General features: G+C 72.2%; 48 protein-coding genes and 2 pseudogenes (1 of these 50 running past the window's edge). 36 read left to right on the top strand and 14 right to left on the bottom strand.

Annotation, left to right across the window (positions count from 1 at the left end):
• Both E1269_RS15905 and panD read left to right on the top strand, forming a co-directional pair.
• Positions 1–194: the 3' portion of a PH domain-containing protein gene (locus E1269_RS15905; protein ID WP_131896191.1), read on the top strand. 1,270 nt of this gene lie to the left of the window's left edge; only the last 194 of its 1,464 coding nucleotides appear in the window; its start codon lies beyond the left edge, outside the window; the stop codon is at positions 192–194.
• A 2-nt stretch (positions 195–196) separates the two neighbouring features.
• Entirely contained in the window at positions 197–619 is a 423-nt protein-coding gene (panD, locus tag E1269_RS15900; RefSeq protein ID WP_131896189.1) for an aspartate 1-decarboxylase, read from the top strand.
• A gap of 24 nt (positions 620–643) precedes the next feature.
• Here the strand turns inward: panD and E1269_RS15895 are convergent, their stop codons facing one another.
• Positions 644–3,364: an NPCBM/NEW2 domain-containing protein gene (locus tag E1269_RS15895; RefSeq protein WP_131896187.1), complete on the bottom strand. Its 2,721-nt coding sequence runs from the start codon at positions 3,362–3,364 to the stop codon at positions 644–646.
• 210 nt (positions 3,365–3,574) lie between these two features.
• On the opposite strand from E1269_RS15895, the gene E1269_RS15890 reads away from it, so the two are divergent.
• The 5 genes from E1269_RS15890 to E1269_RS15870 are packed head-to-tail and all read left to right on the top strand — an operon-like array spanning position 3,575 to position 7,893.
• A complete protein-coding gene (locus tag E1269_RS15890) occupies positions 3,575–5,233 on the top strand; it encodes a DUF885 domain-containing protein (RefSeq protein ID WP_131896320.1) in 1,659 nt (552 codons plus the stop codon).
• 12 nt (positions 5,234–5,245) lie between these two features.
• Entirely contained in the window at positions 5,246–5,611 is a 366-nt protein-coding gene (locus tag E1269_RS15885) for a hypothetical protein (protein ID WP_131896185.1), read from the top strand.
• Positions 5,608–6,012, top strand: a complete 405-nt coding sequence (locus E1269_RS15880) for a hypothetical protein (protein WP_131896183.1) — start codon at positions 5,608–5,610, stop codon at positions 6,010–6,012. The genes E1269_RS15885 and E1269_RS15880 overlap by 4 nt, the downstream gene beginning before the upstream one ends.
• 10 nt (positions 6,013–6,022) lie before the next feature.
• On the top strand, positions 6,023–7,222 hold the full coding sequence (locus E1269_RS15875) for a sensor histidine kinase (RefSeq protein WP_131896181.1): 1,200 nt from the start codon (positions 6,023–6,025) through the stop codon (positions 7,220–7,222).
• The gene (locus E1269_RS15870; RefSeq protein WP_131896179.1) at positions 7,222–7,893 is read left to right on the top strand and encodes a response regulator transcription factor; all 672 of its coding nucleotides are present in this window, start codon (positions 7,222–7,224) and stop codon (positions 7,891–7,893) included. The genes E1269_RS15875 and E1269_RS15870 overlap by 1 nt, the downstream gene beginning before the upstream one ends.
• Positions 7,894–7,975: 82 nt before the next feature.
• On the opposite strand, the gene E1269_RS15865 is transcribed toward E1269_RS15870, so the two are convergent.
• The gene (locus tag E1269_RS15865) at positions 7,976–8,200 is read right to left on the bottom strand and encodes a hypothetical protein (protein ID WP_162606438.1); all 225 of its coding nucleotides are present in this window, start codon (positions 8,198–8,200) and stop codon (positions 7,976–7,978) included.
• A 164-nt stretch (positions 8,201–8,364) separates the two neighbouring features.
• The gene (locus E1269_RS15860; protein ID WP_203433688.1) at positions 8,365–9,600 is read right to left on the bottom strand and encodes an MFS transporter; all 1,236 of its coding nucleotides are present in this window, start codon (positions 9,598–9,600) and stop codon (positions 8,365–8,367) included.
• Between the two features lie 133 nt (positions 9,601–9,733).
• Between E1269_RS15860 and E1269_RS15855 the strand changes: the two genes are divergently transcribed.
• Positions 9,734–10,801: a LacI family DNA-binding transcriptional regulator gene (locus E1269_RS15855; protein ID WP_203433686.1), complete on the top strand. Its 1,068-nt coding sequence runs from the start codon at positions 9,734–9,736 to the stop codon at positions 10,799–10,801.
• A 44-nt stretch (positions 10,802–10,845) separates the two neighbouring features.
• Here the strand turns inward: E1269_RS15855 and add are convergent, their stop codons facing one another.
• Complete coding sequence (gene add / locus E1269_RS15850) at positions 10,846–11,829, bottom strand: adenosine deaminase (protein WP_131896173.1); 984 nt, start codon at positions 11,827–11,829, stop codon at positions 10,846–10,848.
• 112 nt (positions 11,830–11,941) lie between these two features.
• Between add and E1269_RS15845 the strand changes: the two genes are divergently transcribed.
• The 3 genes from E1269_RS15845 to E1269_RS15835 are packed head-to-tail and all read left to right on the top strand — an operon-like array spanning position 11,942 to position 15,853.
• Positions 11,942–12,712: an ABC transporter ATP-binding protein gene (locus tag E1269_RS15845; protein ID WP_239000912.1), complete on the top strand. Its 771-nt coding sequence runs from the start codon at positions 11,942–11,944 to the stop codon at positions 12,710–12,712.
• 3 nt (positions 12,713–12,715) lie between these two features.
• Positions 12,716–14,902 (top strand): FtsX-like permease family protein, encoded by a 2,187-nt coding sequence (locus tag E1269_RS15840; RefSeq protein ID WP_131896169.1) that lies wholly within the window; start codon positions 12,716–12,718, stop codon positions 14,900–14,902.
• Between the two features lie 57 nt (positions 14,903–14,959).
• On the top strand, positions 14,960–15,853 hold the full coding sequence (locus tag E1269_RS15835; RefSeq protein WP_131896167.1) for a Rossmann-like and DUF2520 domain-containing protein: 894 nt from the start codon (positions 14,960–14,962) through the stop codon (positions 15,851–15,853).
• Between the two features lie 20 nt (positions 15,854–15,873).
• On the opposite strand, the gene E1269_RS15830 is transcribed toward E1269_RS15835, so the two are convergent.
• Genes E1269_RS15830 through E1269_RS15820 form a run of 3 tightly spaced genes read right to left on the bottom strand, consistent with a single transcriptional unit; the run spans position 15,874 to position 18,456 of the window.
• On the bottom strand, positions 15,874–16,869 hold the full coding sequence (locus E1269_RS15830) for an ABC transporter ATP-binding protein (protein WP_131896165.1): 996 nt from the start codon (positions 16,867–16,869) through the stop codon (positions 15,874–15,876).
• A complete protein-coding gene (locus E1269_RS15825; protein ID WP_131896163.1) occupies positions 16,866–17,657 on the bottom strand; it encodes an ABC transporter permease in 792 nt (263 codons plus the stop codon). The genes E1269_RS15830 and E1269_RS15825 overlap by 4 nt, the downstream gene beginning before the upstream one ends.
• Before the next feature lie 4 nt (positions 17,658–17,661).
• Positions 17,662–18,456 carry an ABC transporter permease gene (locus E1269_RS15820; RefSeq protein ID WP_239000911.1) on the bottom strand — a complete coding sequence of 265 codons (795 nt, stop codon included), beginning with the start codon at positions 18,454–18,456 and terminating at the stop codon, positions 17,662–17,664.
• A gap of 115 nt (positions 18,457–18,571) precedes the next feature.
• Between E1269_RS15820 and E1269_RS15815 the strand changes: the two genes are divergently transcribed.
• From E1269_RS15815 to E1269_RS15790, 6 genes are all read left to right on the top strand, one after another.
• Positions 18,572–19,204: a hypothetical protein gene (locus E1269_RS15815; protein WP_131896161.1), complete on the top strand. Its 633-nt coding sequence runs from the start codon at positions 18,572–18,574 to the stop codon at positions 19,202–19,204.
• Positions 19,198–20,217 carry a hypothetical protein gene (locus tag E1269_RS15810; RefSeq protein ID WP_131896159.1) on the top strand — a complete coding sequence of 340 codons (1,020 nt, stop codon included), beginning with the start codon at positions 19,198–19,200 and terminating at the stop codon, positions 20,215–20,217. Before E1269_RS15815 ends, E1269_RS15810 begins: the two co-directional genes overlap by 7 nt.
• A 20-nt stretch (positions 20,218–20,237) precedes the next feature.
• Positions 20,238–21,083 carry a pantoate--beta-alanine ligase gene (panC, locus tag E1269_RS15805; RefSeq protein ID WP_203433682.1) on the top strand — a complete coding sequence of 282 codons (846 nt, stop codon included), beginning with the start codon at positions 20,238–20,240 and terminating at the stop codon, positions 21,081–21,083.
• 114 nt (positions 21,084–21,197) lie between these two features.
• Positions 21,198–22,853 carry an L-aspartate oxidase gene (locus E1269_RS15800; RefSeq protein WP_203433680.1) on the top strand — a complete coding sequence of 552 codons (1,656 nt, stop codon included), beginning with the start codon at positions 21,198–21,200 and terminating at the stop codon, positions 22,851–22,853.
• 2 nt (positions 22,854–22,855) lie between these two features.
• The gene (gene nadC, locus E1269_RS15795) at positions 22,856–23,746 is read left to right on the top strand and encodes a carboxylating nicotinate-nucleotide diphosphorylase (RefSeq protein ID WP_203433678.1); all 891 of its coding nucleotides are present in this window, start codon (positions 22,856–22,858) and stop codon (positions 23,744–23,746) included.
• Positions 23,747–23,751: 5 nt separating this feature from the next.
• Positions 23,752–24,528: a type III pantothenate kinase gene (locus E1269_RS15790; RefSeq protein ID WP_131896155.1), complete on the top strand. Its 777-nt coding sequence runs from the start codon at positions 23,752–23,754 to the stop codon at positions 24,526–24,528.
• Positions 24,529–24,543: 15 nt separating this feature from the next.
• On the opposite strand, the gene E1269_RS15785 is transcribed toward E1269_RS15790, so the two are convergent.
• Positions 24,544–25,458, bottom strand: a complete 915-nt coding sequence (locus tag E1269_RS15785; RefSeq protein WP_203433676.1) for an RNA polymerase sigma-70 factor — start codon at positions 25,456–25,458, stop codon at positions 24,544–24,546.
• 70 nt (positions 25,459–25,528) lie between these two features.
• Between E1269_RS15785 and E1269_RS15780 the strand changes: the two genes are divergently transcribed.
• Positions 25,529–26,470: an NAD-dependent epimerase/dehydratase family protein gene (locus E1269_RS15780; protein WP_131896154.1), complete on the top strand. Its 942-nt coding sequence runs from the start codon at positions 25,529–25,531 to the stop codon at positions 26,468–26,470.
• Between the two features lie 20 nt (positions 26,471–26,490).
• Entirely contained in the window at positions 26,491–27,453 is a 963-nt protein-coding gene (locus E1269_RS15775) for an acetylxylan esterase (RefSeq protein WP_131896152.1), read from the top strand.
• On the opposite strand, the gene E1269_RS15770 is transcribed toward E1269_RS15775, so the two are convergent.
• Positions 27,450–27,788, bottom strand: coding sequence for an STAS domain-containing protein (locus tag E1269_RS15770; protein WP_162606437.1), 339 nt, complete (start codon positions 27,786–27,788; stop codon positions 27,450–27,452). The genes E1269_RS15775 and E1269_RS15770 overlap by 4 nt on opposite strands.
• A gap of 270 nt (positions 27,789–28,058) precedes the next feature.
• On the opposite strand from E1269_RS15770, the gene lysS reads away from it, so the two are divergent.
• From lysS to E1269_RS15755, 3 genes are all read left to right on the top strand, one after another.
• Entirely contained in the window at positions 28,059–29,510 is a 1,452-nt protein-coding gene (gene lysS / locus E1269_RS15765; protein WP_131896308.1) for a lysine--tRNA ligase, read from the top strand.
• A complete protein-coding gene (locus E1269_RS15760; protein ID WP_131896148.1) occupies positions 29,507–30,076 on the top strand; it encodes an amino-acid N-acetyltransferase in 570 nt (189 codons plus the stop codon). Before lysS ends, E1269_RS15760 begins: the two co-directional genes overlap by 4 nt.
• Positions 30,077–30,152: 76 nt before the next feature.
• The gene (locus E1269_RS15755) at positions 30,153–30,488 is read left to right on the top strand and encodes a histone-like nucleoid-structuring protein Lsr2 (RefSeq protein WP_131896146.1); all 336 of its coding nucleotides are present in this window, start codon (positions 30,153–30,155) and stop codon (positions 30,486–30,488) included.
• Positions 30,489–30,656: 168 nt separating this feature from the next.
• Here E1269_RS15755 and E1269_RS15750 read toward each other — a convergent pair whose 3' ends face one another.
• Together E1269_RS15750 and E1269_RS15745 are read right to left on the bottom strand one after the other, a co-directional pair.
• Positions 30,657–31,520 carry a fumarylacetoacetate hydrolase family protein gene (locus E1269_RS15750; RefSeq protein ID WP_131896144.1) on the bottom strand — a complete coding sequence of 288 codons (864 nt, stop codon included), beginning with the start codon at positions 31,518–31,520 and terminating at the stop codon, positions 30,657–30,659.
• Between the two features lie 53 nt (positions 31,521–31,573).
• Positions 31,574–32,785, bottom strand: coding sequence for an alpha-hydroxy acid oxidase (locus E1269_RS15745; RefSeq protein ID WP_131896142.1), 1,212 nt, complete (start codon positions 32,783–32,785; stop codon positions 31,574–31,576).
• 103 nt (positions 32,786–32,888) lie between these two features.
• Here E1269_RS15745 and E1269_RS15740 point away from each other — a divergent pair, with 103 nt between their 5' ends.
• The 10 genes and pseudogenes from E1269_RS15740 (at position 32,889) to E1269_RS34305 (ending at position 46,730) form a co-directional block, all read left to right on the top strand.
• A complete protein-coding gene (locus tag E1269_RS15740; protein WP_131896141.1) occupies positions 32,889–33,578 on the top strand; it encodes a FadR/GntR family transcriptional regulator in 690 nt (229 codons plus the stop codon).
• Positions 33,579–33,905: 327 nt separating this feature from the next.
• A complete protein-coding gene (locus E1269_RS15735; RefSeq protein ID WP_131896306.1) occupies positions 33,906–35,351 on the top strand; it encodes a sugar ABC transporter ATP-binding protein in 1,446 nt (481 codons plus the stop codon).
• Positions 35,348–36,391 carry an ABC transporter permease gene (locus E1269_RS15730; RefSeq protein WP_131896139.1) on the top strand — a complete coding sequence of 348 codons (1,044 nt, stop codon included), beginning with the start codon at positions 35,348–35,350 and terminating at the stop codon, positions 36,389–36,391. The genes E1269_RS15735 and E1269_RS15730 overlap by 4 nt, the downstream gene beginning before the upstream one ends.
• On the top strand, positions 36,381–37,427 hold the full coding sequence (locus E1269_RS15725) for an ABC transporter permease (RefSeq protein ID WP_131896137.1): 1,047 nt from the start codon (positions 36,381–36,383) through the stop codon (positions 37,425–37,427). The genes E1269_RS15730 and E1269_RS15725 overlap by 11 nt, the downstream gene beginning before the upstream one ends.
• A 24-nt stretch (positions 37,428–37,451) precedes the next feature.
• Positions 37,452–38,546 carry a rhamnose ABC transporter substrate-binding protein gene (gene rhaS / locus E1269_RS15720; protein ID WP_131896135.1) on the top strand — a complete coding sequence of 365 codons (1,095 nt, stop codon included), beginning with the start codon at positions 37,452–37,454 and terminating at the stop codon, positions 38,544–38,546.
• A gap of 31 nt (positions 38,547–38,577) precedes the next feature.
• Complete coding sequence (locus E1269_RS15715; RefSeq protein WP_131896133.1) at positions 38,578–38,793, top strand: helix-turn-helix transcriptional regulator; 216 nt, start codon at positions 38,578–38,580, stop codon at positions 38,791–38,793.
• A 108-nt stretch (positions 38,794–38,901) separates the two neighbouring features.
• Complete coding sequence (locus tag E1269_RS15710) at positions 38,902–42,210, top strand: family 78 glycoside hydrolase catalytic domain (protein WP_203433668.1); 3,309 nt, start codon at positions 38,902–38,904, stop codon at positions 42,208–42,210.
• Positions 42,207–42,650 (top strand): annotated as a pseudogene (locus E1269_RS34560) (glycoside hydrolase family 78 protein); the annotation flags it as partial. The gene E1269_RS15710 and the pseudogene E1269_RS34560, both read left to right, overlap by 4 nt.
• Before the next feature lie 480 nt (positions 42,651–43,130).
• Positions 43,131–45,335: pseudogene (locus E1269_RS15705) on the top strand (family 78 glycoside hydrolase catalytic domain); the annotation flags it as partial.
• 366 nt (positions 45,336–45,701) lie between these two features.
• On the top strand, positions 45,702–46,730 hold the full coding sequence (locus E1269_RS34305) for a COG1470 family protein (protein WP_420810644.1): 1,029 nt from the start codon (positions 45,702–45,704) through the stop codon (positions 46,728–46,730).
• Positions 46,731–46,778: 48 nt separating this feature from the next.
• On the opposite strand, the gene E1269_RS15700 is transcribed toward E1269_RS34305, so the two are convergent.
• Positions 46,779–47,156, bottom strand: a complete 378-nt coding sequence (locus E1269_RS15700) for a hypothetical protein (RefSeq protein ID WP_131896129.1) — start codon at positions 47,154–47,156, stop codon at positions 46,779–46,781.
• 539 nt (positions 47,157–47,695) lie between these two features.
• On the opposite strand from E1269_RS15700, the gene E1269_RS15695 reads away from it, so the two are divergent.
• Positions 47,696–48,982 carry a sugar phosphate isomerase/epimerase family protein gene (locus E1269_RS15695; RefSeq protein ID WP_131896127.1) on the top strand — a complete coding sequence of 429 codons (1,287 nt, stop codon included), beginning with the start codon at positions 47,696–47,698 and terminating at the stop codon, positions 48,980–48,982.
• A 43-nt stretch (positions 48,983–49,025) separates the two neighbouring features.
• On the opposite strand, the gene E1269_RS15690 is transcribed toward E1269_RS15695, so the two are convergent.
• A complete protein-coding gene (locus E1269_RS15690; RefSeq protein ID WP_131896125.1) occupies positions 49,026–52,601 on the bottom strand; it encodes an ABC transporter ATP-binding protein in 3,576 nt (1,191 codons plus the stop codon).
• 697 nt (positions 52,602–53,298) lie between these two features.
• Here E1269_RS15690 and E1269_RS15685 point away from each other — a divergent pair.
• From E1269_RS15685 to E1269_RS15675, 3 genes are read left to right on the top strand one after another with little or no spacing between them, the layout of a single operon-like run.
• Positions 53,299–55,224, top strand: a complete 1,926-nt coding sequence (locus E1269_RS15685) for a glycosyltransferase family 39 protein (RefSeq protein ID WP_131896123.1) — start codon at positions 53,299–53,301, stop codon at positions 55,222–55,224.
• A 13-nt stretch (positions 55,225–55,237) separates the two neighbouring features.
• The gene (locus E1269_RS15680; protein ID WP_131896121.1) at positions 55,238–56,077 is read left to right on the top strand and encodes a DUF4397 domain-containing protein; all 840 of its coding nucleotides are present in this window, start codon (positions 55,238–55,240) and stop codon (positions 56,075–56,077) included.
• Positions 56,078–56,079: 2 nt separating this feature from the next.
• Positions 56,080–56,757 (top strand): sortase domain-containing protein, encoded by a 678-nt coding sequence (locus E1269_RS15675; RefSeq protein WP_131896119.1) that lies wholly within the window; start codon positions 56,080–56,082, stop codon positions 56,755–56,757.
• Here E1269_RS15675 and E1269_RS15670 read toward each other — a convergent pair.
• A partial coding sequence (locus E1269_RS15670) for a L,D-transpeptidase family protein (RefSeq protein WP_203433665.1) occupies positions 56,745–57,671 on the bottom strand: 927 nt, incomplete at its 5' end. The two genes, E1269_RS15675 and E1269_RS15670, sit on opposite strands and share 13 nt — an antisense overlap.

Genomic DNA, 57,671 nt, shown 5'->3' with positions numbered 1-57,671 from the left:
CGGTCATCCGGCACCGGTACGCCGCCGAGGCCCGGCAGATCGTCGACGGGCAGACCGAGCGCTCCCGGGTGGCGCGCAAGGTCGATGTTCCAGAACAATGGATGGCGAGGTACCGGTTCGCCGGTTCCGACCGAGACGGCGACGCCGACGGTGACGGTAACCCGACCGCATCGAGCGAGCGAGACCAGGAGTGACAGTGTTCCGCACCATGATGAAGGGCAAGATCCACCGCGCCACCGTGACGCAAGCCGACCTGCACTATGTGGGATCGGTCACGGTCGACGAGGACCTCCTCGACGCGGCGGACCTCCTGCCCGGCGAGCAGGTCGACATCGTCGACATCACCAACGGCGCCCGCCTGACCACCTATGCCATCGCCGGCCCGCGCGGCTCCGGCGTCATCGGCATCAACGGCGCCGCGGCCCGGTTGGTCCAGCCCGGCGACCTGGTGATCCTCATCACGTACGGCATGTTCGACGACGCCGAGGCGCGGCGGCTCCAGCCGCGCGTCGTGCACGTCGACGCCGCCAACCGCATCGTGCGCACCGGCGCCGACCCCGCGGAGCCGGCCCCGGACGCGCCGGACCAGCTCCGCGGTGACACCGTGGCCGCGGGCTGAGGCCGCGGCCGAGCCGGGTTCGGCTCAGGTGCAGCCGAGCGTGGCGTCGGCCCAGTCGGCGTGGTCGAAGTTGATGCCGTCGCCGCCGTCACCGACCTCGAGGGTCAGCAGCTCGACGCCGCTGACGTCCACGTCCATGGCGGTGGCGCCGGCACTGCCGGTGATGACGTCGGTTCCGGCGAGGTCGTCGCCGTCGCCACTCACATTGAACGTCACCGTGCCCTGGTCGCCGACCTCGTCGTCGACGCCGACCTGTGCGGTGAAGCGGTCGCAGGCGCCGCCCAGGTAGATCGTGATACCGGACACGGCATGGACCCCCAGGCCACTGGCGTACTGGGTGCCGCCGATGGTCAGCGGGGCGCCGTCGCCACCGTCGGCCTCGCCGTTGGAGGCGTCGCGCTCCACCGGACCCCAGCCGTTCGTCTCGGCGATGAAGGCCAGATCGCTGACCGGGACAACGCCGCTGGGCGCGGGCGGCGGGACCAGTGCCCGTACCGCCTGCTCGACGTGGACCCGTCGCCGGGTGGTGGCCGGATTCTGGTCGAACTCGACCACCACCGGCAGGTCGACGAAGCCGGATGCGGTGTCCTCGGCCGCGGTGAACGTCCAGGTCCCGGTCAGCGGCTCGCCGGCGGCCAGCCGCGGGCGCCGCTGCGGGTCGCCGTCTGCCACCCACCCCGCCGGCGGGACCGGCGTCATGGTCACTCGGCGCACCGGGTCGCCCTCGTCGAGGGTGAACGTCGCGCTGACGGTGACGGAGTCGCCGGGCCGCACCACGGCCTCGCCCGGCTCGATCACCAGCGTGCTGGCGGGCACCGTGTGCACGGGTTCGTCGCAGGTGGTGCGGCCGTCGGTGGCCCGGCACAGCACCGCGGCGAAGCCGCCGTTCTCGACGACGGGGACGGTGAGCGTCTGGCGGGCGGTGAGGGTGGTCGCGGTGCGGACGAGCCCGCCGCTGCCGTCGTCGGTGACGGTCTCGACCAGCCACCGCCCGCCGCCGGTGAAGTCGAGCGGTACCTCGACCTCGCGGCCGGCGCCGCCCACGATGCCGCCGACGAACCACCGCTCGCCCGCGCGCCGGGCGATGACCGCGTGATCGCCGGGCGCGCCGCTGACCAGGGACGTCTCGTCCCAGACGGTGGGCACCTGGTCGAGGTAGCGCTCCGCCTCTGGCCGGGTGGCCAGCACCTCGGGCATCTCGGCCAGGTGCAGCAGCCCGGTCTCGAATGCCACTGACAGGCCGAGCTCGTGCCCGTCGGAGCTCGACCGCGACGTCTGGCCGAACGTCATCGGCGTGTAGTCCATCGACCCCGCGACATTGCGGGTGAACGGCAGCATCGTGTTGTACGACGGCGTCACCCGCGGGTCGCCGGCGAAGGAGTAGTACTCCGCGCCGCGCACGGCCTCGTACGACATCAGATGCGGCCAGGTGCGCTGCAGCCCCTTCGGGATGGTCGAGCCGTGGAAGTTGACCAGCAGCCGGTGTTCTGCGGTCTCGCGCAGGACCTGCTCGTACCAGGCGTGCCGCGCGGCGCTCTCACCGTGGGTCGGCGCGCCGGTGTTCATGAAGTCGAGCTTCACGCCCTTGACGCCCCAGACCGCGATGCGAGAGAACTCCGCGTCCATCTCCTCCTGCGTGTCGACGTCGGTCCACCGGTACCACAGCAGGATCTCGACGCCCTTCGCTCGCGCGTAGCGGACCAGCTCGGGCACCCATGCGTCGCTCCAGCCCTCGTCCACCAGCGTGTACGGCCAGCCGTGCGCGGCGGCGTAGTCGACGTAGTCCTTCTGCCGCTCGAAGTCGCGCGGGCTGGAGTGCTCCGGCAGCCACGACCAGGCCACCCGGCCCGGCCGGATCCACGACGTGTCCTCGACCTGCGACGGCGGCGCAAGGTCGTCGACCAGCGTCGACTCGGTGACGGTGGCGAGGTCGCCCACGATCGCGGTGCGCCACGGCGTGTCCAGCTCGCCGTCGGCGACCACCTGCTCCTCGACCAGGCCGATGGCGTACCGCCCGGTCCCTGCCGTGGTGTCGAGGTAGGCGCCGGGATAGGCCGAGCTCAGCCCGGACTCTGTGAGCAGCACGTACATGCCGCCGACGTCGAACAGCGCCGGGTGGCCGTAGCTGCCGGTGGCGGCGGCTCCCGCTGTCGTCTGGGCGCGCGGTTCCTCGTACCAGGACGTGTACGGCAGGAGCCACGCGGGTGCGTCGTTGGGCAGCTGCCAGCTGGACGTCTCGCCGGTGACGACGGTGGTGCCGTCGCGGTCGGGCAGCTCGTACCGGTAGGCCACGCCGTCCGGGGCCACCCGGACCACAAGGTCCAGCTCGGCGTCGCCAGCACCGGCGAAGGACAGGGTGGCCTCCCGCATCACGGCGTGCCGCTGGGTGTTCTTGCCGGTCGTCATGGTGTAGCTCTCGGTCACCGAGCGCTCGGCGCGGTCGATGAGGCGCAGGCCGGTGGACAGGTCGGCGCCGTCGGTGACGATTCCGATCGGCGACGGCGGCAGCACGACCCGGTCGCCGGCACTGACGCTCAGCGTGGGGGCACCGTTCTCGTCCAGCGCGACCTCGGCCGACAGTCGCTCGACGCCCGAGACGGGTGGCGCCTGCACCGTCCACGAGCCCGCGGCGGGAGTCGGCGGCTCGGTTGGAGGTTGGGCCGCGGCCGGAGCGGCGAGAAGCCCGGCGCAGAGCAGGGAAGTCACGACGGCGGCCGTGAGAGGGGTCTTCGACGGTCGGTTCACGGACTCTGACCTCCGATTTCGAAGTCGACCACATTGTCCCGAAATCGCGCAGAATCGAACATATTGGCTCGAGTGATCATCGTGCAAGGCCCTGTCCACGGGCCGCGACGGCCCGCCGACCCGGCTCGGCACGCCATCGGGGATGATGGGCCGGTGCCGCAGGACAACGCACTCACACCGCGCCGCATCGCCGACGACCACGTCGAGACGATGGCCGACCTGAACCCCATCATCGGGACGGCCCTGGGCATCCGTCCCGGCATCGACACCCTCCCCGACCTCTCACCGGAGGGCCTGGACGCGGTCGCCGAGGCCGACCGGTCGACCCTCGCGGACCTCGACGCGGCCGAGGCCGCGGCACGGGCGGCCGGCGGGGGCGACCCCGGCGGCGACGGCCTGCCGGTCGAGGAGCGGCGCGCGGCCCGGCTCCTGCGCGAGCGGCTGTCCGCGGCGCTGGCCGTCCACGACGCCGGCGAAGGGCTGCGCGACGTCAGCAACCTCTTCTCGCCGGTGCAGTCGCTGCGCTCGGTCTTCCTGCTCATGCCCACCGTCACCGACGACGACTGGGCCGCCGTCGGCCGGCGGCTGCGCAACGTGCCCGCGGCGGCCCGGGGCTACGAGCAGTCGCTGCGCACGGGCGTCGAGCGGCGGCTGCTGGCGGCGCCGCGCCAGGTCGAGACCGTCGTCGAGCAGATCGACACGTGGTTGGCCGCGGACTGGTACGCGACCTTCGTCGCCGCGGGACCGGCCACCCAGCGCGCCGAGCTCACCACGGCCGCCGCGGAGGCGACGGCCGGACTGGCCGAGCTGCGCGACTACCTGGCCGGCAGCTACCTGCCCGTCGCGGCCGGCACGCCGGACGCCGTCGGCCGCGAGCGGTACGAGATGTGGGTGCGCCGCTGGGCGGGCAGCACCCTGGACCTGGAAGACGCCTATGCCTACGGCTGGGCGGAGTTCCACCGGCTGAACGACGAGATGAAGCAGGCGGCCGAGGCGGTGCTGTCCGGCCACACACCGCTGGCAGTGATGCGTCACCTGGACCAGCACGGCGAGGCGATCGAGGGCGTCGACGAGGTCCGGGCCTGGCTGCAGGGCCTCATGGACCAGGCGATGGCCGACCTGGACGGCACGCACGTCGACCTCGCCGAGCCGGTGAAGCGGGTCGAGGCCATGATCGCCCCGCCGGGCAGCGCGGCGGCGCCGTACTACACCCGGCCGGCGCTGGACTTCTCCCGGCCGGGCCGGACCTGGCTGCCGACGCTCGGCGAGACCCGGTTTCCGGTGTGGGGCCTGGTCAGCACGTGGTACCACGAGGGCGTGCCGGGCCATCACCTGCAGTTCGCGCAGTGGGTGCACTCGGCGCAGGCGCTCTCGCGGTACCAGGTGAGCCTCGGCTCGGTCAGCGCGATGACGGAGGGCTGGGCGCTCTACGCCGAGCGGCTCATGGACGAGCTGGGTTACCTGACCGACCCCGCCCGGCGGCTCGGCTACCTCGACGCCCAGATCATGCGAGCCATCCGCGTCATCATCGACATCGGCATGCACCTGCGGCTGCGCATCCCGGCCGGCGAGACGTTCCACCCCGGCGAGGTGTGGACGCCGGAACTGGCCCGCGAGTTCTTCGGCGCCTTCAACGGCCGCGATCCCGCGTTCCTCGACTCTGAGATCGTCCGGTACCTCGGCATCCCCGGCCAGGCCATCGGCTACAAGCTCGGCGAGCGGGCGTGGCTCGCCGGCCGCGACGCCGCCCGGGCCGCGGCGGCCGCCCGGGGTACCGACTTCGACCTGAAGGCATGGCACATGGCAGCGCTGTCGATGGGGTCGCTCGGGCTCGACGACCTCACCGACGAGCTCGCCAGGCTGCCGTGACGGGGTGAGCCGATGTTCGCCGTCGTGGACTACACCGTCATCGTCGCCTCGTTGGCCTATGCCGCGTGGGCGCTGCTTGCGGTGGTGTTGGGGCGCCCGCCCCGCGAGCCGTACGTCATCGGCGCCGGGGTCGTCGAGGCGCTGATCTTCGTCCAGGTGGTCGTCGCGATTGTCGTGATGGCCGTCGACGGCGCGCCGTCCGACCTCGCCACGTTCATCGGTTACCTGCTCATGATCGTGGTGATCCTGCCGCTGGGCCTGTTCTGGGCGTTGGCGGAGAAGTCGCGGTGGGGCACCGCGGTGCTGGTGGTCGCCGCGCTGGTGATCCCGGTGCTGGTGGTGCGGATGCAGCAGATCTGGGACGCAGGCGGAACGTGAGCGAGGGATCTCGGCGCACCAGCGGGCCGGGCCGGTTGCTGGTGGCCGTCTACGCGGTGTTCGCGCTGTCCGCCTCCGCCCGAGCCGGCGTGCAGATCGCCACCGGGTTCTCCGATGCGCCGGTCGCCTATCTGCTGTCCGCGTTCGCCGCCCTGGTCTATGTGGTGGCGACCGTGGCGCTGGCCCGGCCGGGCCGGACCGCGCGGCGGGTCGCGCTGGTCGCCGTCACCGTCGAGCTGCTCGGCGTCCTGACCGTCGGCACCGTCACCGTGTTCGACCCCGGTGACTTCCCCGACGACACCGTCTGGTCCTTGTACGGGCGCGGCTACGGGTTCGTCCCGCTCGTGCTGCCGGTGCTCGGCCTGCTCTGGCTGCGCCGGACCTGGCGTGCCGCGGACTAACCTGCATCACGTGAGGCGCAGGGACCGGCTGTACGCCTGGGTGCGCCGGCATCCGGTGGTGCCGGATGGCGCCCTGGCGGCTGGGCTGTTCCTCGTGTTCGTCGTCCTGAGCGCCGCCGCCTACGACCCGGCCTGGGCGCACGCCGTCCTGGGCGGCCTTATGTGCGCGGCGCTGGTGTTCCGGCGGGTCCGGCCGGTGGAGTCGTTCGCCGTGGTGTCGGCCGCCGGCCTGGTGCAGTGGGCCACCGGGCTGGAGCTGACGCCGTCCGACGTGCTGCTGCTGGTCGGTCTGTACTCGGTCAGCGGCTACGGGCCGCGCTGGGCCAGCCGGGTCGGTCTCGCGACGGGCTTCCTCGGGGTCGCACTCGCCAGCTCGAGGTACTACTTCTATGCCGACGAGGGCGCCCAGTCCGTCGTCGCCAGCCTGATCACGTTCAGCGCGCTGGTCGTCGGCTCCTGGGCCATGGGCGATGTCCGCCGGGTCCGCCAGGCCTACGTCGCCGAGCTGGTCGAGCGTGCCCACCAGGCCGAACGCGACCGCGACCAGCGTGCCCTCATCGCCGCGGCGGAGGAGCGCGCCCGGATCGCCCGCGAGATGCACGACGTCGTTGCCCACAACCTCTCCGTCATCGTCGTGCAGGCCGACGGCGGCCGGTACGCGGCGGCGCAGGACCCCCAGGCGGCCGCCGACGCGCTGACGATCATCGGCGACACCGGCCGCGGCGCGCTGGCCGAGATGCGCCGGCTGCTCGGGGTGCTGCGCGCCACCGACGACGGCGACGGTGGCGGTGCCGACCAGGACATCGTCCGCAACCCGCAGCCGGGCCTGGGCAGCCTGCCCGAGCTGGTCACGTCGGTCCGCCAGGCCGGCCTGCCGGTCGAGTTCGACGTCAGCGGAGCGCCGCGGCCGCTGCCGCCGGGGCCGTCGCTGGCGGTGTACCGGGTGATCCAGGAGGCGTTGACCAACGCGCTCAAGCACGCTGGGCCGGCGGCGCGGGCGCAGGTCCGGCTGGCCTTCGGCGTCGACTGCCTCACCGCCCGGGTCAGCGACGACGGCCGGGGTGCCGCCGCCGCGGGCGACGGGCTCGGGCAGGGACTGCTGGGGATGCGCGAACGGATGACGATGTACGGAGGTACGGTGACGGCCGGCCCACTCACCGGCGGCGGCTGGCGGGTCGACATGGACATGCCGTACGGGGAAGGGGCGTGATGCCGGTGCCGGTCAGGGTCTTCCTCGTGGACGACCAGCAGCTGGTCCGGGCCGGGTTCCGGATGGTCATCGAGTCACAGCCGGACATGGAGGTGGTCGGTGAGGCCGGCGACGGCGACGCCGCGCTCCAGACGCTGGCCGTCACCGGCGCCGACGTCGTCCTCATGGACGTCCGCATGCCCGTGCTCGACGGCGTCGAGGCCACCCGGCGGCTGCGCGAGCGGCCCGACGCACCGAAGGTCATCGTGCTGACGACGTTCGACCTCGACGAGTACGCGTTCGCCGCCATCAAGGCCGGTGCCAGCGGCTTCCTGCTGAAGGACGCCCGGCCGCCGATGCTTCTCGACGCCGTCCGCGCGGTCCACTCCGGCGATGCCGTGGTGGCGCCCAGCACCACCCGGCGGCTGCTGGAGCGCTTCGCCGGCCACCTCCCGGACGACGCCACCCCGCCGGCCTCGATCTGGGCCGGCCTGACCCGGCGCGAGCACGAGATCGTCCGCGAGGTGGTCCGCGGCCGCTCGAACGCCGAGATCGCGGGCCGGCTGTTCGTCACCGAGGCCACCGTGAAGACCCACATCGGCCGCGTGTTGGCGAAGGTGGGCCTGCGCGACCGGGTCCAGCTCGTGGTGCTCGCCTACGAGACGGGCCTGGTCCGCCCCGGCGCCACGTGAGCCCGGGCGGCCCCTACCTCCCCAGGCCGCGCCCGCTGCCATCCTCGGCGCACTCCCGTTGGTCTTGGAGTTTCCGCCGGAATCAATCGGGCATATCGGGCCGGGTTTCTGCGAGAGGTCCACGATCAGCGAGGCGGGTATGCAGGCGGCGGTCCACCCGCAGTCGACCGCGCGGTAGTCCACGGCGTAGCGCCCGAAAGTGCGCGACGTCGACCGCCAGCCCGATCCGCTGGACGGCCGGGTTGCCGATCTGCTGCGCCTCCGAGAAGCTCGTGGTGGTGCTCACCTCGGTGAACACCACCACCACGGTCTCGAGGCCGGCACCAGGAAGTAGCCGACGTCGTGGGTGACGTTGCCGGTCTCGCCGGTCCTGTGTGCCATCGGGGCGTCGTTCAGCACCGCGCCGAACCTGGTGTCGACCTCCCGCGGCCAGCATCAACTCGACGAGCTGGTCGCTTGGACTCCGGTGTGTCACTCGCGGATCCTGGATTCGATTCGCTCGGATGACGGCTCCTGGTGCCGAGCGGCCGGCGCTGCCAGCGTGCCGACCACGGCGGCGACGGCGACGACCAGCAGGGCCCGAAGCACCCCTTCGTGGTCGCCGATCCAGCCCAGGATCGGCGGGCCGGCCAGGAACGCCGTATAGCCGACGGAGGCCACGACGCTCACCCGCACGGCCGCGCGCTGGGGATCGTCGGAGGCCGCGCTCATGCCCAGCGGGAACCCGAGCGCCGCGCCGAAGCCCCAGATCACGATGCCGACCGCGGCGACGGCCAGCGATCCGCCGAACACGACGAGCAGCACGCCGCCCGCGGCCAGCGCGCCACTGACCTGGAGCACCGGGAGCCGGCCGTACCGGTCGATGAGCTGGGTGCCGGCCGTGCGCCCGATGGTCATGGCCGCGACGAAGACCGCGAACCCGACCGCGCCGACGGCGTTGCTGGTGCCGTACCCGTCGACGATGCCCAGGGCGAGCCAGTCGTTGGCGATGCCCTCGATCAGCGCGAAGCACAGCACCATCACGCCGATGATCAGGGTGCGCGGTTCCCGCCAGGCGGTCCACACCGAGACCTTCGGCGCCGCGCCCTGCTCGTCGTCGACCTCGGCCGCGCGCGGCAGGAAACTGCGGGCGGCGGTGACCGCGCCGACCGCGGCGCCGACCCCGATGACACCGAGGTGCGCGACGACAGGGATGCCGACCGCTGTGGCGCCGGCGCCGATGCCGGCCCCGGCGACGGTGCCGAGGCTGAATGCGGCGTGGAACCGGGGCATGACGGTGCGGCCGAGCAGCCGTTCGACGGCGGCGCCCTCGACGTTCATGGCCACGTCCCAGGAGCCCGAGCCGTAGCCGATGGCAGCCAGGCCGACCGCTGCGAGCGGGATGCTGAGCAGCGTGTCGCTGCCCAGGCCGGCGAGCACCAGACCCACGCCCACCAGCAGCGACCCGCCGGCGACCGTACGCGCCGCGCCGATCTTGTTGACCACCAGCCCGGACGTGGGCAGCGCGACGATGGAGCCCGCGGCCAGTGCGAGCAGCACCCGGCCGAGCTCGCTCGGCGAGATCTCGAGCAGGTCGCGGACTTCGGGGATGCGTGCCATCCACGAGGCGACGGCCAGGCCGTTGAGGGCGAACACGGTGGCGACGGCGTTGCGCGCACGCAGCACGCGAGCCGGCGGCAGCTGCCGGTCCGATGCGGTGTGGCTCACGTGGGCGTCCTTTTCGACGGCGGTCAACGGAGGGTCGAATCGATTCGATCGAATCGATTCGATATTCTGCTATGTGACACCGGGGCCACGCAACCCCGAAACGTGCCGGCACGGACGAGAGGAGGCGAGCGCGGTGGGAGAGCACCGGACGACGCTCGCCGCGGTCGCAGCGCGCGCCGGGGTGTCCCAGTCCACCGCCTCGCTGGCGTTCAGCGGACAGGGCCCGGTGGCTGAAGCCACCCGCCAGCGCGTGCTCGACGCCGCCCGTGAGCTGGGCTATCTCGGCCCGGACCCGATGGCCAGCTCGCTGCGGCGGGGCCGCTCGGGGATCGTCGGCGCGGTCATCGGCGAGCGGTTGCTCTACGCGTTCCGCGACCCCGTCGCCGTCGCGCTCCTCGACGGGCTGGCCGATGCGCTCGGTCCTTCCGGGGCCGGGCTACTGCTGCTTTCCGGCGACGCCCACCGCAGCGGGCCGACGCCGGAGCAGGTGGCCCGGATGCCGCTCGACGCGGCCGTGTTCGCCACCTGCGGCGGTGACGACGACCCGCTGCTCGACCAGTTCGTCGGCCGGGGCGTGCCGGTGGTGGCTGTCGACGGCCCGGACCGGCCGGACGTCGTCCTGCTCGACATCGACGACTACGGCGGATCGGCCGAGCTGGCCAGGCACGTCGCCGACCTGGGGCATTATCGCGTCGGGGTGGTGACGCTGCCGCTGCGACTGGACGGGCGGCGCGGGCACGTCGACACCGCCCGCCGCGAGGCCACGGCGTACGCGGACTGCCGGTTGCGGCTGGCCGCGGTCGAGGACACATTCGGGCCGGTCGTCGCGGTCGAGGCGGCCGCCAACCTCATCGAGGAGGGCGAGCAGGCCGCGGGCGCGCTGCTGGACGAGTCTCCCGACAAGCCGACCGCGATCATCGCGCAGAGCGACCTGCTCGCCGTCGGCGTCGTGCGCGCCGCGGAGGCCGCCGGACTGCGCGTGCCCGACGACCTCACCGTCGTCGGGTTCGACGGCATCGACACGCCCTGGCTGGGCGAGCGCCGGCTCACCACCGTCATCCAGCCGATCGTCGAGAAGGGCCGCGTTACCGGCCGGATGGTGACCGACCTGCTGGGCGGCACCCGCCCGGACAACGTCCGCCTCCCGGTGCATCTTCGGGTCGGCTCCACGTCCGCGCCCCCGCCTGCCCCCTTCCCATGATCATCAACGGTTGGCGACGTCATCACGTCGCCAACCGTTGATGATCACGGGGAAGCGAGCCAGGTGTCGACGCCGGCCAGCAGGGTCCGCTTGAGGTCGGCCGACGCGGCGGACGCGGTGATGCCGCCCCGTGCCAGCGCCGCCAGCTCGGCGTCGTCCAGGGCCAGCACGTCCCGGCACAGCGCGTACTGACCGGCCAGCCCGACGCCGAACAGCAGCGGGTCGTCGCTGCCGATGGCCACCGGAACACCCGCTGCCAGCGCCGCCCGCACCGGCACCGACGCCAGCGGGTGCACCCCGAACGGCGGGTACGACGTCGGGCACATCTCCAGCGCGACCTGGCGCGACACGAGCAGGTCCAGCACCGCGGGGTTGCCGACGGCCGAGGTGCCGTGCCCGATCCGAGTGGCGTCCAGCGTCTCCACGCAGGCCCGGACGTGTGCCGCGCCGGTGAAGAACCCGGCGTGCGGCGTGCGGGCGAGCCCGTGGTCCGCGGCGATCCGGAACGCCGGGGCGAAGTCCGCGACCCGGCCGCGGCGCTCGTCGTTGGACAGTCCGAAGCCGACCACCCCGTCGCCGGCGTACCGGGCGGCCAGGGTGGCCAGTCGTGTCGCGTGCGCGCCCGGACGGGCCCAGCTGGACGCGACGATCACGCCGACCGGGATCGGCGCCGCCGCCGCGCCGGCCAGCACCGCCTCGACAGCCGCCTCCACTCCGCCCAGCGCGGGCGCGTACGACGTCGGGTCCATCTGGAGCTCCAGCCAGCCGCAGCCACCGGCCGCGTCGTCCTCGGCCGCCTCGCGCACCACCCGGGCTACGTCGGCGGCGGACCGGACCGCGGCCCGGGCGGCGTCGTAGCGACCTTGGAACGCCGGCCACTCGTGCACACCGTCCAGGTCCAGGACCGGCAGGACGTCGATGCCGGCGCGGGCGGCCAGTTCGGCCAGCGTCGACGGGCGCATCGCGCCGGTCAGGTGCAGGTGTGACTGCACCTTCGGCAGCGTCTCGATCAGGCGGACCCCGGACACGGTGGCCGACCCTACCGATCGAGCGGGCACCGCCGCCGTACGACCAAGGTCGCACGCGAGGTGCGGCCGTTGGTCCGACGACCCGCGGCCGCGCGCCGGCCACGCTGGGACGGTGAGCATCCAGACACACGCATACACGGGTTCAGAGACCGACTCCGGCGCGGTCGCCGTCCGTGCCGTCGGGCTGACCAAGGTGTACGGCGCCGACCGCACCGCCGTCCGCGCCCTCGACGGCATCTCCGTACCGTTCGCGGCCGGCCGGTTCACCGCCATCATGGGGCCGTCGGGGTCGGGCAAGTCCACCCTCGTCCACTGCCTGGCCGGCCTGGACACCGCCACGTCCGGCCGGGTGCTACTCGGTGACACAGACCTGACCAGCCTCGGCGACACCGAGCTGACTCTGCTGCGCCGCGACCGGCTGGGCTTCGTCTTCCAGGCATTCAACCTGCTGCCGACGCTCAACGCCGAGGCGAACGTGCTGCTGCCGCTGCGGCTGGCCGGGCGGACGGTGGACCCGGCCTGGTTCGACGAGGTGGTCGGCATCCTCGGCATCCAGGACCGGCTGACGCACCGCCCCAGCGAGCTCTCCGGCGGCCAGCAGCAGCGGGTCGCGGTGGCCAGGGCGCTGATCAACCGTCCGGAGGTGATCTTCGCCGACGAGCCCACCGGCAACCTGGACTCCCGCTCCGGCGGCGAGGTGCTGGCGCTGTTGCGAGCCAGCGTCCGCGAGCTGGGCCGGACGGTCGTCATGGTCACCCACGACCCGGCGGCCGCGGCCGCCGCCGACCACGTCGTGCTGCTCGCCGACGGCCGGCTGGCCGGCGAGATCGCCGACCCGACCGTGGACACGGTCATCGACCACCTGCGCCGGCTGGGGGACTGAGCCGTGCGTGGTGTGATCGTCGCGGGCCTGCGCGCCCACCTGCCGCGGCTCGGCCTGACCGGACTGGTCGTGGTGCTGTCTGTCGGATTCACCGCGGCGACGCTGATGCTGACCGACTCGCTGGACCGCGCCCGGATCGACCGGCTCGCCGACACCGTCGCCGGTGTCGACCTCACGGTGCTGGCGGCCACGGGGGAGTACCTCGACGAAGCGGCCGCCACCGACGTCGCCGGGATCGACGGCGTCGCGGCGGCCGCGCCGCGCCGAGAGGTCGGCGTCAAGACGGTCGACCCGGACGGCCGGATCGATCCGCTCTCGTCCGCTCGGCTGTCCGCGGTGCCGGACGACGCCGAGCTGGCCGGCCTGGCATTGACGGAGGGACGGGCGCCGGCCGCGGACGACGAGGTCGTCCTGGACACCCGGACGGCGGCGCGCGCCGGCGTCGAGCCCGGCGAGACGTTCGCCGTCGCCGCCATGGACTCCGGCGCACCGGCGGAGCTGACGGTGGTCGGCCTGGTTGAGCCACCGTCACCGACCCGGCTCGATCCCGAGCTGTACGCCACCTACGGCGGGGTGGGCCGGTTAGCCGAGCCCGCCGGCGCCGACCGGGTGGACCTCCGGCTGGAGCCGGGCACGGACACCGGCCAGGTCCGCGCCGAGCTGGCCGCCCTCGACGGGGCCGACCGGGTGCTCTCCGGCGGTGAGCTGGCGCAGCTGGTGGCCGATCGATCCGCGCTGACCGGCGGCGAGCTGCGCCTCCCGCTGCTGATGCTCGGGGCGGTGTCGTTGCTGGTCGCCGCGTTCGTCATCGCCAACATCTTCCGCATCCTCATCGCAGCGCGCACGCGCGAGCTGGCGCTGTTGCGGACCGTCGGCGCGACCCGGCGCCAGGTGCTGCGCGGCCTGCTGGCCGAGTCGGTTGCAATCGGGATCGCCGGCAGCGTCGCGGGCGTCGGTCTCGGCGCCGTCGCCGCGCTGGTTACGGCGACGGTCATCGATTCCGGCCCGGGTAGGGCGCCGCTGGTCGTGTCGCCGTCGTCGGTGGTCTGGTCGCTGGTGGTCGGTGTGCTGGTGACGGTCGGGTCCGCCGTGCCACCGGCCCGGATCGCCACCCGCGTCTCGCCGCTGGCGGCCCTGCACACGGTTCCCGACGGCGCCGACAGCCGGACCGTCGGCCGGGTCCGCGCCGGGTCCGGGCTGCTCGCGATGGCCGCCGGCGCGTTGCTGCTGATCGCCGGCGCCGGTCCGGTGTCGCCGGACACCGGGCTGGTGGCGGTGGTCGTCGGCGCCGCCGTCTGCTTCCTCGGCCTGCTGGTGCTCGGGCCGCTGGTGGTGCCGCCACTGGTGCGCGCGCTCGGCGCGGGCACCGCGCGGCTGGCCGGCGCCGCCAGGTCGACCGCGGAGCTGGCCACCGGCAACGCGGTGCGCAACCCGCGCCGGGTGGCGGCCACCACGGCGGCGCTGCTGATCGGGGTCACGACGGTGGCCGGCTTCGTCACCGTCGCCGAGTCGTCGCGCGGCAGCGTCGACGTCGTGGTCGACGGGCAGCTGCCGGCCGACCTCGTCGTCCACTGGGCCGGCGAGGGCGACGTGCCGGCCGGCGCCGTTCGGGCCATCGAGAACCTGCCCGAGACCGGCGCGGTCGCGGAGACGGCGGGCGGCGGGCTGGCCGTGGACGTACCCGACGGCGACGACGGCGAGGCGGCCCGGGCCGCGATCCTCGAGGCGACCCACGACCTGCAGGAGCTGTCGGTCGAGAGCCTCGTCGACCGGCGGACCGAGCTGAACGAGGACCTCGACGACGCCGTCAACGTGGTGCTGGGTGTCCTGGCGCTGGCGCTGGTGATCGCGTTCATCGGGATCGCGAACACGCTGTCGCTGTCGGTGCACGAGCGCACCCGCGAGATCGGGCTGCTGCGGGCGCTGGGCCTGACCCGCCGGCAGACCCGCATCCTCCTGGGCGTCGAGGCGGCACTCATGGGCGCGGTGGCGGCCGTGCTCGGCACCGCCGCGGGGGCGTTGTTCGCCTGGGCCGCGGTGCTCAGCGTCGACGAGCTGGTGTTCGTGGTGCCGTGGGGACTGCTCGCGCTGAGCGCCGTGGTGGCGGTCGCGCTGGGCGTGCTGGCGTCGCTCGTGCCCGGCCGGCGGGCGGCTCGTACCGCTCCGGTGACGGCGCTGGCGGCGGAGTGATCGCCGGCCGCCGCGCCGGCCGCGGATTCCACGCCGCGGTGGCCTAGCCTGTGATTTGTGACGGAGGAACGGCCGGCGCGCCTGGACGTGGGCGTCGTCGGCACCGGGCGGGTCGGCGCGGTGCTCGGTGCGGCGCTCGCCCGGGCCGGCCATCACGTCGTGGCCGGGTACGGGGTCTCCTTGACCAGTCGTACCCGCGCCGACGCCCTGCTGCCCGGCGTGCCGCTGCTCGACGTTCCAAGGGTGCTCGCGCGGTCCGGGCTGGTGCTGCTCACGGTCCCCGACGACGCCCTGCCCGGCCTGGTCGAAGGGCTGGCCAGGACCCGCGAGATCCGGGCCGGCCAGCTGATCGTGCACACCAGCGGACGGTACGGAGTCGGGGTCCTGGACCCGGCCACCCGCGCGGGTGCCCTGCCGCTGGCCCTTCACCCGGCCATGACGTTCACCGGCACGTCGGTCGACCTGCAGCGGCTGTCCGGCGCGACCTTCGGGGTCACCGCGCCGGAGCCGCTGTGGCCGGTGGCCGAGGCACTGGTGGTCGAAATGGGCTCCGAGCCGATCCGGGTCGCGGAGGAGCGCCGCGCGCTCTACCACGCGGCGCTGGCCCACGGCGCCAACCATCTGGTGACGCTGATCAACGACGCCATGGACCTGCTGCGCTCGGCCGGAGTCGACGAGCCGGACCGGATGCTCGCGCCGCTGCTGTCCGCCGCGCTCGACAACAGCCTGCGCCAGGGCGACGAGGCGCTCACCGGCCCGGTCGCCCGCGGCGACGCCGGCACCGTCGACAGCCACCTGCGCGAGATCACCGCCGCGCTGCCGGAGGCCGCCGGCGCCTATGCGGCGCTGGCCCGGCGCACCGCCGCCCGTGCCCTGGCCGACGGCCGCCTCAAGGCCAGCGACGCGGAGGCGCTGCTCGACGTCCTCGCCGAACCGCCCGCCCCGGACTGACAACGGCGCTTTCCGCGCGACTACGGGGAAGGGCTTCGCGGGGTCCGTGTCTGGGACAGGTAGAGCCGGCGCACGACGTCCTCGATGTCGGGCTCCTCGATCGCCAGGTCGCGCACCTGTGCCCGCCGGCCGAGAGCCTCCAGGATCGCGCCCGCCGTCGTCCGCTCCGGCGCGAACGCCAGCCGGTGCCGCAGCCCGTCGGACTCCACCGCCACCGTCCGCGTCCCGGATATCTCGCCCAGTGACGTGACCGGTTCGGCCAGGTCCACCGCCATGACCCGCTCGGCGCCGACCCGGGCCACCAGGCCGGTCAGCGTCCCGTCGTAGACGCACCGCCCGTGATCCACCACGATGATCCGCTCGGTGAGCCGTTGCACGTCGTCCATGTCGTGCGTGGTCAGCAGCAGCGTGGTGCCGTGCAGCGCGCGCTGCTCGGCCAGGAAGACCCGCAGCCGCTCCTTGCTCAGCACGTCCAGGCCGATGGTGGGCTCGTCGAGGATCAGCAGCGGTGGCGAGTGCAGCAGCGCGGCGGCGATCTCACCGCGGATGCGCTGGCCGAGGGAGAGCTGGCGCACCGGGGTGTCCATGAACGACCCCAGGTCCAGCCGCTCCACCAGCTCGTCGCGCCGGGCCGGCCAGGACGCCGTCGGCAGCCGGTGGATCGCCGCCAGTGTCCGGAACGACTCGCGCAGCGGGAGGTCCCACCACAGCTGGCTGCGCTGTCCGAACACGACGCCGATCTGCCGGGCCAGTTCGCGACGACGGCGGATGGGCTCCAGGCCGCAGGTCCGCACCGTCCCGGCGGTCGGTACCAGGATGCCGGTGAGCATCTTGATGGTCGTCGACTTGCCGGCGCCGTTGGCGCCGATGTAACCGACCGCCGACCCCGCCTCGAGGTCGAAGCTCAACCCGTCGACGGCGGCGACGACGGTGCGCGTGCGCCGCAGCCGGCCGGCAGGTGAGCGGACGACGAACTCGCGGCGCAGGTCACGCACGCTGATGATCGGCTCGGTCACGATCCGGCTCCCGTGTAGTGGCGCAGGCCGGCACGCCAGCCGGCCAGGGCGACGGCCCAGATGACGGCCGCGGCGAGCGGAGTGCACCAGCCGAGCCACTGCGGCAACCCGGCCGGGCCGGGCAAGTCCAGCAGCACCAGCAGCGGCAGGTAGGCCGCGAACGCCGCGGGGACGACGAAGGAGAACAGCAGCCGCATCGGCAGGCTGTAGATGCTGGCCGGGTACTCCGAGGCGTAGGCACCGCCATAGGTGAACGCGTTGGCGAACTCCCCACCTTCGACCAGCCAGAACTGGATGGCCGCCGCGCACACGAACAGCGCGGCGAAGATCGCGGCCGCGGTCACCGGCGCGACCACCACGAGGGTCACCGTCGCGGGTGTCCACACGATGTCATTCAGCGGCAGCGCGACCGCGAAGACGGCGGTGGCCACGCCGGTGCGGCCCAGCCGGCGCAGCGAGATGTCGCTGGTGATCAGCTGCGCCAGCACCGGCAGCGGCCGCAGCAGGAACGCGTCGAGCGTCCCCTCGCGCAGGTAGGCCGGCAGCCGGTCCACGTGGCCGACCACCATGTCAGCGACGCTGAACCCCACGTTGGCCAGGGCGAACAGCAGGGCCGCCGCGGCGAAGTCCAGCTCACCGAGCACGTCCACGTTGGTGAAGATGATGTAGACCTCGGCGAACTCGACCACGCCGATGCCCACGCTGCCCAGGATGTCGAAGGCGAACGAGCGCCGGTACGCCGTCTGCGAGCGCATCCGCGACCCGAGCAGCACGCGGTAGGCACGCATTCGCTCAGCCACCCTGGACCACCAGCTTGGCGGCGCCGCGGGCGAACACCAGCCGGCCCAACAGCAGCATCCCGAGCAGCCAGCCGGCCTGGACAGCAAGGACGCCCAGGGCCTCGGTCCCCTCGACCCGGCCCATGATCACGTCGACCGGCGCCTGCAGCAGCGAGGGGAACGGCGTCAGGTCGGCGACGGTGGCCAGCCAGCCGGGGAACCAGTGCACCGGAATGATGAGCCCGGACAGCACGCTCATGGCGACGACGTACAGCGTGATGAGGCCACGCAGCTCCACCACCCAGAACGCGGTGAGGTTCACGATCCACCAGCACGCGAACGAGAGCGCGACGGCGAGGAGGACGCTGACCGCGCCGAGGAGGTACGGCAGCGGCGCCAGCGGCAGCGCCAGCCCGGTGGTCAGCGCGCCGGTCAGCAGCGGCGGGAGGGCTCGGGGCAGGAACTGGTAGGCGCCCCGGCCGAGGAACGACGCCAGGTACGCGAACTGCGGGTCCACCGGCCTGGCGAGGTCGACCGCGACGTCGCCGTCACGGACCCGCTGCGCCAGCTCGCTCCAGTGGAAGACGTTGACCGGAGCGACCAGCGCCTGCACCACCCAGGCGTACGTGGCGCCCGTGACGGCGTCGTAGCCGGCCAGCGTTCCACCGGCGGCACCGACCGTGGCGACGGTGATGGAGGCCTTGATGAGGCCGAACACCGTGTTGGTGAAGGCGCCGGCCGCCGTGGCCAGCCGGTATGTGGACCACCGCCGGAATCCCATAGCTACGAAGGCGGCAAACAGGCGCACAGTCGGGCAACAGTACACGTCCCATGTCTCGGCGTCATGGGATTTGTGCTACGGTGCCGCCGGGCACGCAGGGACGCACGAGACGACGCAGCGACGGCCACGGGGAGAACGGCGCGTGAGGACCGGATCGGCCCTTGGGGCCCTGAGTTCGGCAGCTGCTGTCCTTGTCATCCTGGGTGCGTGCGGTGGCGGCGCCGAGGAACCGACCGGTCTGGGCAGCGACACCACGGAACCCACCGCCGCGACACCCACCGAGGCCGAGACGACGCCGACCACGGACCCGGCCGAGCCCACCGAGCACGCCTTCCCGGAGGCGGGTCTCACCATCGTCGAGCCGGCGGCCGCCAACGACCTCGAGGCGACGGCGCTGGCCGTCTACGTCGAGTTCGCGCGCGAGTGGCGGCGCACGCTGCGGGAGGTCCAGCTCAGCGAGCGGCTGCCGGTCCTGGCGGTGCCGAGCGTCGTCGAGGACACCCAGGGATCCCTGGACTACCAGGTCGAGAACGGAATCCGGTACAGCGGCGAGATGACCATCACGCTGACCGTCGAGCAGTCCGGCGACAACGTCGTCGTCCTCGGTGGGTGCGCGGACGCTTCGGCGCTCACGATCATCGACGACGGCGAGGAGCGCCCGGTGGACGGCATCGACGAACATCCAGTGATGCCGATCCAGGTGGTCGTCGCGAACAGCGGCGGCACGGGCTGGATGGTCAACGAGAACACCTTCCACGAGGACCAGTCATGCTGACGAACCTTCGCCTGACGGCCCGGCGCGCCGCGCTCGGGTTGACCACCGTCCTGGTCGCCGTCGCCGCACCGGCGCTGGTGGCCGCCACTCCGACCCCCGCCGAGCCGGCGCCGCGCTGCGGCACCGGCGGCTGCGACGACGACGGCTCCGACGCCGAGTCCGGCAACGGCACCGTCAGTATCACCGTGTGGGGTTCGGGCACCACGGCGGGCGACGAGGGCTACGAGATCCCTGCCGAGACGGTCTACGTGATGCCGCCGTGCTTCTACTGGGCCTCGTCGCTGACCGGCAAGGAGTACTACGACCAGGTCGAGAGCGGGTACTACGACAACATGCCGACGCCGGACCGTGAGCCGTACGAGCCGTGGCCCAACTACGAGCAGTACAAGGACGACACCGAGGGCGAATGGTGGCTCACGGCGTGCTCGTCGGAGAACTATGAAGGGTCGCTCGACGACTTCCAGCAGTACGCCACCGACTGGTTCGCCGAGCATCACCCCGTCTACGTCGAGCTGAACGAGCAGCCGCCGGTGCCGGACATCCCGCCGGAGCTGCTCATGGAGGTCGCCTACGACGAGATGACGCTGCCGGAACCCGAGATCGCCTGGAACCCTCGGCGCGACGGCGACGGCGCCACCATCGTGAACGTTCCGACCTGGCTGTGGCTCGACGATGGCCCGGTCACGCTGGAGGTCAACGCCCAGGCCGGCGACAACGTCGCCCGGGTCGTAGCGGTCCTGGGTTCGATGAACTTCTCCGCCGCGAACGCCGCGCCCGTGTCGTGCACCGGCACCGGGGTTCCCTGGTCCGAGGGTGCGACGACGGACTGCTCGCTGACGTTCACCCGCTCCAGCGCGAACCAGCCGGGCCAGGTGTCTCGGGTGCTGGCCGAGAGCCAGTGGGACATCGAGTGGTTCGCCAACGGCGAGCCGCAGGGCCCGCTGGACCCGCAGACGACGTCCGCGACGTTCGATGTCCCGGTGGCCGAGGTCCAGGCGGTCGTCACCGACTGACGGCGGCTACGCTGGGCCGCGTGACCGGCCCGGTGGTAGCCCGCACCCGCGACCAGCTCGCCGACGCCCTGGCGGCGGCCGACACCGTCAGCTCCGTGGTCATGACCATGGGCGCGCTGCACGATGGTCATCGCGCCCTCATACGCGCCGCCCGCGACCTCGTGGGCGGCGACGGCTCCGTCATCGTCACGATCTTCGTCAACCCGCTGCAGTTCGGCCCGGGCGAGGACCTCGAGCGCTATCCGCGCACGTTCGAGTCCGACCTCGCGGCCTGCGCCGACGAGGGGGTCGACCTCGTCTTCGCGCCCGACGACGCCGAGCTGTATCCCGGCGGCCAGCCCGTGGTCACCGTCGAGCCCGGAACGCTGGGGCGCGAGTTGGAGGGCGCGGTCCGTCCCGGGCACTTCGCCGGCGTCCTGACCGTGGTGGCCAAGTTGCTCAACCTCACCGTGCCGACCTATGCCGTCTTCGGTGAGAAGGATTACCAGCAGCTCACGCTGATCCGCCGGATGGTGGCCGACCTGGAGCTGCCTTACCAGATCGTCGGCGTGCCGACCGTCCGCGAGGCCGACGGCCTGGCGCTGTCCAGCCGCAACCGCTACCTGTCCGACGAGGAGCACACAGCGGCGCTGGCGCTGTCGCGGGCCCTTCGCGCCGGCGCCGACGCGGCCGGCTCCGGTCCGGACGCCGTCGTCGCCGCCGCGGCCGCGGAGCTGAAGCCCGACGCCGTCGCCGTCGACTATCTGGAGCTTCGCGGACCGCGGCTCGAACCGGCGCCGGAGCACGGCCCGGCGAGACTGCTGGTGGCAGCGAGGGTGGGCCGCGGAACTCGACTGATCGACAACGCCGCAATCGAGCTGCCTTAGTCAGGGCTGGACGAGCAGGTTCTCTCCGGCCGCCTGGGCGGCCCGGGCCGGCTCCATGTCGCCCAGTGGGCGCGAGGTAGGGGAAACGCCCACACCGTCGTAGGCTTTCCCGGCGTGACCGGAGTACGCATCGCGCGTCGGCTGCGCACCGAGGCGCCCGGGTGGACGGTGTCCGCCGACGTCGTCGTGGTCGGCAGCGGCATCGCCGGGCTGACCGCGGCCCTCGAAGCGCGCAAGGCCGGCCGGGTGCTGCTGGTGACGAAGACCCGCCTGGCCGACAGCGCCACCGCGTGGGCGCAGGGCGGCATCGCCGCTGCGCTCGGCCCGGAGGACAGCCCCGAGCAGCACCTGCGCGACACGCTGGTGGCCGGCGTAGGCCTGTGTGAAGAAGACGCCGTGCGCACGCTCGTCACCGAAGGGCCCCGGCGGGTGCGCGAGCTGGTCGAGCTCGGCGCGGAGTTCGAGCTGGCCGCCGACGGGTCCATCGCGCTCACCCGCGAGGGCGGGCACCACCGCGACCGCATCGCGCACTCCGGCGGCGACGCCACCGGCAAGGAGATCTCTCGTGCGCTTCTGGATGCGCTGGAGGCGATCCGCGAGGACCCGCAGATCGAGGTCTACGAGCACGCCCTGGTCACCGACATCCTCACCGACGCGTCCGGCCGCGCCTGCGGGGTGACCCTGCACGTCATCGGCGAGGGCACGCAGAGCGGGGTCGGCGCCGCGCTCGGCCGGGCTGTCGTGCTGGCCACCGGCGGCCTCGGCCAGGTCTACGCGTCGACCACCAACCCGCCGGTCTCCACCGGCGACGGCGTCGCGGTGGCGCTGCGTGCCGGTGCCGCGGTGGCCGACCTGGAGTTCGTGCAGTTCCACCCGACCGTGCTGTGGCTGGGCCGCTCGGCCAAGGGCCAGCAGCCGCTGATCTCCGAGGCGGTCCGCGGCGAGGGCGCGGTGCTCCGCGACGTCGAGGGCCGCCGGTTCATGGTCGGCCGGCACGAGCTGGCCGAACTCGCGCCGCGCGACGTCGTCGCCAAGGGCGTCGTCACCGCCATGGCCGAGACCGGCGCCGAGCACGTCTGGCTCGACGCGCGGCACCTCGGAGGTGAGTTCCTGGCCGAGCGGTTCCCGACGATCGTCGCCCGCTGTCGTTCGTACGGCATCGACCCGGCCACCGACCTGGTGCCGGTGGCGCCCGCGCAGCACTACGCCAGCGGCGGCGTGCGCACCGACCGGCGCGGCCGGACCAGCGTGCCGGGCCTGTACGCCTGCGGGGAGGTGTCGTGCACCGGCGTGCACGGCGCGAACCGGCTGGCGTCCAACTCGCTGCTGGAAGGACTGGTGTGGGGGCACCGGATCGCCGAGGACCTCGCGTCGTCGCTGGGCGATGCCCACCCCGGTGACCCGGTCGAGCGCGGCGGACCGGTCGGTTTGCTCGACGCCGACGCCCGCCCGTTCGTCCAGTCGGCCATGACCGCCGGCGCCGGGGTGCTCCGGTCGGAGGCGTCGCTGACGACGCTCGCCGCCCGGCTGGCCACCATGGGCGTCGGCCGTGTGGACGACGGAATGACGCCGGATTCCTGGGAGACCACAAATCTCCACACTGTGGCCGTTACGCTCGGTCGGCACGCCGCGTTGCGGGAGGAGACGCGCGGCGGCCACTGGCGTGAGGACTTCCCGGAACGTGACGACACGCGTTGGCGCGGCCACCTGGTCAGCGTCCTCGACCCGGACGGCGTCCTCACGACGACATATGAACCCATGAAGGAGTAATGATGAGTCTGCCCGAGGCCGTGACGCTCGCCCTGCGCGAGGCGGGTCTCGATCCTGCGTACGTCGAGGACCTGATCCGGGCCACGCTGGAGGAGGACCTCGACGGCGGTGAGGACGTCACCACCGCCGCCACCGTGCCGGCAGAGCAGCGGGCGGTCGCGGTACTGGCGGCCCGGGAGGCCGGTGTGCTCGCCGGGCTGCCGGTGGCCGAAGCTGTCTTCGCCGCGGTCGACGCCGGTATCGAGCTCGAGCGGCACGTCGCCGACGGCGCCCAGGTGCCGGCCGGCACCAACATGCTGACCGTGCACGGTCGTACCCGGGCGCTGCTGCTGGCCGAGCGGACCGCGCTGAACCTGGCCTGCCGACTCTCCGGCATCGCCACCGCCACCCGTGCGTGGGTCGACGCGCTCGCCGGCAGCCGGGCCGAGGTCCGCGACACCCGCAAGACGACCCCACTGATGCGTTCTCTGGAGAAGTACGCCGTCCGGGTCGGCGGCGGTGTGAACCATCGCTCGTCGCTGGCGGAGTCGGCGCTGATCAAGGACAACCACATCGCCGCCGCGGGCGGCATCACCGCGGCGTTCCGGGCGGTCCGCGAGAGCTACCCGGGCCTGACGGTCGAGGTGGAGGTTGACGACGTTGCCGGGGCGGCCGAGGCGGTCGAGGCCGGGGCCGACCTGGTGCTGCTGGACAACTTCACCGTCGACCAGGTGCTCGAAGCGGTCAAGACGGTCGACGGACGTGCCCGGCTGGAGGTCAGCGGCGGCCTCACGCTGGGTCAGGCCGCCGCCTACGCCGCCACCGGTGTCGACTACCTGTCCACCGGCGCCCTCACCCACTCCGTGCGCGCTCTCGACCTCGGCCTCGACGTCGTCGCCGTCGAAGGACGATAGCGGCCATGCTGCTGGCGATCGACGTCGGCAACACCGAGACCGTCATCGGGCTGCTCGACGGCATCGAGGTGGAGCACCACTGGCGGGTCGCCACCGTCGACAGCCGGACCACCGACGAGATCATGGCGTTGCTGCGCGGCCTGTTCGTCGGGGTCGACGCCGAGGTCGACGGGGTGGCCATCTGCTCGACGGTCCCGGTGGTGCAGCGCGAGATGCGCCGGCTCACCCAGCGGTACTACGGCGACGTGCCGTCGCTGCTGGTCGAGCCCGGCGTCAAGACCGGCGTCCCGATCCTGACCGACAACCCGCGCGAGGTCGGGACCGACCGGATCGTCAACGCGCTGGCGGCCATGCACCGCTACGGCGCCGGGCCGCACATCGTCGTCGACTTCGGCACCGCCACCACCTTCGACGTGGTCTCCGCGCGCGGCGAGTACCTCGGCGGCGCAATCGCACCGGGTATCGACGTCTCGCTGGAGGCGCTGCGCAACGCCGCGGCCCAGCTGCGCCGCGTGGAGCTGGTCAGGCCCCGGTCGGTCATCGCCAGGAACACCGTCGAGGCGCTGCAGTCCGGCGCACTCTACGGGTTCAGCAGCCAGGTGGACGGCATCGTCACCCGGATGGCGGCGGAGCTCGGCGTCGGCCTGGACGGCGTGACGGTGATCGCGACCGGCGGACTGGCGCCGCTGGTGCTCGACGAGTCGGCGACGATCCATCACCACGAGCCCTGGTTGACGCTCATGGGTCTGCGCCTGGTCTTCGACCGCAACCACCCCGCCTGACGTGGGTGGCGGGTCTCATCCGCGGGCGGACAGCAGCGCGTCGAGGTCGCCGACCGGGCCGAGGTGGTGCAGCTTGTCGGGGTTGATGAGGTTGTGCACGCCCTGGACGTGCCCGTCGACGATGGTCAGCGACAGCACGCCGATGACGCCGCCGGGCGCGGAGACCTTCATGCCGGGCTGCCCGTTGACGGTGACCGGCTCGAGGACGGCGCCGATCTGTGCGCCCTGCCGGCCGAGGTTCGCCAGGAACCGGGCCACCTGGAGCGCGCCGGTGATCGGCTTGCGGACCGCCGCCGCCTTGCCGCCGCCGTCGCCCTGGAACTCGACGTCCTCGGCCAGCATCCGTTCCAGCGCCGCGACCTCACCGTCACGCACAGCGGCCAGGAACCGCTTGGCCAGCGCGTCGCGGCGCTCCGGCGACGGCTCGAACCGCGGCCGTCGCTCGTCGATGCGTCGCTTGGCCCGGACCAGGAGCTGCCGGCAGTTGGCCTCAGACCGCTCCACGACGGCGGCGATCTCGTCGTAGCCGTAGCCGAACACCTCGCGCAGCAGGAAGACCGCCCGTTCCACCGGCGACAGCGTCTCCAAGACCACGAGGAACGCCGTGGACAGGGTCTCGGCCGACTCTGCCTGGCCGGCGGGGTCGTCGTCGCTGGTCAGCAGCGGCTCTGGCAGCCACGGCCCGACGTACTGTTCGCGCCGGCGGCGCGCCGAGCGCAGCGCGTCGATGGCCAGTCGAGTGGTGACGGTGGTCGCATACGCATCCGGCGACCTCACCGGCGCGGCGGCCGCGGCGGACGCGCTGCGGTGCATCCGCAGGAACGCCTCCTGGACGACGTCTTCGGCCTCGCTGACGCTCCCGAGCATCCGGTACGCGATGGAGAACATCAGCGGTCGCAGACGGTCGTGTGAGACCGCGAGATCGGTCACGGTCCCGATCGTGTCACAAGACGGCGGGTGGCCACGTCGAAGGGGGTGTCGCGAGAAGAGGAGAGCTGAGATGAGAGTGTTCCTGGCCGGCGCCACCGGCGCCGTGGGACGGTCGCTGATCCCCGTGCTGGTGGGCGCCGGGCACGAGGTCGTCGGCACCACGCGCTCCCCGGACAAGGTGCCCGAGCTGCGTGCCGCCGGCGCCGAGGGTGTCGTCGTCGACGGGCTCGACGCCGGCGGGGTGCTGCGGGCGGTCCGGGCGGCCGCTCCGGACGTCATCGTCCAGCAGCAGACAGCGCTCGCCGGCGGCAGCGGCGACCTGAAGCATTGGGACGACGAGTTCGCGGCCACCAACCGGCTGCGCACCGAGGGCACCGACCACCTGCTGTCCGCCGCCCGCGAGGTGGGCGTGCGGCGGTTCGTCGCGCAGAGCTACACCGGCTGGCCCAACGCCCGCAGCGGCGGACCGGTCAAGACCGAGGACGACCCGCTGGAGGCGAACCCGCCGGCCGCCTGCCGGCAGACGCTGCAGGCCATCCAGTACCAGGAGCGGGTGACGACTACCACGCCGGGCATCGACGGGTTGGCCCTGCGCTACGGCAGCTTCTACGGCCGCGGCACCGGGCTCACCGGCGACGACGTCGCCGGCATGCTCCGCAAGCGGCGTTTCCCGCTGGTCGGCGGCGGCACCGCGGTGTGGACGGTGGTGCACATCGATGACGCGGCCCGCGCCACCCTCGCGGCCGTCGAGGGCGGGGCGCCGGGCGTCTACAACGTCGTCGACGACGACCCCGCCCCGGTGGCGCAGATGCTGCCGGCGCTGGCCGCGGCGCTCGGCGCGAAGCCGCCGCTCAATTTGCCGGCGTGGCTGGCCCGCCCGCTGATCGGCGATTTCGGCGTGACGTTCATGACGACGCTGCGCGGCGCGTCCAACGCGAAGGCCAAGCGGGAGCTGGGCTGGAAGCCGCAGTACCCGAGCTGGCGTGAGGGGTTCCGCGCGATTTCGCGCTGAGCGGGCTACCATCGCCGGCTGTGACGGTCGCGGCGCCCTACGACGAGTGGTTCGGCCCGGATGCGTTCGACGCGACGTACGGCCACGACCTGGCCGCACTGTCGCGGGTCGGCGCGCCGGACGAGCCGGCCGGCTTCGCCGAGTTCTGGACCGGCCTGTACGAGCGGGCCCGCGACGTCGACACCGCGCCGGCCGTCCGCCCGGTGCGCGGCAGGCCGGGCCACTACGACGTGGAGTTCACGTCGCTGGACGGGGTGCGCCTGGGCGGGTGGCTGGTCCTGCCGCCCGACGGCGCCGCCGAGCGCGCGCTGGTGGTGGGGCACGGATACGGCGGGCGCGCGGAGCCGGAGCTGGACCTGGTCGGACCGGGCACGGCCGCACTGTTCGCCGCGTCGCGCGGGCTGCCCACGCGTGGACTCGTACCCGGCATCCCGCCGGTCGGCGCCGAGCACGTGCTGCACGGCATCGAGTCGGTCGAGACCTACGTGCACGGCGGCTGCGCCGCGGACGTCTGGTGCGCGGCGTCGGCGCTGCTCGACCTGCTGCCCGAGCCGCCGGCACGCCTTGGCTACGTCAGCTCGAGCTTCGGCGGCGGCATCGGGGCGCTCGCGCTGCCGTGGGACGACCGGTTCGACGGCGGCGCGCTCCACGTCCCGAGCTTCGGCAACCACGACCTGCGGTTGACGATGCCCTGCACGGGCAGCGGCGAGGCCGTGCGGCACCACATCGCCGGGCATCCGCGGGCCCGGGAGGTCCTGCGCTTCTTCGATGCCGCGACGGCGGCGCGCCGGCTGCGCATCCCAATGGTGGTGGCGCCGGCGCTCTGGGACCCGGCGGTGCCGCCGCCCGGGCAGTTCGCCGTCCACAACGCCATACCCGGCCGGAAGGAGCTGGTGGTGTTCGCGGCCGGGCACGCCGACTACCCCGGAAAGGCCGCCGACACCGAGCGGTACCTCGCGGCCGTGCGGGTCCTCGTCGGCTAGGGGGTGTCTCCGAGCGTGGGGCTGTGCTCCGCGAAGCGCCAGCCGCCGGCCTCGACCGCGCGATGGGCCGGTCCGCTCATGGCCGCGAAGGAGACCTCGAAGCCGGCCCGCCGGCCCCGGTCGGACAGCTCGCGCAGAAACGCGACGCCGACGTCGCCCAGTTCGGTGACCTGGTGCATGTCGACGACGACGTGGTCGAGCGCGTTGAGCCCTTCCAGCCGGCTGACCTCTTCGACGGCCGCGCGCATGGAATCGGCCGGCTCGCCGCTGACGTCGCCGGCGAGGAAGACGACGATCTCGCGGGCGCCTCGGTCGACGACCTGGACAGCACTCATCGACCTCACCTCCATCCTCATCCAGATGTCGGGTCGTGCGAAGACTGCCGATGCAAAGGCCGTAGCCAGCGCCGGACCGGCAGCCAAGGAGGACCTTCGGCCCTGCGTTGGCCGCAGGTTCGCACGATCCTCCATGACCCACAGTGACAGCAGTTGTGGGTCTCAGCAATACCGACACCCGGCTCCTGAACGGTCGCCGCGATGCACCGCCTAGGCTTGTCCCTCATGAGTGACGTGCCTCCGCCCACCGGTCCGGATGTTCCCGAGCAGATGCGCATCCGCCGCGAGAAGCGAGCGGAGTTGCTGGCTTCGGGGGTTCCGCCATATCGGCTCGGATTCGACCGCACGCACACCTTCGTGGGGCTTCGAAGCGCCTATCCCGATCTCGCGCCGGGCACCGAAACCGGCGACCGTGCCGCCGTCGCCGGCCGAGTGATCTTTCTACGCAACACCGGGAAACTCTGTTTTGCCCGGCTTCGCGAAGGAGATGGCGCCGAACTCCAGGTGATGCTCTCGTTGGACCGCGTCGGCGAGGAGAGCTTGGCACAGTGGAAGCATCTGGTCGACATCGGCGATCACGTCGGCGTCGAGGGTGAGGTCATCGTCAGCAAGCGCGGCGAGCTCTCGGTCACCGCTGACACCTGGATCATGCTTTCCAAGGCACTGCGGCCCCTGCCGGTGGCGCACAAGGATTTGAATGAGGAAACCCGGGTCCGGCAGCGTTACGCCGACCTGATCGTCAATCCGGCAGCGCGCGAGATGGTGCGAACTCGCGCCACTGTCACCCGATCGGTGCGTGAAACGCTGCACCGCCACGGCTACATCGAGGTCGAGACGCCGGTGCTGCAGCTGATCCACGGTGGCGCCGCGGCCCGGCCATTCCATACGCACCTCAATGCGTTCGATATTCCGATGACATTGCGTATCGCCTTGGAGCTGTACCTCAAACGAGCCATCGTCGGCGGTGTGGACAAGGTCTACGAGATCGGTCGCATTTTTCGAAACGAGGGTATCGATTCCACGCACAGCCCCGAGTTCACCATGCTCGAGGCTTACGGAGCGTACGAAGACTACGACGGCATGGCGGCGCTGACTCGCGACATCGTCGTCGATGCCGCCCGGGCGATCGGGCGCACCGTGATCTTCGACGGGCACGGCGGCGAGATCGACCTCGAGGCGCCGTGGCAGCGGGTCACCCTGCACGAAGCGGTCTCGAACGCCGTCGGCGACGAGGTCACCATCGACACCCCGGTCCAGCGGCTGCGCGACCTGGCCGACAAGCACCAGGTGCGTCTCGATCCCGAGTGGGATCACGGCGAGATCGTGCTCGAGCTGTTCGAGAAGCTGGCCGAGCACACGTTCATGCCGCCCACGTTCATCTGCGACTACCCGGAGTCGGTGCGCCCGCTGGCCCGGCCGCACCGTGGCGATCCCCGGCTGGTCGAGGCGTGGGACCTGATCGTCGGCGGCGTCGAGTGCGGCGTGGCCTACAGCGAGCTCATCGACCCGGTGCTGCAGCGCGAGCGGTTGGCCACCCAGTCGCTCAAGGCCGCGGCCGGCGACCCCGAGGCGATGCAACTCGACGAGGACTTCCTGCGGGCCATTGAGTACGGGATGCCGCCCACCGGCGGCATGGGCCTGGGAATCGACCGACTCCTCATGCTGCTGACCGGGGTCGGCATTCGCGAGACCATCCTGTTCCCGCTGGTGAAGCCGGAATGACCGAGCCGGCCGATAACGCGCCGGTCATTCGAGTGCGTCGGGCACGCACGGCCGATGTACGGGTGATCCGCCGGCTGCTCGACGGATACGCAGCACGGCGGATCCTGCTATCAAAAGAGACCGTCACATTGTACGAGGACATCCAGGAGTTCTGGGTGGCCGAAACCGGTGACGGCCGCGTGGTCGGATGTGGCGCGCTGCACGTCATGTGGGAGGATCTGGCCGAGGTTCGCACACTGGCCGTCGACCCCGAATGGCGCCGCCACGGAGTGGGTCATGCACTGCTGAAGCGATTGCTCGGAGTGGCCGAAGAACTCGGCGTCGTGCGGGTGTTCTGCCTGACGTTCGAGGTCGACTTCTTCGCCCGGCACGGATTCGAGCGGGTAGAAGGCACGCCGGTGGCCGACGACGTCTACTCGCAGTTGTTGCGGTCCGCCGACGAAGGGGTCGCCGAGTTCCTCGACCTCGATCGGGTGAAGCCGAATACTCTCGGTAACGTGCGGATGCTACGACGAATGAGCCGGCCGTCACAAATCGGCTCCCACGACGCGCCGCAGACGAATTGAAATTCCACCTTCCCGGGCGTAACAATAGTGATGTCAAGCCAAATCAACAGTGTGAACCCCGCAGGAAGGATCAACGATGGCGCAAAAGGTTCAGGTGATTCTGCTCGACGATCTCGATGGTGGAGAAGCCGCCGAGACCGTGAGCTTCGCCTTGGACGGAGCCTCGTACGAGATAGACCTGTCGGCGAAGAACGCCGGCAAGCTGCGCGACACCCTGGCTCCGTACGTGGCGTCGGCGCGCAGGGCCTCGGCTCGGCGGGGACGGGGCCGAGCGGCCGCGTCCGGTGGACGGTCCAGCCGCACCGACACGACGGCCATCCGTGAGTGGGCGCGAGACCAAGGACTCAAGGTCTCCGACCGCGGCCGCATCCCGTCGGACATCCTGGCGAAGTACGAGTCCGCGCACGGCTGACGGCACTGACCGTTCGCGCATGGCACGGGGACGTGCGAAGGACGGACGAACAGGCCGTCGGTGGCCGCGCTGAGGAGTACGCCCTCAGCCGAACACGCAGGAAGGGGCCGGCGCCCGAACGGGCGACCGGCCCCTTGCGCGTCCGCGATCTCCGTCAGACGCCGTCGATCAGGCGTCGCGCAGCTCCTGGCGCTGGCGGCCCAAGCCGTCGATCTCCAGCTCCACGACGTCGCCTGCGCGCAGGTACGGCTGGCCGGGCATGCCCATGGCAACGCCGGCCGGGGTGCCGGTGTTCACCAGGTCACCCGGGTCCAGCACCATGAACTGGCTCAGGTACCAGATGACGTGACCGATTCCGAAGATCAGGTCCGCTGTGGTGCCGTCCTGGCGCAGCTCGCCGTTCACCCACAGCCGCAGCCCGAGCTTGCCGGCGTCGTCGACCTCGTCGGCCGGGACCAGCCACGGGCCGAGCGGGTTGAACGTCTCGCACGACTTCCCCTTGTCCCACTGCCCGCCGCGCTCGAGCTGGAACTCCCGCTCTGACACGTCGTTGGAGACGGTGTAGCCGGCGATGATGCCCAGCGCCTCCTCCGGAGACTCCAGGTACCGCGCCGTCCGGCCGATCACGACGCCCAGCTCGACCTCCCAGTCGGTCTTGGTGCTGCCGCGCGGGACGAGCACGGTGTCGTTGGGCCCGACCACCGTGTTGGACGCCTTCATGAAGATGATCGGCTCGGCCGGCAGCTGGGCGCCGGTCTCCGCCGCGTGGTCGCGGTAGTTCAGCCCGATGCACACGACCTTTCCCGGCCGGGCGATCGGCGCGCCGATGCGCGCGCCGGCACCGTCGGCTCCGCCGGACAGCACCGGCAGCTCGCCGGCGGCCAGTGCCGCGCGGGCCCGGCCGATGCCGTCGTCGGCGAGGAACGCGCCGTCGATGTCGCCGGTGAGCGGCCCGAGGTCGTAGACGGTGCCGTCGTCGCCGCGGGCGGCGGGACGCTCCTGGCCCGGCTCGCCGATGCGCATCAGTTGCATGATCGTGTCTCCCTGGGTGGTGTGGTTGTCGTACGGGTCGGGCGGCGGCCGCGTCAGGGCAGCCGGACGTGGTCGGGGTTCAGCTCATCCACGGTACGGACGCCCAGCAACTGCATGGTGCGTCGGACCTCCGTGGTCAGGATCTCCGCGGCCCGGGCGACCCCGCGCTCGCCGCCGGCCATCAGGCCGTACAGGTAGGCGCGGCCGACGAGGCAGGCGTCGGCGCCGAGGGCCAGCGCGGCCACGATGTCCGCGCCGCTGAGGATGCCGGTGTCGAGGTAGATCTCGGTGTCGTCGCCGACGGCTGCGGCGACCTCCGGAAGGATGCGCAGCGGCACCGGCGCTCGGTCGAGCTGGCGGCCGCCGTGGTTCGAGAGCACGATCGCGTCCGCGCCGGCGTCGACTACCCGCCGGGCATCCTCGACGGTCTGGATGCCCTTGACGATGAGCGGCCCGCTCCAGATGGATCGCAGCCACGCGAGGTCTTCGATGGTCATGGTTGGGTCGAACAGCTGGTTCAGCAGCTCCGCCACGGTGCCCTGCCACTCGCTGAGCGAGGCGAAGTGCAGCGGCTTGGTGGTCAGCAGGTTGATCCACCACGCTGGGTGCGCGGCCGCGTCGAGCACGGTCTTCAGCGTGAGCGTCGGCGGGATGGTGAAGCCGTTGCGGACGTCGCGCAGCCGGGCGCCGGCCACCGGGACGTCGACGGTGAGCATGAGCGCCTCGTAGCCGGCCGCCGCGGCCCGCTTCACCAGATCCTCACCGGAGGACCGGTCCTTCCACACGTAGAGCTGGAACCACTTGCGCGCTCGTGGCGCGGCGGCGGCGACGTCTTCGATGGACGTGGTGCCCATGGTGGACAGCGCGTACGGGATGCCGATCCGGTCGGCGACGCGGACGACGGCGCTCTCGCCCTCGTGGTTCATCATCCGGGTGAACCCGGTCGGCGCGAACGCGAACGGCTGCGCCGACGGCGCGCCGAGGATCGTCGTCGTCGGATCGACCTCGGAGACGTCGTGCAGGATCGACGGACGCAGCTCGAGGTGCGCGAACAGCGAGCGGGCGCGGCGCAGGCTGATCTCGGCCTCGGCGGCGCCGTCGGTGTAGTCGAAGACCGACCGCGGCGTGCGCAGCCGGGCGACGCGGCGCAGGTCGGGGATGGTCAGTGCCTTCTCCAGCCGGCGCTCGGTGGGATTCAGCGTCACCGGCTTGGCCCGCAGCAGCGGCTTCAGCTCGGACCAGCGCGGGATCTGTCGGTCGGTCATGGAACGGCTCCGTAGGCGTCGTGCGAGTGCGGTCCGTGTGGTCAGACCACACGGTAGACCAGGTAGGCCGCGGAGCGGAAGCCGGCCAGTAGGGTTGCCGGTCGTGAGGACGTACGAGCTGGTGCTGCGCCAGATCGAGGCCGACCTGGCTGCGGGCCGGCTGCGGCTGGGCGACCGGCTGCCCGGCGAACGGGCGCTCGCCAGCCTGCTCGGGGTCAGCCGGCCCTCGGTCCGCGAAGCGATCCGCGTGCTGGAGGCCATGGGCGTCGTGCGTACGGGGGTCGGCTCCGGGCCCGAGGCCGGCGCGATCATCGTCGCCGAGCCGGCCTCACCGCTGACAGCCACGCTGCGGCTGCACCTGGCCACCAGTCACCTGCCGATGGGCGACATCGTCCAGACACGGGTCCTGCTGGAGTCGTGGGCGGTGCGCGAGGCTGCCGGTCGCGCCGATCCGGAGCAGCTCGCCGCTGCCGGCCAGCTGCTGGACGCGATGGACGATCCCGACCTGCCGCGCGAGCGTTTCCACCTGCTCGACGCGGAGTTCCACGTCGCGCTGGCCACCCTCGCCGGCAACGTGCTGGTCTCCACGATCATGGCGTCGCTGCGCGAGGCGATCCACGGCTACGTCGTCGCCGCGGCGGCGGACCTGCCGGACTGGGTGGCCACCGCCGGTGAGCTGCGTCGCCAGCACCGTGCCGTGTTCGCCGCGATCGCCGGGGGCGACGGCGACGGCGCGGCGTCGCTGGTGGCCGCGCACATCGAGGGCTTCTACCGGACCGCCCGCCTGACCTGACATGACTTTGACCTGTGCCCGCGGTGCGCGCGACCTCGGAATGATCACGTTCAGCACGAGATTTCGTGTCGCACCATGCTCGCAATCATGGTGAGGCACGGGTGATCCTGCTGGACGTGATCATTTCGGGTTCTGGCCGAGCGATTCCGCGCGCGGCCGGGGTTGACCGGAGGCGTCGCTGGCCCTAATGTCCTCGCAAGGTCATGAAACGATTCAGTACCTGGGAGGACGCCGTTGTCCGCAGCCGGGAACACGTCCGATACCGGTCAGCAGCCAGCTCGCCCCGTGGTGACCCTCAGCGGTGTGACCAAGGCGTTCGGCGCTGTCATGGCCCTGCGCGACGCGCGGCTGGAGCTGTTCCCCGGTGAGGCGCACGCACTGGTCGGCGAGAACGGTGCCGGCAAGTCCACGCTGATCAAGATCCTGGCCGGGGTGCACCGGCCCGACGCCGGTGTCGTCACCGTCGGCGGCCAGCCGGTCGAGTTCACGAACACCGCGGCGGCCAAGGACGCCGGCATCGCCGTCATCTACCAGGAGCCCACGCTCTTCCCCGACCTGTCGGTCGCGGAGAACATCTTCGTCGGGCGGCAGCCGCGCGGACGGTTCGGCCTGATCGAGCGGGCCGAGATGCACCGCCACGCCACCGCCCTGTTCGAGCGGCTCGGTGTCCCGCTGGACCCGGACCGCCCGGCCAAGGGGCTCTCCATCGCCGACCAGCAGATCGTCGAGATCGCGAAGGCCATCTCCGTCGACGCCACCGTGCTGATCATGGACGAGCCGACGGCCGCGCTGTCCGGTGTCGAGGTCGAGCGGCTGTTCGCGGTGGTCCGCGGCCTGCGCGATGCCGGCGCGGCGGTGCTGTTCATCTCGCACCGGTTCGACGAGGTCGCGGCGCTGTGCCAGCGGGTGACGGTGATGCGCGACGGCGCCCACGTCTCGACCGACCTGTTGGCCGACGTCACCATCGACCAGATCGTGCGCCGGATGGTCGGACGCGAGCTCGGCGCGCTGTTCCCCAAGCAGGAGGTGACGCCCGGCGACGTCGTCCTGGAGGTCGACGGCCTGAGCCGCGCCGGCGTCTATCTCGACGTGTCGTTCCAGGTCCGGGCCGGCGAGATCGTCGCACTGGCGGGCCTGGTCGGCTCCGGCCGGTCCGAGGTGGTGCAGGCGGTTTTCGGGGTCGACCCGCGCGACGCCGGCGTCGTTCGGGTCGCCGGCCGGGCGTTGCCCGCGGGCAACTCCAAGGCGGCCATGCGCGCCGGGGTGGCCCTGGTGCCCGAGGACCGCCGGCAGCAGGGGCTCATCCTCGATCTGTCCATCATGCGCAACGCGACCCTGGTCCGGCGCAACCGGCTGGCCCGGTTCGGCTTCCTCACCGGCGGCGCCGAGCGGCGTGAGGCCGCGGAGTGGACCCGGCGGCTCCAGACCCGCTACGGCCGCCTCACCGACCCCGCAGGCACGCTCTCCGGTGGCAATCAGCAGAAGGTGGTGCTGGCCAAGTGGCTGGCCACCGACCCGAAGGTGCTCATCGTCGACGAGCCCACTCGTGGCATCGACGTCGGCACCAAGGCCGAGGTGCACCGGCTGATGTCGCAGCTGGCCGCCGACGGGGTCGCCGTCCTCATGGTCTCTTCCGAGCTGCCTGAGGTCCTGGGCATGGCCGACCGGGTGCTGGTCCTCCGGGAGGGGCGGCTGGTCGGTGAGCTCAGCCGGGCGGAGGCGAGCGAGGAGTCGGTGATGTTCCTCGCGACCGGACAGGAGGCGGTGGCATGACCCTCCTGGCCCAGCCGACCGAGCCGGCCACCGGCCGCACGCGTACCGGCTCCACCGCGCTCGACCTGGTGCTGCGCTTCCGGGCGCTCGGCCTGGTCATCGCTCTGGCCGTGCTGGTGGCGGTCACGGCGGCGGTCAACTCGCGGTTCGTCGGGCAGCAGAGCATCCGCGACCTGTTGCTGTCCGCGGCGATCACCATGCTGCTGGCCGTCGGCATGACGGTCGTGGTGCTGACCCGCGGCATCGACCTCTCCGTCGGCTCGGTGCTCGGCCTCTCGGCATATGTCACGGCGGACTTCCTACAGAGCAACGCCGGCACGCCCGTTCCCGTCGCGATGCTGGTCGGCCTGGGCGTCGGTGCCGCCTGCGGTCTGGTCAACGGCGTCGTCATCCACGTCGGCAAGGTGCCGCCACTGGTGGCCACGCTGGGCACGCTCTACGTGTTCCGCGGCATCGTGTACTTCGTCGCGGGCGGTTCGCGCATCAACGCCTCGGACATGCCGCCGGGCTTCCTGGACTTCGGAACCGCCCGGTTCGCCGGAATCCCGTACCTGATCATGGTCTCGTTGGTGGTGCTGGTGCTGATCGGGGTGTTCTTGTCCCGGTACCGCGCCGGCCGGGACATGTACGCGCTCGGGTCCAGCCCGGAGGCCGCCCGACTGGCCGGCGTCCCAGCCGGTCGCCGGCTGCTCACCGCGTACGTGCTGTGCGGCGCGCTTGCCGGGCTCGGCGGCGTCCTGCACGCGGCCCGGTACGGCACGGTCGACGCCTCGGCCGGCTCCGGGCTGGAGCTGTCGGTGGTGGCGGCCGTCGTGGTCGGCGGCGTCGCGATCTTCGGCGGCAGCGGCACGGTGTACGGCGCGGCGCTGGGTGCGCTGCTGCTGACGGTTATCAGCAACGCGCTGCCGGTGCTGAGCATCGACCAGTTCTGGCAGCAGGCCATCGTCGGCGCACTGATCCTCGGTGCCATCGGCCTGGACCGCTTCGTCGGACTGCGGGTCGCGGCCTCCCTGCGGACGAAGGACTCCCATGTCGACTGAGACCGCGCCGGACCGCATCACCGCCACCCGGCCGGCGTCCGGGCGGCTGCGCTCCGGCCGCCTGATCGGGTGGGACGGTGCCATCGTCCTGGTGACGTTGGTGTTCATCGCGGTCGCCGCGGTCACGGTGGAGCACTTCGGCACTTCACGCAACGCCGGCTTCCTGATCCTGGACCTGACGCCGGTGCTGCTCCTCGCGCTGCCGATGACGCTGATCATCGTCACCGGCGAGATCGACCTCTCCGTCGCCAGCATGGTGGGCCTGACCAGCTCGGCCATGGGCGTGATGTGGAACAACGGGCTGCCGCTGGAGACGATCATGCCGCTGTGCGTGGTGATCGGCGCCGTGCTCGGCGCGGTCAACGGCATCTTCGTCACCGCGCTCGGGCTGCCATCGCTGGCGGTCACCATCGGCACCCTCGCGCTGTACCGCGGGCTGGCGTACGTGCTGCTCGGCGACACCGCGGTGGCTGACTACCCGCGCGACTTCACCAGCTGGACCATCGGCAACATCGGCGCGTCGTCGGTGCCCAACGTGCTGATCCCGTTGATCGTCGTGTCCGGGATCTTCGCCGCCGCCCTGCACGCCACCCCGGTCGGCCGTTCGGTCTTCGCCGCGGGCGCCAACCCGACCGCCGCCGCGTTCGCGGGTATCCCGGTGGGCCGGCTCAAGTTCTGGCTCTACGTCGTCTCCGGCGCCGTCGCCGGGCTGGTCGGTGTGTTCTGGACGCTGCGCTACTCCAGCGCGCGCGCCGACAACGCCGCCGGCCTCGAGCTCACCGTCGTCGCGGCGGTGCTGCTGGGCGGCGTGTCGATCTTCGGCGGCAAGGGCACGCTGCCCGGCGTGGTGGCCGGTGTCGTGCTGCTGACTTCACTGCAGAACGCGCTGCGCCTGGCCAGCGTCTCGACCGAGGCGCTCACGGTCGTCACCGGCTCGTTGCTGATCGTGTCCGTCCTCGCCCCCAACGTCGTCACCTCGGCACGGGCCGCACTGGCCCGCCGGCGTGCACGTCTGCGTATGACACCGACGTCCTAGCACCACCTGAGAAAGGAACCGCCCATGTTCGCCAGTCGAGCCCGCCGGACTCGTGCGGTCGTGCCGGTCGCCCTGGGCCTGTCCCTGGTGCTGACGGTCGCCGCCTGCGGTGGCACCACCCAGGACAGCTCCAACGACGACGACGGCGGGGGTGACGGCGAGTCCGCGGCCGCCGCCGACCCCGACGCGGAGTTCGCGCCCGACCTGTCCATCGCGATGCTCCCCAAGTCGGTCAACAACCCGTACTTCGAGGCGTCCAGCGAAGGCGCCCAGGCCGCCGTCGACGAGCTCGGCGGCGAGTACGAGTACACCGGACCGTCAGACACCTCGGCGTCGTCGCAGGTGAGCTACATAAACACGCTGAGCCAGCAGTCGGCTGACGTCATCCTGCTTTCGGCCAACGACCCCAACGCGCTGTGCTCCTCGCTGGAGCAGGCCAGGTCGGCCGAGACGTACGTCGTCACGTTCGACTCCGACGTCGACCCCGGCTGCCGCGACGTGTTCGTCAGCCAGGTCGACAGCGACGAGGTGGGCCGCGCGCTCATCGAGATGGCGTCGGAGCAGATCGGCGGCGCGGGCACGGTGGCGATTCTCTCCGCCACCGCGAACGCGACCAACCAGAACGCGTGGATCGCTGTCATCGAGGAGGAGCTCGCCTCCAACCCCGACTACGCCGAGATCGAGCTGGTCGGCGTCGTGTACGGCGACGACGAGGACGAGAAGTCCTTCCAGGAGACCCAGGGCCTGCTGCAGGCCAACCCCGACCTCGGCGCCATCATCTCGCCGACGACGGTGGGCATCGCGGCCGCCGCCCGGTACCTGTCTGGGTCGGAGTTCAAGGGACAGGTCGCGCTGACCGGCCTCGGCACCCCGAACCAGATGCGCGAGTTCGTCAAGGACGGCACGGTGACGGAGTTCGCGCTCTGGGACCCGACGGCGCTCGGCGAGCTGGCCGCCTACACCGGCGCGGCGATCGCGTCGGGCATCATCACCGGCGCCGAGGGCGAGACGTTCACCGCCGGGGAGCTGGGCGAGTACACCGTCGGCGCGGACGGTGTGGTGACGCTGGGCCCGCCCACCCGGTTCAACGCGGACAACATCGACGACTTCGACTTCTGACCCGATCTTCCCCGACGACGAGGAGGAACGCATGACCACCTCGACTACGGAACGGTCGTCGCTCGCCCATGATGACCTACGACTGCTGCGGCTGATCTCGCAAGGGCTGCCGCTCGATGCCGTCGGCCGCCGGTTGAGCTTCTCCGACCGGACGATCCGGCGCCGCACCCGGGCCATCTGCGACCGGCTCGGCGTCGGCACCCCGATCGAAGCGGTGGTCTGGGCGGCCCGGCGCGGCCTGCTCTGACCACGCCCTCCCGTGATCATCAACCGGTGGCGACGCTATGACGTCGCCCACGGTTGATGATCACGGGGAGGAGTCGGTACCTGTCAGCTTTCACCCGGGAGGTCGAAAATGAATCGTTCCATTCCGGTGCGCCGCTCGGCGGTGCTGATCGCGGTGGCGGCGCTGGTCGCCGTCACCGCCGCGGCCGGCCGGGCCGCTCCCGCCGACGCCGATCCGGGGACGGCCGGCCGGGCACCACTCGCGCCCGCCGAGCTCACCGTCGGCGACCGCGTCCAGCCGCTCAACGTCGAGGGGACGCCGTCCTTCGGCTGGCTACCGCGCGACCGCGACCCCGGCGAGGTGCAGACCGCGTACCAGCTGATCGTGCGGGACGTTACGGGAGAGGACACCGTCTGGGACAGCGGCAAGGTCGCCTCCGCCGAGCAGTCCTACGTGCCGTACGCGGGACCGTCGCTCGACGCCGGCACCGCCTACACCTGGAGCGTCCGCACGTGGGACCGCACCGACCGGCCGTCGCCATGGGCCGAGGCGGCCAGGTTCGAGACCGGCATCCCCAACGACGGGTGGGACGGCGCGCAGTGGATCCAGCGCGCGCCGGGCGGCCGGAGCCCACTGGAGATCGTCGACGGCCGGGTGCGGGTGACCGGCGGCGACATCACGCTCGCCGACATGGACGCCACCGCGACCGACTACACGGTCGAGCTGACGGTGCGCCCGCACACCCGCGGCGCCGGCTGGACGTTCCGCAGCCCGGACCGGCGCAACGGCTACCTCTGGCAGCTGGTGCCTGGGGAGGGTCTCAACACACACCTGCACCGCAACGGGTCGTCCACCCGGCTGGCGTCGGTGCCGCTGACGATCGTCGCCGGTACCGACTACCAGGTCCGCATGGAGATCGCCGGCTCCACGTTCCGCACGTACGTCGACGGCGTTTTGGTCGACGAGTACGAGGACGCCACCTTCGCCGCCGGCGGCATCGGGCTGCGGGAGGCGTCGAACGAGATCGGCGAGTTCGACGACATCGAGGTCACCGCGCCGGACGGCACGGTGCTGTTCTCCGACGACTTCGCCGGCGACCTCTCCAAGTGGGTCGCGGCACCGCCGTCGCGGCAGCCGGACGAGTGGACGCTGGCCCGCACCGAGGTGGCGCTGCGCGACGAGCCGGTCACCCAAGCCCGGGCCTACGTCGCCGCCAGCCACACGTACGAGCTGTACGTCGACGGGCAGCGGGCCGACCGCGGCCAGTCCTTCGCGTACAGCGGCGAGAACTACTACCAGGCCAGCGACGTCACCGCGCTGGTCGACGGGAAGGACGAGATCGCCCTCGGCGCGATCCTGCACTGGTACGGCGGCGGCCAGGGCCGGCCGGCCGGAGAGCCGGGGTTGTTGGTGCGGCTGGTGGTGGAGTACGCCGACGGTTCGGAGCAGGTGGTGGTCAGCGACGGGTCGTGGAAGGTCACCGAGGGTCCCTACGTCGCGACGTCCCGGCGCAACGGTGAGGGCGACTACATCGAGCACCTGGACGCCCGCCGGGTCCCTGCCGGCTGGGGCCGGCTCGGCTTCGACGACGCGGCGTGGGCCGACGCCGTCGTCCTCGGGCCACACCCGACGGCGCCGTTCACTCACCTGACCGGCCAGGAGACCCGGCTGACGGAGACAACGGCCGAGCCGGTCGCGCTGCTTACCGCGGCCGACGGCACCCCGGTGATCGACTTCGGGGTGGTGATCCCGGCCCGGCCGGTGGTCCGCTTCGACGACGGCGTCGCCGGCCGCACAGTGCCCATGCGGGCCGGCTACACGCTCACCGACGACGGCCGGGTCGCGACGTCGACGCTGCTCAGCCAGGGCACGAACATGAGCTTTCCGTACACGCAGGTCGACGGCGCGCAGGAGTTCCGCGCCTTCACCCACCTCGGCTTCCGCTACCTGGAGCTGCCCGACGCCGGCGAGGAGATCACGCTGGACGACGTCGAGGCAGTCGTCGTGCACACCGACACCCCGGCCGGGCGGGAAGCGACGTTCGAGAGCTCGGACGACACCCTCGACGCGGTGTGGGACCTGATGGTGCGCTCGGCCATCTACTCGGTGCAGGAGGCGTTCGTCGACACCCCGACCCGTGAGAAGGGCCAGTTCCTCGGCGACGCGGTCAACATCTCCTACGCCACGATGGCCGCGTTCGGCGAGCGTGACGCCACCCAGCAGGCGATCCGCGAGTTCCTGAACTCCGCGAGCCGGTTCTGGTTCAGTGGCAACGACCTCGGCCGTTACAACGCCGTCTACCCCAACGGCGACGGCAAGCGCGACATCCCCGACTACTCGCTGATGTTCGTGGACTGGGTGTGGCGCTACTACCAGGAGACCGGTGACCGCGAGCTGCTGGCGCAGGCGTACCCGTCGGTGCTGAACACCGCCGACTACGTGCTGCGGCACATCCCGGAGACCGGGCCGACCGCGGGCTTGGTGACCCAGCTATCCGGCGGCAGCGGTGCCTACCAGTACGGCATCGTCGACTGGCCGGCACCGGGCCGGTTCGGTTACGACATGAGCGCCGCCGCACGCACCACCATCAACGCGCAGGGCGTGGCCGTGCTGCGTGACGCTGCTGCGATGGGCGCGGCTCTGGGCCGGCCCGAGGCCGAGACCACGCAGCTCACCGAGCACGCCGACCGGCTGGTCGAGCGGATGAACGAGACTTTGCGCCGGCCCGATGGCGTCTACGTCGACGGGCTGGCCGCCGACGGCAGCCAAAGCACGCACGCCGGGCAGCATTCCACCACCTATGCGATCGCACACGGCGTCGCGCCGGCGGCCGACCACGAGGCGCTGGCCGAGTACGTCGCCGGCCTCGGAATGAAGCAGGGCCCGATGACCGCGCACTGGATCCTGCAGGCGCTCGCCGACGCCGGCCGGCCGGATGCCGTGCTGGAGATGCTGACCGACGCCGACGACCTCGGCTGGGCGAACCTGCTCGCTCAGGACGCCACGTTCACCTGGGAGGCCTGGACGCTCGACCCGGGAACGAACTTCAGCCAATCGCACGGCTGGGGCGCGCAAGCCGTGGTCGACATCCAGCAGACGCTGCTGGGTGTGCGCACGACGAGCCCGGGCGCCGCCGCCGTCGAGATCGCGCCGCCGGGCGCTGGGCTGGACCAGGCCTCGGGCACGGTGCCCACCCAACGCGGCGACGTGACGGTGGCGTGGCGGCGGATCGGTGACGGGGTCCGGCTCGAGCTGGACGTGCCGGTCAACGTGACCGCCCGGGTCGCGCTGCCGGTCAGTGCCGGCATCACCTATCGGGCCGACGGGCGCAGCCCGGCCACTTATCTGGGCGTCGAGGACGGCCGGGCGATCTTCGAGGTCGGCTCCGGACACTCGGTCTACCAGCCCGTTCGCAGCACGGAAGGAGCCCGCCGATGACGACGATGCCGCTGCGTTCTGGGGCCCGGATCGCCCTGGTGATGGTGCTGGTAACTGGTGTGGCCATGCTGGTTGTCCCGGTGTCGTCGACGGCGCGGGGCACCGGCGGCGAGGTCGCCGTCGTCGACCCCCGGGTGGAGTACCGGACCAACCCGCTCGGGCTGGACGTGCCGGTGCCGCGGTTCAGCTGGCGGCTGGAGTCCGATCGGCGGGCGCAGGCGCAGAGCGCGTACCGGATCCTCGTCGCGTCCAGCGCCGCGGAGCTGGCGGCCGGCCGGGGCGACGTCTGGGACAGCGGCCGGGTGGAGTCGGCCCAGGCGCACCTGGTCGAGTACGGCGGCCCGGCGCTGCGGCCGCGCACCCGGTACCACTGGTCGGTGCAGGTGTGGGACGCCGACGGCGGTGGGCCGGCGGCCGGCCCGGCCGGGTGGTGGGAGACCGGCCTGATGGACGACGACATCGGCGCGGCCTGGATCGGGCACCACATCGAGGAGCAGCTGCCGACCAGCAACGCCGAGCAGGACACCCCGGCCCGGCTGAGCGAGGACGTCACCCTCGGCCAGACCTTCACCACCGACCGTCCGTTCACCGCGGCGGAGGCCAAGGCGCCGACGTGGAACACCACCGGCTCGGCGGTCACGCTCACACTTCGTCACGATGGCCCCGACGGCGCCGAGGTCGCCCGCCAAGTCGTCGAGGACGTCGCCGACAACGCCTGGATCGGGATCAGCGTCACCGAGCCGCTGGAGCCAGGCGTCTACTACCTGGAGCAGTCCGCGCCGGTCGGGACCGTCGGCTGGTGGAGCCACAGCGGAGACGTCTACCCGCACGGCCAGGCCTTCGCCGGCGGCGCGCCGGTGGCGGGCGACCGGACCATCCGCTGGCAGCCGTCGCTCGCCGAGGCCGACGGGCGTACGCCGCAGCTGCGTACCGAGTTCGAGCTGGACAAGCCGATCGCCTCGGCCCGCGTCTACGCCAGCGCGCTGGGCGTCTACGACCTGGCGGTCAACGGTACGAAGGTGGGCGACCACCAGCTCGCCCCGGGTTGGACCGACTACCGCACCCGCGTGCAGTACCAGACGTTCGACGTCACCGAGCAGCTGCGCGAGGGCGGTAACGCGATCGGCGCCACGGTCGGCCCGGGCTGGTACGCCGGCCACGTCGCGATCTTCGGCCCGAACCAGTACGGCACGCAACCGTGGTTCATCGCCCGCTTGGAGGTCACCTACGCCGACGGCACCACCGACGTGGTTGTCACCGACGACTCCTGGCACTCGGCCACCGGGCCGGTGCTGCAGTCCGACCTGCTCATGGGCGAGACGTACGACGCGCGCAAGGTGACGGCGGGCTGGACCGAGGCCGGCTTCGACGACGGCGGCTGGCAGCAGGCGGTGGTCAACGACGACGCCACCGCCGAGCTGGTCTCCCAGACCGACCCGCCGGTGCGGATCACCCAGGAGATCACTCCGGTGGAGATCACCGAGCCGGAGGATGGCGTGTACGTGGTCGACCTCGGCCAAAACATGGTCGGCACGGTCCGGCTGCGCGTCGAGGGCGCGGCCGGGCAGACCGTGCGGCTGCGCCACGCCGAGGTGCTCAACCCCGACGGCACGATATACACCGACAACCTCCGCAGCGCCCTGGCCACCGACCACTACACGCTTGCCGGCGGCGGCGAGGAGGTGTACGAGCCGCGGTTCACGTTCCACGGGTTCCGCTACGTCGAGTTGACGGGCCTGACCGCGGCGCCCGGGCCGGGCACCGTCACCGGACTCGTCATGCACACCGACGCACCGATGACCAGCGAGTTCGAGTCGTCCGACCCGATGCTGGACCAGCTGTTCAGCAACATCACGTGGGGTCAGCGCGGCAACTTCTTGTCCATTCCCACCGACACGCCTGCCCGCGACGAGCGGATGGGCTGGACCGGCGACATCAACGTCTTCGTCGGCGCCGCGGCCTACAACATGGAGGTCGCGCCGTTCCTCGACAAATGGCTGCAGGACCTGCGCGACGCTCAGTTCGACAACGGCGCGTTCACCGACGTCGCGCCGATCGTCGGGTTCCTCGGCGGTGGCTCGGCCGGGTGGGGCGACGCCGGCGTCACCGTCCCCTGGACGCTGTGGCAGCGCTACGGCGACCTGCGGGTCCTCGAGGAGCACTACCCGGCGATGCAGGCGTGGATCGACTACCTGATCGAGCACTCGACCGGGTACCTGCGCCCGGCCGAGGGCTACGGCGACTGGCTCAACGTCGAGGACGAGACGCCGAAGGACGTCATCGGCACCGCGTACTTCGCGCACAGCGCCGCGCTGGTCGCCGAGCTCGCCCACGCGCTTGGCAAGGCCGACGACGCCGAACGCTACCGGCAGCTCGCCGCGGACGTCGCCGCCGCGTTCGCCACGGCATACGTCGACGCCGACGGCCGGGTCGAGGGCGACACCCAGACGGCGTACGTGCTGGCGCTCGGGTTCGACCTGGTGCCGGAGCAGCTGCGCGAGGCCGCGGCGGACCGGCTGGTCGAGCTGATCGCGGCGCGCGACTGGCACCTGTCCACGGGCTTCCTCGGCACCCCTGACCTGCTGCCGGTGCTGACCGAAACCGGGCACACCGACGTCGCCTACCGGTTGATCACCCAGGACACCTACCCGTCCTGGGGCTACCAGATCGCGAACGGTGCCACCACGATGTGGGAGCACTGGGACTCCCTCAAGCCGGACGGCACGTTCGAGAACCCGGCGATGAACTCCTTCAACCACTACGCCTACGGGGCCGTGGGCGAGTGGATGTTCGGCACCATCGCCGGGATCGAGCCGGCCGCACCCGGGTTCTCGCGGACGACCATCCGGCCGCGTCCGGGCGGCGGGCTGGATCACGCGTCGGCCACCTACCGGTCCGTCGCCGGCGACGTGCGCAGCGCCTGGCGGCAGACCGAGCGGAGCTTCGAGCTGGACGTGTCGGTGCCGGTCAACACCACCGCAGAGGTCTGGGTCCCGGCGGTGGCGGCCGGCGCGGTGACCGAGAGCGGCAGCCCGGCCGGCTCGGCCGAGGGTGTGGAGTTCGACCGGATGGCCGAAGGGTACGCCGTCTTCCGGATCCGCTCCGGCGACTACCGGTTCGTCTCGGACCACGTGCTCGGCCACCTGCACCTCGGCGACGAGGCCGGCGCCGAGCTGGGCGCGACGATCGACGCGGTCGCGGACGGCCTGACCGACGACCAGGCAGATCACCTGTGGGACCGGCACGCGGAGCTGGTGGCGGACGTCGACGCGGCCGTCGCCGGGGTCGAGGCAGCGGCCGGTGACGACGTCGTCGTACGTCAGGTGCAGCGAGCGCTTTCTGTGACCGGGCAGCTCACGGACTGGATCGACCGGCAGGCGGCCGCTGGTGAGCTGCCGCCGGGCCTGGCCGTCCCGCTCGCCTCGGCGGTGCGGCCGGTGCACGCGTCGCTGTCAGCGGCGAGCGCGCTGATCAGTGGGGTCACGGTGACGATGGCCGGGCCGGCGGCTGGGTCCGTCGTCGCCGGTGCCGCGGTCGAGGTCGCGGCCACCGTGCGCAACGACGGCGACCAACGAATCCAGGGCGTCCGAATCGAGCTGGGCGCGCCGGCGGACTGGCCGGTCGAGCCGGCCGGGCCGGACCGGGTCGCCTCGCTGGCACCCGGCGAGGAGTTCACCGCGCGGTTCTCCGTCGCCCCGCCGATTTCGCAACCGGTGGCGGCGGACCTGCCACTCACGGCGGAGGCGTCGTACCTGCACGCCGGCGGCCGCGTGGAGCTGCCAGCGTCGACGGAGGTCGACGTGCTGTCGCCGGTGACGTTCGGCGACGTCACGGCCGATCCGCGCATCGTCGACGAGCCGGGGACGCCGTCGACGGTGACGGCGGTGGTGACCAACCGGGCGGCCGGGCAGGTCGACGGGACCGTGCGGGCCTCGGTGCCCGGCGGGTGGAGCGTGGAGCCGGCCGAGCAGGCGTACCAGTTGGCCGCCGGTGAGAGCCGGCCGTTGACCTTCCGCGTCGTCCCGCCGGCCGAGCCGGTCGCTGGCGACGTCACGCTGACGGCGAGCTACGGCGCCAACGCGGGCGCGACCGCGTCGGTCCGGCTGACTCACTCGCTGGCCGCGTGGCTGTTCGACACCGACGGCGACCCGGAGGGCTGGCAGCCGGAGAACCACCTCACCGACCCCGAGGTGTCCGGCGGCGTGCTGCGCACCATGTCGTCCGGCGGCGACCCGTACCTGGTCAGCACGACGCCGCTGGACATCGACGGGGCCGACGGCGCCGTCGTCGAGGTGACCATGAGCGTCTCGGCCGACAGCGGCGCGCAGCTGTTCTGGACCACCGACGCCGAGCCGTTCTTCAGCGAGGGCAAGAGCACGAAGTTCGCCGTGACCGCCGGGAAGTCGCGGACCTACCGCGTCCCCGTCCGCGCGTTCGACGGGACGCTGACCGGCCTGCGGCTGGACCCGCTGGAGCGCGACGGGGAGATCGTCATCGACGCCATCCGGATCGTTCGCTGACCTCGGCTGCGCGGACTCCGACCTCTGACCCGCGGCCGCGGTCGTGGGTCAGAGGTCGGGGAAGGGGTCGCGCGGGAAGGCCCCGGCGCCGTCCAGCTCGGCGTCGGCGGCGTTGACCTGGGCGACGTACTCGTCCTCGATCTCGTAGACCCGCCCGCCCAGCTGGAACTGCGGCACCGAGTCACGTTCCACCGGGCCGAGCCGGGTGGTCCGCGGGTACTGGAGGTTGACCTCCTTCGGCCGGTCCCGCCGCAGCAGTCCGCCGATCAGGACGGCGATGCGCCGATCGGACACGACGACGAAGCAGTCGACACCGGAGGCGGCGGTGCCGAGCCACACGGCGGACACCGGGATGAGGTACGCGATGCGTTCGCCGGGCTCGAGCAGGTCCTGGCAGCGGCGGCGAACGGAAGGGGACACCGGCATCGGTCTCACCTCGCTTCGGGTGCGACGGCGTGGACGGCGTGACGGTGATCGCGCGGCCGTAGGATACCGCGTCCGGAAACGAGACGACCGATGACAGGGCGGGCGATTTCCCCCCGCGAACCGGACGCTCGTCGGCCGCACTGAATTCATGGAGTACGTCGGCCGAGTGCCCGCTGCGCCGCTCGACCGGTTCATCGACGACATTCAGGGCGACCGGGTGCTGCACCGCAGGTTCAGGGCGCGCCGCGAGTCCCGAGGCCGACCGCGTCACCCGCACGACGGTGATCCGTGCGAACCCCCGGCATCGGGGTAACAGCGGCCAGCCTCGTCGCGGTCCTCGGCAACGACGTGAGAGCGACATGGCACAATCCGGACAATTTCCGCAGTGCCATGTCGCGTTACGGCAGGATGCCGCTACTGTTTCCTCAGCATCGGTGTGGCTTTCGCCAAAGGCCGGTGAAAGATAGCCGGTCGCGCCGCCGCAGCATTGCGAACTGGTCGAGCACGTCCCCATTGTCGACGGAGCAAGGAGACGACTCATGACTCTGGAACACCCGATGAGCCGGCGCCGGCTGCTGACCATCAGCGCCGGAACGCTCGCCGCGGCGGCCTTCGCACCCGCGGCCTCAGCGATCGCGCAGCCGCTCGTGCCCAACGTGCCCGACCCGCTCGTGCCGCCGGGCAAACGGGGCACGATCCTGTACACGCAGCGCGACGCCACGGCCCGGCGCGGCATCTGGAACAACCCCGCGCCCACGATGGGCTACCTGGGTGGTCCGGCGTTCCCCGACGACCCCGACGACCTGGGGCCCCTGGTCCCGCTGCCGGGTGGGTTCCGTGAGGTGTTCCAGTTCCTCGCCGGCGTCGGGTTCAAGCAGGTGGAGTTCGCCGGGTACGGCCAGCACGCCGACAACCAGGGCGGCGCCCTGCCGGTGATCAGCCAGGGCGGCCAGCTGCTGCGGCAGAACTTCCCGGCCTACCTCGACTACGCGCGGGCGCTGCGCGGCTTCCTCGACGAGACCGGCCTCGAGGCCATCGGCAACCACGGGTTCATCCCGAACACCTGGCCGGGCGGCCCGAACGGTGGCATGACAGCCGACGACTACGACCGCTTCCAGGTCGAGCTGGAGTTCGCCGCCATCCTCGGGATGCCCTACATGGGCACCGGCGGCGACCCGACCGGCGGCGGCGCCAAGGAGGCGTGGGATCTGGCCGGGCAGAAGTGGGAGGCGCTCAACGACCTCGGCCGCGAGTGGCGCATCCACATCTACCCACACAACCACGCCGACGCCTACGGCTTCCTCCAGGACGGCCCACTGGTCGAGGTGACGGTGGACCGGGTGACCGGCGAGCCGCTGCCGGAGCCGATGATGGTGCGCGGCGAGTCCGGCATCCGCCGGATGCAGTACTACCTGGACATCACGCCCAGCACGAAGTGCCTCTGTGAGATCGACATCTACTGGGCGCACTCGGCGCAGCACCGGTTCCGGTGGTACTACGACTGGGACGGTCAGCGGCGCGAGAGCATCTTCAGCCCGATCGATCAGATCGCCGCCCAGCCGCTGCGGTACCCGCTGTACCACGCCAAGGACGGCGAGCGCCGCGACGAGCAGCCGCCCGGCGTGGGCGAGGGCTACCGGATGATCCCGTTCGGCGACCCGCGCAGCGACATCGACTACGACGCGATCTTCCGGCGCCAGCGGCCGCGCGGCTACCACAACCCCAACTACGAGGACGACACCGCTCCCGGCGGTGCCGCCGACCCCGGACGCTCGCTGCGGCATGCCCACATCAGCGGCCGCAACATGGCCGGCATGTCGCGCTGAGACTCCCCGGCCGGCCGGGACCAGACCCCGGCCGGCCGGGTGATCACCCCGTCGGTTGCAGGACGCGGGCGACGTAGTGTGGTGCCGGCTCGTCGGTGACGATGCGCCCGTCGGCGACCTCCACGACGCGGTCGACCCAGTGCAAGGACTGTGGCCGGTGGGTGACCACGATGGTCGTGCGGCCGGCCGAGGCCACCCGCATCGCCTGATTCACCTTCCGCTCGCTGGCCAGATCCAGGTTGGACGTCGCCTCGTCGAGGATCAGGATCGACGGGTCGCCGAGCAGTGCCCGCGCGAGGCAGACTAGCTGCCGCTGTCCGGCCGACAGCGACCGGCCGCGTTCGGCGACCACGTGGTGATAACCACCCGGCAAACGAGTGATGAACTCGTGCGCCCCGACGGCGCGGGCGGCCGCCTCCACCTCGGCATCGCTGGCTTCGGGCCGGGCGTAGGCGATGTTGTCGCGGATGGTGCGCGAGAACAGGAACGGCTCCTGCGGCACGTACCCGAGGTGCTGGCGGTAGGTGGTGATGTCGAGCCGGTCCAGCGGCCGGTCGTCGACGAGCAGCGAGCCGGCGGTCGGGTCGTAGAACCGCGCGACCAGCTTCGACAGCGTCGACTTGCCGGCGCCGGTGCGGCCGACGAACGCCACCCGCTGGCCGGCCGGGACGTGCAGGTCGACGTCGCGGATGGCGTCGGTCGAGGCGCTGGCGTAGCGCAGCCGCACCCGGTCGAAGCGCAGGTCGCCGGCGACGGCCCCGACGTGCTCGGCGTCCGGCCGTACCGGCGTGGACGTCTCCAGCGACAGCAGCCGGCGCACCCGCACCAGCCCGGTGCGCGCCCGCTGGTACACGTCGAACACCGAGGACAGCTGCTGGATGGGCGCGAAGACCTGGGCCAGATAGAGCAGGAACGCGATCAGCGTGCCCAGCGCCAGCGTTCCGGACTCGATGCGCTGCGCACCGACCCAGAGCACCGCGCCCACCGCCAGCACCGACAGCAGCTCGATGGTGGCGACATAGACGGAGGTCGCGTACAGCCCGCGCAGGCTGGCCCCCACGTACTGACGGCCGAGCGAGGCGAACCGCTCCAGGTTCACCGCCTCGCGCCGGAACGCGTACGTGATCCGGATGCCGGCCATGCTCTCCTGCACGTCGGCGTTGAGCGACGACAACAGCTCGCGGGCCTCGTCGTAGGCGACCGACGCGCGCCGCCGGTACCACCACGTGATGGCGGCGGCGAACGGCACGACACCCAGTACCACCAGGGCCAGCATCGGGTCCAGCGCGACGACGACCACCGTCATGCCGGCGAACGTGGCCAGGCTGACGACGGCGTTGATCAGGCCCACCTGGAACAGCTGGGCGATCGCGTCGACGTCGGAGGTCATGCGAGTCATGACCCGGCCGGCCTGGGTGCGGTCGTAGAAGTCGATGCCCAGCCGTTGCAGCTGGCCGAAGATGCGGATGCGCAGCGCCAGCAGCAGCCGCTCGGTGCTGCGGGTGGTCCACAGGAACCCGGTGCGCTGGTCCAGCCAGAGCAGCGCGACCAGGACCGCGGAAACGCCGCAGACAGTGAGCAGCGCCGGCACCGAGTCGCCGAGCATGCCGTCGTCAACGGCCCGCTGCACCAGCATCGGGTTGATCAGCATGATCGCGGCCTCGAGGATCACCAGCGCGAGGCCGACGACCAGGCCGCTGACGTAGGGCCGCAGGAACGACGGCAGCCGCAGCGGACCGGCGGCAGAGCTCTCCCGCTCCAGGTCGACACCGGGCGGATCGACGGGGTCGGGTAGCGCGGCGATGCGCGCGGCCACGGCCGGCGGCACGCTCATGCGCGGCCCGGGCAGTGACCCGGTGGCGTCCTGCCGAGACTCCCACGCCGACGCGGTGGTCTCGAACCACCCGGCCCGGGCCCGCGACATGAGATCGGTGGTGTCCGCGGCACCGTCGCCACCGGTGCCGTCGCCGAACAGGTCGCGGTACAGGGCGTTGCGCTCCAGCAGTTCGGCGTGGCTGCCCTCGTCGACCACCCGGCCGTCGTCGACCAGCACCACCCGGTCGGCCAGCCGCAGAGTGGACTCGCGGTAGGCGACCAGCAGCACGGTCCGTGAGGCCAGGAACGGCTCGAGATTCGCGTGGATGCGCTCCTCGACCTTGACGTCGACCGACGACGTCGCGTCGTCGAGCAGCAGGATGTCCGGCTCGGTCAGCAGTGCCCTGGCCAGCGCGACCCGCTGCCGCTGACCGCCGGAAAGCGTGATGCCCTGCTCGCCGACGACGGTGTCGTACCCGTCGGGCAGCGCGTCGATGAACTCGTCGGCCGCCGCGGCGCGGGCCGCGGCCCGGATGTCGTCCAGCGAGGCGTCCGGCCGGCCGTAGGCGATGTTCGCCGCGATCGTGTCGGAGAAGAGGAAGCTGTTCTCGAACACCACGCCGATGCGGCGGCGCAGCTCCGGCAGCGACCAGCGGCGCACGTCGATGCCGTCGACGGTGACCGTGCCCGCGTCGGCGTCGAAGAACCGCGGCAGCATCGACAGCGCGGTGGACTTGCCGCAACCGGACGGGCCGACCAGCGCCACCGTCTCGCCGGGCCGCACGTCCAGGGTGAAGCCGCGCAGCACCTGATGTCCGTCGCCGTCGGCGTAGGCAAACCGCAGCCGGTGGAACGAGACCGCACCGCCGTGCGCCGTGACGTCGGCCGGCCGCAGCGGCTCGGTGATCTCGGCCTGCAGGTCCAGCAGCTCGCCGACCCGCTCGGTGGCCGCGCGGCACAGCGGCGCGTTGGTGAGCACCATGCCGGCCACCCGGGCCGCGCCGATCAGTTCGGCCAGGTACCCGGTGCAGGCCAGGAAGACGCCGACGGTCAGCTGGCCGTTCATCACCAGCAGGCCACCGGCCAGCATCACCAGCACCTGGCCGAATAGCGGCGCGCCCTGCAGCGATGCCATGAACGGCGCGCGCATCCGGACCGCACGCACCCGGGCGCCGAACATGTCGAGCAGACTTCGGTGCAGGCGTTGCGTCTCGGCCGGCTGCTGGCCGAAGGCGCGCACCACCCGGACGCCGGTGACGGCCTCCTCGACCCGCGAGGTCATCTCCGCCTCCCGGTCCTGGGCGTCCCAGCCGGCGGCATAGACCTGGCGGCGCTGCCGGTTGGTCACCGCGAAGACCACCGCGATGACGGCGACCACCAGTGCCGCGATGATCGGCGAGAGCGCGAACATCACCGCGACGGCCAGCGCGGAGGACAGCAGGGACGCCGCCACCTGCGGGATGAACATCAGCAGCATGTGGACGTAGCGCAGGTCGCCGCTGATGCGGGAGACCAGCTGGCCGCTCTGCAACTGCGCGTGGCCGGTGAAGTCCAGCCGCTGCAGCGTGTCGTAGACGTCGCGGCGCAGGTCGTCCTGGATGCCGAAGCCGGTCCTGCCGCCGAGGTACCGCCACGCCGCCGACAGCACGAAGCGGGCGACGGCGAGACCCGCCAGCAGCAGGATCAGCGGCAGCAGCGGCGCGGTGCCGTCGACGATCGCCTCGTCGATCACCCTGCCCTGGGTGACCGGGAGCGCCGCGACGGTGATCGCCCACAGCAGCGCCAAGGCAACGGAAGCCAGCACCGTGCCGCGGTGCCGGAGGAGGTAGGGCGCCAGGCGGCGGAAGGTCCCTTGCGTTGAGGGTTCGGCTGACGGGGTGCCCGGCGGCGGCGTTGACGGCCGGGCGGACGTGTCGTGACTTGAGGGACGGGCGGACGCGGTGCGGCTGGGCACAGGGATCTCCCGGAGCAGCGGTCGGATTCAATGCCCCGATCGGGGCCGAGGACGATCCTACGCCCGTCTCCCGCGGCTGATCAACGGTCATTCCGCGCGCCGGACCGCGGTGGTCGCGCCGGCCGGCGAGTGGCAAAGGAGTGCCGTCGTCGGCCATGACATCGTGATCGACTTGGCGCCGGGACGCCTGAAAGAGCTGATCACGACTCAGCACTCGCGCGGTATGGAGTGGTGGATGCCGGCCGCGTCGGGGCGATGACCAGGTGACACATCGACGATCAGGTGCCCCACTCGGCGACCTGGGCAGGCGCCGAACCCACACCACCCAGTCCGCGCCAGCACGAGATTTCCCGTGCGACAATTCGGGTGAAAATGCGCTGATCACCGGTACACTCCCGCCAAGACTCAGCAGGCACGTTCGCCTGACGGTCAGGAACCGCGTGCCTGACCTCGCTGGCGATCGCGGCACACGTGCGATGTGGCCGCGGCCCGACGGCGCAGGTCTGTGCGACTCCTCGGGGGGAGGCGTCGAACGGTGCGCCACAGCATGTCCGCACTTCCGGCCGCGCCGACTCCGGCCTTCGATCTCGCGGATCTCCAGCTGCCCATCCCGGTCCAGCCCCGCCCGCCGCGACCGCATCGCGTGCGTGCCTGGTTCCGCGACCACGGCACCGACATCGCCCTGCTCGCGCCGCTGCTCGCCCTGGCCGGCACCGTCCAGGCCGTCGGGATGGACCGCAGCCCGGCCTTCTCCGACGTCGAGTCTCGGCTGGTCGTGGCGGCGGCCGGGACCGACCGGCCGGGATGGCCGGCGCTCGGCTGGCTGCCGATATCCGCCTGGGACCGGCTGACCGGCGCGTTCGACCGGGTCGACCACGCCGTGCTGGCCGGCCGCGAGGCGATGGTCGTGGTGACGGTGATCAGCGCGGCGCTGCTGTGGGCGCTGGCACGCCGGCTGGGCCTGCCGCGCGTGGCCGCCGTCGTCGCGGTCCTGATCTACGCGGTCTCCCCGCTGGCCGTGCACATCCACCGACTGGCCTCCGGCGACCACCCGGCGATGATGTGGACGCTGGCCGCGCTGGTGTTGGCGACCGCGCGGCGGCGGCAGGTGGTCGCATCCGCACTGGCAGGCGTGGCCAGCGTGTTCGCCGCCCTCGCCCAGCCGACGTTCTTGGTGCTGACGCCGTTCGTCGTCTGGATCATGTGGGACCGCACCCACTCGAGGATGCGTCGACGGGCCTTGGCGGCCACGGGCGCGGTGCTCGCGATGGGCGGCTACGCCTACATCTTGATCGCCGTCGTCGGGCGGGAACCCGAGCCCGGGGCGGAGGACCCGGCCCTGTGGTGGAGCCTCGACCCGGTGCTGTTCGTCGCGGCGGCCGTAGCCGCGCTCGGCGCTCTCGCCATCCGGGAGCTGCGGCCGGTGGGCGGTGCGCTGGCGCTGATGTTCGCGTTCCTGGCGCTGCCCAGCCCGTCGACGCCGGTCGCGCCGATGGTCGCGGCGGTGGCGCTGGCCAGCGGCGTCATCCCGGCGGCGGTGCACCGGTTGGTGGTCCTGCTGCGGGAACGCCGCGGTGAGCACGACGCCGTCCCGCTGACCATCATGTCCGCGACCGCGGTGACCGTTGTCACGGTTGCGGCCGCGGTGACCTGGCCGGGTGGGCTGCGCGAACTCGCCGGCACCGACCGGAACGACGCGATCGGCGACGTGGCCGGGTGGCTGGAGGCGAATCTGCCGCCTGGCAGCCGCCTGATCGCCGACCGGACCCTGTGGGTCGACCTCGGCGGCGACGGTTCAGCCGCCGGCGCCGTCGTGCCGTTCGACGAGTTCGCGGTCGAGCCGGAGCTCCAGCCCGCCATCGGCTCGGCACCGGAGCCGGCCGCGGGCGTGGGCCAGGACGGGACCTGGCGGACCTTCGACTACATCGTGGTGACGCCGGCGCTGCGCGCGGACGAGACGGACCGGCCCGCGATCGAGCGGGCCCTCTCGGAGTCCAGTCTCGTGGCCGCGTTCGGCGCTGATGGCCGGCGCATCGAGATCCGCCAGATCCATCCGGCCGGCCTGGCCGCCGCCGAGGAACGCTTCGACGCCGACCGGCGCGCCACCAGGTACGCCGCCGACCAACTGCTGCGAAACGACGCCCTGCATTTCGCCGGCGATGCCGCGACCGTGGTGCGCGACGGGATGGTGGACCCGAGGATCGTGCTGGTCCTCGGCCAGCTCGCCGGCGTGCGTGAGCTCACCGTCTCTCTCCCACCGGTCCCCGGCGAGCACGACGGCCCGCGCCGCCGCCTGACGCTCTCCGACATCGGCACGGACGACGAGGCCGCCCGGCTCGGCCTGTGGCTGCTCGGCCAGCAGGAGCCCTTCACCCCCTCCGGCGTGGAGGTCGACGGCGGCGACGTCGTCGCGACCTACCCATTGCCGGCACCGCACGGACTGCTCCCCGACTCACCTGAGATCGACAATTGACTAGGAGTTCGACATGAGCCGTATCGCAAGGTCCTTGGCCGCCGTCGCCGGCGCCGTCCTGCTCGCCGCCGGTACGGCCGCCACCGGCCACGCAGCCGGGGAACCGGAGTCCGGCGGTTGGATCCGCCTGGCCCATCTCTCGCCGGACACGCCCGAGGTCGACGTGAGCCTGACCGGCCTCGACGGCGAGTCGGTCGTGGAGTTGCAGGACGTCGGCTACGGCGACGTGTCGAACTACGGGCGGCTGCCGGCGGGCACGTACACCGCGGCGATGCGCCCGGCCGGTGCACCGCCGGACTCCGAGCCGGTGATCACGCAGGCGGTGGAGATCGAGGACGGCGTCGCGATCACGGTCGCCGCCGTGGGCCTGAACGCGGACCTGTCCGGTCGAATCTTCGTCGACGACCTCACGCCGCCGGCCGACGGGCAATCGCGGGCGCGGCTGATCTCGGCCGCCGTCTCGTCGCCCGCGGTGGATGTCACCACCGACACCGGGGTCGTGCTCGCCGACCAGGCGGAGTTCGGCACCGCCACCGGGTACACCGAGGTGGCCGGCGGCCGCTGGACCCTGGAGCTCAGCAGCGAGGCCGGCACCGGGTCCACGACGGTGGACCTCGCCGCCGGGACCGTGAACACGCTGTTCGTGCTGGATGTCGACGGTGCGCTGTCGGTCGTCGGCGTCGTCGACAGCACCGGCACGGCGGCCGCGCCCGCCGGCGGGATCGAGACCGGTGGCGGCGGGCTGGCCCGGCCGGACGGCCCGCCCACGATGCTTGTGCTGGGCGCAGCCGCTGCCGCTCTGGTGGTGGCCGGCGTCGGTGGCACGTGGCTGCGGCGGCTACCGGCTGCGTGACCATGAGCACGCCGGGACGGGTCGCCGTGTTGCTGGCGGTCCTGCTGGCGGCCGGCGGCTGCGCCGGCGACGACCCGGTGCCGGCCGTCGCCGGGGCCGGGCCGGACGCCGTCGAGGTTCCGACGGCCACCGCGACGCCGCCCGCCAACACCGTCAGCCCGGAACCGATCGCTACCGGTGAGACCGGACCGCGGCCGATCCCGGACGACGACACCGTGCCGGTTCGGCTGGTGATCGAGGCCATCGGCGTCGACAGCGCGCTGGAGACGCTGGAGCGCGACGGCGACGCCCGGCTGCGAGCGCCGGTCGACTGGCAGTCCGCCGGCTGGTTCGCCGGCGGGCCGGTGCCGGGGGAGCCCGGCCCGGCCGTGATCGCCGGCCACGTCGACTCCCCGGACGGTCCCGCTGTCTTTGCCGCCCTGGACGAGCTGCGTCGCGGCGACAGGATCATCGTCGCTCGCAGCGATGGCGTCGAGGTCGAGTTCGAGGTGGACGGCAGCCGCACTGTCGCGCAGGCGGACTTCCCGACCGCCACCGTCTACGGCCCGGTGCCCGACCGTCAGCTGCGGCTGATCACCTGCGACACCTTCGACCAAGCCAGCGATCGATACGTCGACAACCTGGTCGTTTTCGCCACCATGGTCGGCGGCCCCGGCATGCTGCCGGGTCAGGACCAGTAGACGATGACGTCGTCACCGACGTTCACCTGCCCGAACAGCGACTTGATGGCGTCGCGGTCGCGGACGTTCACACAGCCGTGGGAGCCGCCGTTGTAGCCGTTCTGGGCGAAGTCCGGCGAATAGTGCACGGCCTGGCCGCCGCTGAAGAACATCGCGAACGGCATTGGGGTGTCGTAGAGCGACGACACGTGGTCGCGCGACTTCCAGTACACCTCGAACTCACCCTCGCGAGTGGGCGTCAGTTCGGTGCCGAACCGCACGTCCAGCGTCATGCGCACCTCGCCGTCGACCACCCAGCGCAGCGTGTTGGTGTTCTTGTCGATGCACAGCACCCGGCCGGTCAGGCACCGCTGGTCGAGGCCGTCCTCGCTGCCGCCGTCGTTCTCCGGCTCCCGGTTGTGCAGCTCGTCGTCGGTGGGCTCGCGGGTCATCTCGACGATCTTGTCCCAGGTGCGCTGGTCGACCTCGCCGGTGGCGGGGAAACCGCGCTTGTCCTGGAAACCCTCGACGGCGGCAGCGGTGGCGTCGCCGTAGGTGTCGGTGACCTCGCCGCTGAACCAGTCGATCTGCTTGAGGCGTGCCTGGAGCTCGCGCACCTCGTCGCCGGTGTCGCCCGGGCCGAGAATGGTGGGGCCGGCGACCAAGCGGTTGTGCATCTCGTCGTCGGTAGGGGTGCGCGTCATGCCGACCAGCGCGTCCCAGGTGGCCTGGTCGACCTGGCCGGTCTCCGGCAGGTTGCGCTTGCCCTGGAACCCGGTGACCGCCGCGACCGTGACCTCGTCGTACTCGCCGGTGACGTCGCGCGCGTACCAATCGATCTGTTTGAGGCGCGATTGCAGCTCGCGCACCTGGTCGCCGCTGGCACCCGGCGCCATCAGCGCGGTCGGGGTCGGCGTGGGGGTGGGCGTCGTGGC

The organism is Jiangella asiatica, assembly GCF_004349065.1.
Taxonomy (GTDB): Bacteria; Actinomycetota; Actinomycetes; order Jiangellales; family Jiangellaceae; genus Jiangella; species Jiangella asiatica.
Note: the sequence above shows the minus strand (reverse complement) of the source record. Positions and strands in the feature narration are given on the sequence as shown.

Bases quoted from the DNA above. Each gene is read 5' to 3' on its own strand.
- E1269_RS15890 (WP_131896320.1), top strand. From the start codon at position 3,575: ATGGCCGACCTGAACCCCATCATCGGGACGGCCCTGGGCATCCGTCCC.
- E1269_RS15885 (WP_131896185.1), top strand. From the start codon at position 5,246: ATGTTCGCCGTCGTGGACTACACCGTCATCGTCGCCTCGTTGGCCTAT.
- E1269_RS15870 (WP_131896179.1), top strand. From the start codon at position 7,222: ATGCCGGTGCCGGTCAGGGTCTTCCTCGTGGACGACCAGCAGCTGGTC.
- E1269_RS15825 (WP_131896163.1), bottom strand. From the start codon at position 17,657: ATGCGTGCCTACCGCGTGCTGCTCGGGTCGCGGATGCGCTCGCAGACG.
- E1269_RS15810 (WP_131896159.1), top strand. From the start codon at position 19,198: ATGCTGACGAACCTTCGCCTGACGGCCCGGCGCGCCGCGCTCGGGTTG.
- nadC (WP_203433678.1), top strand. From the start codon at position 22,856: ATGAGTCTGCCCGAGGCCGTGACGCTCGCCCTGCGCGAGGCGGGTCTC.
- E1269_RS15790 (WP_131896155.1), top strand. From the start codon at position 23,752: ATGCTGCTGGCGATCGACGTCGGCAACACCGAGACCGTCATCGGGCTG.
- E1269_RS15780 (WP_131896154.1), top strand. From the start codon at position 25,529: ATGAGAGTGTTCCTGGCCGGCGCCACCGGCGCCGTGGGACGGTCGCTG.
- E1269_RS15770 (WP_162606437.1), bottom strand. From the start codon at position 27,788: ATGAGTGCTGTCCAGGTCGTCGACCGAGGCGCCCGCGAGATCGTCGTC.
- lysS (WP_131896308.1), top strand. From the start codon at position 28,059: ATGCGCATCCGCCGCGAGAAGCGAGCGGAGTTGCTGGCTTCGGGGGTT.
- E1269_RS15760 (WP_131896148.1), top strand. From the start codon at position 29,507: ATGACCGAGCCGGCCGATAACGCGCCGGTCATTCGAGTGCGTCGGGCA.
- E1269_RS15755 (WP_131896146.1), top strand. From the start codon at position 30,153: ATGGCGCAAAAGGTTCAGGTGATTCTGCTCGACGATCTCGATGGTGGA.
- E1269_RS15750 (WP_131896144.1), bottom strand. From the start codon at position 31,520: ATGCAACTGATGCGCATCGGCGAGCCGGGCCAGGAGCGTCCCGCCGCC.
- E1269_RS15745 (WP_131896142.1), bottom strand. From the start codon at position 32,785: ATGACCGACCGACAGATCCCGCGCTGGTCCGAGCTGAAGCCGCTGCTG.
- E1269_RS15735 (WP_131896306.1), top strand. From the start codon at position 33,906: ATGGCCCTGCGCGACGCGCGGCTGGAGCTGTTCCCCGGTGAGGCGCAC.
- E1269_RS15730 (WP_131896139.1), top strand. From the start codon at position 35,348: ATGACCCTCCTGGCCCAGCCGACCGAGCCGGCCACCGGCCGCACGCGT.
- E1269_RS15725 (WP_131896137.1), top strand. From the start codon at position 36,381: ATGTCGACTGAGACCGCGCCGGACCGCATCACCGCCACCCGGCCGGCG.
- rhaS (WP_131896135.1), top strand. From the start codon at position 37,452: ATGTTCGCCAGTCGAGCCCGCCGGACTCGTGCGGTCGTGCCGGTCGCC.
- E1269_RS15715 (WP_131896133.1), top strand. From the start codon at position 38,578: ATGACCACCTCGACTACGGAACGGTCGTCGCTCGCCCATGATGACCTA.
- E1269_RS15710 (WP_203433668.1), top strand. From the start codon at position 38,902: ATGAATCGTTCCATTCCGGTGCGCCGCTCGGCGGTGCTGATCGCGGTG.
- E1269_RS34305 (WP_420810644.1), top strand. From the start codon at position 45,702: ATGGCCGGGCCGGCGGCTGGGTCCGTCGTCGCCGGTGCCGCGGTCGAG.
- E1269_RS15700 (WP_131896129.1), bottom strand. From the start codon at position 47,156: ATGCCGGTGTCCCCTTCCGTTCGCCGCCGCTGCCAGGACCTGCTCGAG.
- E1269_RS15695 (WP_131896127.1), top strand. From the start codon at position 47,696: ATGACTCTGGAACACCCGATGAGCCGGCGCCGGCTGCTGACCATCAGC.
- E1269_RS15685 (WP_131896123.1), top strand. From the start codon at position 53,299: ATGTCCGCACTTCCGGCCGCGCCGACTCCGGCCTTCGATCTCGCGGAT.
- E1269_RS15680 (WP_131896121.1), top strand. From the start codon at position 55,238: ATGAGCCGTATCGCAAGGTCCTTGGCCGCCGTCGCCGGCGCCGTCCTG.
- E1269_RS15675 (WP_131896119.1), top strand. From the start codon at position 56,080: ATGAGCACGCCGGGACGGGTCGCCGTGTTGCTGGCGGTCCTGCTGGCG.